This is a genomic window from Phreatobacter stygius (assembly GCF_005144885.1).
GTDB lineage: Bacteria > Pseudomonadota > Alphaproteobacteria > Rhizobiales > Phreatobacteraceae > Phreatobacter > Phreatobacter stygius.
Genome location: NZ_CP039690.1, coordinates 1,240,153 through 1,297,438, shown reverse-complemented (window position 1 = coordinate 1,297,438; position 57,286 = coordinate 1,240,153). Strand labels below are relative to the sequence as shown.

The window sequence follows — 57,286 nt, the reverse complement described above, 5'->3', positions numbered from 1 at the left end:
AGCTGTGGCGAGTTGATCGCCCCGGCGGCGAGGACGACGCCGCGCCGCGCGACGGCCTCGATCGATCGGCCGTCGCGGCGGAATGCAAGGCCGCTCGCACGCCGTCCATCGAAAATGATGCGCTCGACCTGCGCGCCGTCGAGGACCTTCAGGCCGGATTGCTTGAGGCGGGGCGCGACATAGGCGTCCCAGGCGGAATGGCGCGCGCCGTTGCGGGTCGAGCCCTGGTTCCAGGCGATGCCCTCGTGGGACTGCCCGTTGAGATCGTCGTTGGCCGGGATTCCCGCGGCAACTCCGCTGTCGATGAAGTCTTGGGAGACCGGGTGGCGCCATTGAAGCGCCGAAACCCGCTGCGGGCCCATGCCGCCGCGCACTGCATTGTCCGGATGATCGGCGGTTTCGAGCCGGCGGAAATAGGGCAGCACGTCCTGCCAGCCCCAGCCGGCATTGCCGAGCGCCGCCCAGCGGTCGAAGTCATGCGGTGCGCCGCGGATGAAGATCATGCCGTTGATGGCCGAGGACCCGCCCGGCAGCCGGCCCCGCGGCCACAGTTCCGACAGGCCGCCTCGGGTCGGGTCCGGCTCCGACATATAGGCCCAGTCATAGCGGGGGTTGCCGATCGTGTGCATCAGGGCTGCCGGGATACTGGTGATCCCTAGACGATCCCGTTTGCCTGCTTCGACCAACAGGACCGATGTGTTCGGCTTTTCGCTCAGGCGTGCGGCGACCGCGCACCCGGCGCTGCCGGCCCCTACGACGATATAGTCGGCTTCCAATTTACTGGTTCTCCAAGGCGAGATGTGCGGATCGTGCGGCCTGGGCATCGGCAAAGGGGGACGCGCTGGAAAAGCCGGAACTCCCGACGCGATGACCGCGGAGCGCCCTCCCGGGCGCAGCCGCCGCCGCCAGCTCGCGGCTCCCTTCACGTGCCTTTACGGCCAGCATCGCCTTCATTCGGGTCTCGCGGCGGTTCATCGATCCAGCAAGTGAACCACGCAGGAGGATTTTCTGCCAGACCAAAATGTCCGTTCGGTCATTTTTATGACCTAGTCGTCATTACTGCGTGGTTCCCTGGGCTCCAGAAGCGCCACGGCGCCTATTTTTGCGCGGATATGCCAAGCTTTTTGCCGTTATGGCTCATACGGTCAAAAAAATGACTGTTTTAACAGTGACCGGACAATGGGGCCTGGGTGCGCTGCCGCGTGATGCGTTCGCACCGGAGGCCGTGCCGGGGAAAGTCGTCGATTGCGGCGGCTGTCGTCGCCGGAATCAGTCATTCTCGACTATTCATGCCGGTATCCCGCGTTCCGATTCGAAAGATGACGATGAAGCCGAGAATTCGACAAGAGCTGATCGTTGATTACGTCCGGCAGCATGAGAAGGTCACGGTCGACGCTCTGGCGGCCGCGTTCGAGGCCTCGAGGGAAACCATCCGGCGCGATCTGACCGATCTCGCCCATCGCGGCCTGATCAAGAAATTCCATGGTGGCGCGGCACTGCCCGAGATCATGGTTTTCGATGGCCGGGGCGAGAATCCGTTCCTGGTGCGGATGCAGGAGAACCTGCGCGAGAAGCGGGCCATCGCGCGCCGTGCCGCCGCACTGTTCCAGCCCGGTGACACAATCCTGATCGATACCGGCACGACGACCGTCGTCTTCGCCGACGAGCTGTGCCGGCTCTCCGGCCTGACCGTCATCACCAATTCGGTGCATGTGGCGCAGGCCATGACACGCGCTTCCGACCAGAACACTGCATTTCTGATAGGCGGCAAATACCGCGACGAGAGTGGCGAGAACCTCGGCGCGATGACTGTCGAGGAGATCGGCCGATTTCACGCCAAATATGCGGTGCTGACGGTTGGCGCGATCGAGGAAGCCGGCTTCATGGATTATGACATGGAGGAGGCCGAGATCGCCCGCACCATGATTGCGCAGTCGCGGCACATCACGGTGCTGGCCGATTCATCCAAGCTGACCCGAACGGGGCTGTTCCAGGTCTGTCCGCTCGGCAAGGTCGATCGCCTCGTCACCGATCGAATGCCGACCGGCAACGTGGCCGATGCACTGGCCCGCGCGGGCGTGGAAATCATCATCGCACCGCCGACCAGCGGATAGGTTCCTCGCGGAGCTACTTACGTGGCGGCTCCGGGCGGCCTTTCCAGGTCAGCTGCGGGTGATCATCAAATCGTCCTGGATCCCAGCACGATCGGCTGACCGTGAGGCGTGGCTTCGGCGGCCCGATGCCAGGCTTCGGTGGCTTCGTCGATCCGGCCTTCGGTGGTCACGCCCCTGGCAATGACCAAGGTCTCGAGCGCCTTCAGCCAATGGACGTAATAGGTCTCGCCGGTGTCGGGGTCGCCGGCGGCCTGGGCCCGCCGGATTTCTGCGGAGAGCGTCTCGGCCCATTGAGCCCAGGTGAACAGGCCTTTGCCGTGCAGGCTGACGGCCAGCGCGAAGGCATGCGCCTCCCAGGGCTCGCGGAACACCGGGCCCTCCGCATCGCAAGGGATGTGCGGTAGCGCGGATATGTCCTGGGGCGAAAGGCCTGGGGTCGAGCTGATGGTCATCACGCGGGGCTCAGATAGCTGTCCCAGGCGTCGACCGAGACCGAGGTGGTCGGGTCGGCGTCGGGACCGAACAGGTCGGTGCCGGCAAAACGCACCGTGTAGAGCCATTCGGGCGCCTCGCCCTGGCCGGTGGCATTGGCGTCCGGGAAGGCGTGGCCGCCATGCAGGTGGGTGACGGTGCCGGTCTTGCCCTGGACGTAGCGCGGCAGCCGCGTGTGACCTGGAGGCACCGGCACGTCGCGTGTCCGGACCCGGTCGCCGACCGCGAAACGCGCGGGCGTGGCGACATCCCGGCCGGTCGGCCCGCCGCGCGCCAGAACCGCCGCGACATTCTCCGCCAGCAGTTTGCGTTGCGGCGGCTTCGGCGGATCGATGGCATGGCCGACCGCGATCTCGGCGGCTGAAACCAGGCCCCGTTCGATCATCAGGCGCTCGATGCCGGCGGTCCAGATCTCGAAATAGCTCATGTCGAGATAGTTCGGCTCCTGTTCGCGCGCCGATCGCGATTGATCGATGTTCCAGGAACCGGTCGCGCCCATGGCCAGCGTCAGGGCGAAGGCGCGTTTCTCCCAGGGCGCGTGAAACCAGGGTTCGTCGGTTTCCGGGACGACCGGCCCAAGCCCGGTCCGGCCGCCGAGGTCGGCATGGGTGACATAGGCCTGCTGGGCGCTTGCCGCGGTCATGCTGCCTCCGGTGCGCTGGCCAGACCCGTGCCGATCATCGAGTCGCGGGTTACCAGGGCGGCGAGGTCGACCTCGCTCCACCCCTCGGTGCCGTCAGGACGCTCGGGCAGCACGAGGTAGCGCACCTCCGCCGTCGAATCCCACACCTTGATCTGTTTGTCGGCTGGCAGCGTCACGCCGAAATCGGCCAGCACGCCGCGTGGATCGCGCACCGCCTTGGAGCGGTAGGGCGCCGACTTGTACCAGACCGGCGGCAGGCCGAGCACCGGCCAGGGATAACAGGAGCACAGCGTGCAGACGACCATGTTGTGGGTGTCGGGCGTATTCTCGATCGCCACCATGTGCTCGCCCTGGCGGCCGACATAGCCGAGTTCGGCGATCGCCGCGGTCGCATCGTCGAGCAGGCGCCGGCGAAAGGCGGGGTCGGCCCAGGCCTTGGCGACGACACGTGCGCCGTTGTGCGGGCCGACCTTGGTTTCGTAGGTCTCGATCAGCGCATCGAGGGCTGCGGGATCGACATAACCCTTTTCGGTCAGGATCGTCTCGATGGCGCGCACGCGCGCGTCCATCGGCGACAGTTCGCTGTGATCGTGATCATGGTGATGATCATGATGGTGGTCATGATCATCATGGCTGTCGTGGTCGTCATGCATGGTCGCCTCCGGCGGATAGCGGAAGGCTAGCGCGACGCGGCGCGGGCGAAAAGCACAGCTTGCCGCCCGCTCATCTCAAGTTTTCATGTCAGCCATTCAGTTTCTTGGCCAGCTCCTCGGCGCGCAGGTCCTTGCGCAGAATCTTGCCGACATTGGATTTCGGCAATTCGTCGCGGAATTCGACAAATTTCGGCACCTTGTAGGCGGTCAGGTGCAGCCTGCAATAGGCGCGGACTTCTTCGCTGGTGATCTCGGTGCCGGGCCGCTTGACGATATAGGCCTTCACCGCCTCGCCGGCGGCGCCATCGGGCACGCCGACCACCGCCACCTCCAGCACTGCCGGGTTCTTGGCCAGCGTATCCTCGACCTCATTGGGGAAGACGTTGAAGCCGGAGACCAGCACCATGTCCTTCTTGCGGTCGACGATCTTGAAGAAGCCGTCCTCGTCCTGGATCGCGATGTCGCCGGTATAGAGCCAGCCGTCGCGGATGGTCTTGGCGGTATCCTCGGGCTTCTTCCAGTAGCCCGCCATGATCTGCGGACCCTTGGCGACCAGTTCGCCCGGCTGGCCGAGCGGCACTTCGCGGCCCTCGTCGTCGACACATTTGATGTCGGTGGACGGCACGGGAATGCCGATCGTGCCGAGCCGCACATTGCCCATCGGGTTGAACGACAGAACCGGCGAGGATTCGGTCAGCCCATAACCTTCGATGACCGGCGTTCCCGTCACTTCGTGCCAGCGCTTGGCGACCGCCTCCTGCAGCGCCATGCCGCCGGCCGAGGCGGTTTTCAGGTATTTCGGCGGGTTGTCCTTGAACCAGGCTTCGTTGTTGAGCCCGTTGAACAGGGTGTTGACGCCGGTGATGGCGGTGATCGGATATTTCTCGAAGGCCTTTTGCAGGTTGGTCAGCGGGCGCGGATTGGGGATCAGGATATTGTGGGCGCCGAGATACCAGAAGCCCAGCATGTTCACCGTGAAGGCGAAGATGTGATAGAGCGGCAGCGCCGTCAGGATGGTTCCCTTGCCCTTCTCGATGTCGCCGGCGACCATTTCGAGCGACTGGGCCATGTTCATGATCAGGTTGCCATGGGTCAGCATGGCGCCCTTGGAAACCCCGGTCGTGCCGCCGGTATATTGCAGGCAGGCGAGCGTCTCGAGACCGATATCGCTGGAATAGGCGGTCACGTCGACCGAGCCGCGCCTGGCTTCGCCGGTGGTCAGGGCCGTCTGGAACGTGGTGTGGGCCACCGGTGACGGCTTCACCGACTTGTCCTTGTACTTCTGGACGAAGCCGACGATCGTGCCCTGCAGCCAGGGCATGAATTCGGTGATCCGGCAGATCACCACATGGCGCACCTTGTGGATGGCGAAGGCGGTCGGCAGCTTGTCGGCGAACATGTCGATGATGACGAGGCAGTCCGGCTCGGCGTCAGCGAATACCTTGCCCATCTCGTCGGCGGTATAGAGCGGGTTGATGTTGACCAGCACGCAGCCGGCCTTGAACACGCCGAAGGCGACGATCGGGAAGGCCAGGGCGTTCGGCGTCTGCAGCGCCACGCGGGCGCCGGGCTTGAGCTGCAGCTGTTCGCGCAGATAGAGCGCGAAGGCATCCGACAGGCGGTCGATGTCGGCGAAGGTCAGGCTGCCGCCCATGCCGTTCGACAGGCAGAGCGAGAAGGCCGGCTGGCTTGCATAGGTGCGGGCGATCGACCGCACCATGGCGGCGAGCGAGGGGTAGGGCGCCTCGTCAATGGTGGCGCGGATGCCGACAGGATAGAATTTCGTCCAGGGCCGGTTCGGCGTGGCGGCAATCGTTGTCATGAAATCCTCCCTCCAGTTTTTTTCACCTTGGCGCATTAGCGCGCATCAGGCGAGCGGCAACAACCGTCAAATTGTCACAAGCCTCAATATTGTCGACTTCCGGCGTCGTATCAGCGCGGTCATCGCAGGCGTCCGGCGGCGCGCAGCACGAAACCGATCACTTCAGCAACCGCGCGATAGAGGTCTTCGGGGATCTCCTGGTCGAGCTCGACGCCGGACAGGGCTTCGGCGAGTAGCGCATTGCCTTCCACCGCGACGCCATGCTCGCGAGCCGTCGCGATGATCTTCTCGGCGACGGCGCCGCGGCCGGTGGCGGTGACGCGTGGTGCGTGGTCCCGGCCCTGTTCATAGTGCAGGGCGACGGCAATGGGCGGGCGCGGCTGTTCGGCGTCGTCGGTCATGTCAGCCGGTCCAGGCGTGGCGGCCTTGCCGGCGGCGGCGCGGCGCGCGGATCGGCGGGCCTGCCGGCGACAATCGTCAACTGGTCGATGGTGAAGGCCGAAGCCTCCAGGGCGTCGCTGAGCCTGCTCCGGGCCTGGTCGAGGCGGGCAGCGATGCCGTCGCGTTCGGCCCACAGCTGAACCCTGACATGGCCGTCGCGCCAGCGCACCGCGGCATGGATCGGGCCGAGCGGCTCGGCCTCCATGGAAAAGCGCATCGTCCAGTCGGTCGGTCTCGGCGTCGCCGGGGTGGCCGCGTCGTCCTCCGGATCACGCTCGCGGACGATCTGCAACTGCATCATGGCGGTCTCGTTGCCGATGCGGATCGGCACTTCGACCGAGGTCAGGACCGGCGCATCCGGGCGGCCGATCTCGCGGGCATCCGGCACCGAGGCGGCCTGCAGCAAGGTGATGCGGGCCAGTGCCGCCTCGGTGCGTTCGATCAGCAGGCTTGCCGTCTCGGCCGGTGTGGCACCGGCCGCGAGGCTGGCCGCGGCCGGCGGTTGGCCGTGGGGCAGCGCGCCGCGCAACGGCGGGCGTTCATGGTCCGGATTGCGCGGCGCGGCCTGGGGTTGGCCGGTCAGGCCGAGGTCATGCATCCAGGCGCCGAGCGCGCCGCGCAAGACGGTCAGGGCGACCTTCAGATCGGCAGCGGGAGCGGCGCCGGTGGCGAGTGTGGCTTCAAGGAAAGTCCCGGAGGCCGCGACGGCACGCGCCAGCCCGGCCGGCGTGGCCGCGGCCTCGGCCGCCAGCCGGAAGCCAAGCACCTGCGCCAGGGCGCGCGCGACAGGCTCCGGCAAGGTCGTCGCCCCGGCGGATGCCCGGCCCTCGGCGACCGCCGCAATGTCGGCGAACAGCGGGCTCAGGCTGTCCTGGCGGGCCGCCGCAGCGCGTACCGCTTCGACCAGGGCCTCGCGCGGCGTTGCCGGTTGGGCGTGTCCGGCGGAGGCCGCCTCCAATGCGCGAGACATGTCGGAAGACCCGCGTGCGGCGACGGTCGCGCGGGCGCCGTCGACCAGCCCGGCGAACCGTGCGCCACCGGATTCGCGTGCGACCAGGTCGATCAGCGCGCCGACGACATTGGCGGCGGCCTGGCCGGGCAGGGCGGCGGGGATGCCGGCCGGCAGGCCGGCCAAGGCGGCGGCGGCGGGCGCAGCGGGCAAGCCGGAGGCCGGTGGTGCCGTTCCGCCCGGCACGGCTGCCAGCAACAGGCGGAGCGCCTGGCCCTGACGCTCGACGGTCATGGTCAAGGTCGCGCCAACAGGCAAAGCCTGTGGCGTGCGGACATCGAGCGTGCCGTCACCGATCACCAGCCGGGCGATGCCGTCGCTGATCATGGCGGCGACGCGTGCCTCGACCGACTGGCCGGGCTTCAGGCCCAGCGCATCGATCAGCGCGCGGATCTGCGCGCTATCGATCGCCGGCGTCGCGGCGACCGGTGTGATGCCCTCGACACTCATGCGGCCTCCGCAGGTCGACCTCGGATCCAGGCTATGGCGAGCCGCGCCAAGTCGCAACTGCCGCGTGCCAGCAGTGCTACACCCTGTCCTATTCACCTTCGCCGCGGACGTGGTCATGCCCCGAATGGCCGAACATGCCGAAATCATGGGCGAATCTGCGACAGCCGGCTTGACTCTCCATCCCCCGGGTCACGAAGCTGTATCAGGATAGATCGATGCAGCCGATGCCGGGGGGCGCTGATGGCCGGTCGAGGCCTTCGCGTTCGTCGTCCGGGTTGGAAAGCGAGGACGATATCATGCCGTTGCAGCCCCGTGCCTGGCTTTCCGGTCTGTTGCCCCTGGCCTTGCTGGCCGGCGGATCCTTGTGGTGGAAGCAGGCCGATATCGAGCGCGACCTCGGCAACCGTGCCGCCGGCGCGATCGCCGCCGCCGGTCCGACGGTCGACGGCAAGCCCTGGGCGGCCGTCTCGATGGCGGGCCGCGACGCCACGATCACCGGCGAAGCGCCGGCGACCGATGCCCAGGCCAGCGCCGCGCGCGTGGCCGATGCCATATTCGGTGTGCGCCGCGCCGCAATGCCGACAGGCCTGCTGCCGGCGGCCAATCCGTTCGGGTGGTCGGCTCGCCGCGACGGCCAGACCATGACATTGTCGGGCCAGGTCGCGCCCGACGGTTCGCGCGACCGGATCGTCGCCGCGGCGCGGGCGGCCCTGCCCGGCGGCGAGGTGGTCGACCAGATGACCACGGCACGCGACGTGCCGGCACACGCGACCGCCGCCGCTCTGATCGGCCTGCAGCAACTCGGCCGGGTGGCGAACGGGTCGACCGCGCTGATCGGCTCGACCTTTTCGTTCGCCGGCAATGCCAGCGATCAGGCAAGCCAGGCACTGATCACGGCAGCCCTGGCGGCGCTGCCGCAGGGCGTGTCGCGCGGCGCCGTCAGGGTCAGCGCGCCGCCGCCGCCGACACTATCGGCCGTCGCGCCGGCACCGCCCGTCGCGACCGCGCCCGCGCCCGAACCGCCCCCCGCCGCGGTTCCGCCGCCGGTGGCCGCCTGGAACGCCAGCAAGACCGCCGAGGGCATTACGCTCACCGGAACCGTCGCTTCGGAAGCGGCGCGTACGCGCATTCTGGCTGCCGCCCGCGCCGCGACGTCGGGCCAGGTGATCGACCGGATGACCGTTGCCGCCGGCCTGCCGGAGGTGGTCGAAGCCAAGGCCATCGCGGCGCTTGGCCAGATCAGCCAGCTGGCGAATGGCACGGCGGCCATTGCCGATCGGGTCTATTCGTTGACCGGCGTCGCCTCGACCCCCGTCGCCTTCGATACCATTGCCAGGGCGCAAGATCCGGCGGATGGCTTCAGCATCGGCAGTCTGGCCATAGCGCCACCGGCGGTCAGCCCGTTTACCTGGAGCGCGGCCAAGCGGGAGGGCGTGCTGACATTGTCCGGTTTCGCGCCCTCGGCGGCGGCCAAGGCGACTGTCCTGGCGCAGGCCACGGCGGTTGCGGGCCGGGCGCGGATCGTCGACGAGATGCGCATCGCCTCGGGGCTCGCCGCGGGGGTCGATTATGGCGGCGTGACCGGATCGGCGCTCGGCCAGCTGGCGAAGCTGACCGAAGGCACCGCGCGGCTTTCCGACAGCGCCTTTGCCTTGGCCGGCCAGGCACCGAGTTTCGAGATCGCCAGTGGGGTGCGGCAGGCCGTCGCCAGCCTCGCGGCGCCGCTGACTGCGAGTTCCGATATCACGCTGCCGCCGGCTGAGATTCCAGCGCCCGCGGAGGAGCCGCCGCTGGCCGCGGACCTCTCACCCCCTCCACCCCCTCCACCCGCTCCGCCGTCTCCGGTGGTGGCGCCAAGCCCTGCGGGCGTTGGTACCGCTGCCCCCGCGCCTGGGTCGGCGATGTCGGGCGCGCCGGTATCGACCGCCGGACCGATGGCCGCGACCACGCCGCCGCCGGCGCCACGGCCCTGGCCGGATTGCATGTCGCTGATTTCGACGGCGCTCGAGGGCGACCGCATCCTGTTCGACTATTGGAAGGCCGAACAACGCGCCGAGCACGCTCCGGTGCTCGACCGGTTGGTGGCGGCGCTCGGGCGCTGCGATCCGGCGGTACGCGTCGAGGTCGCCGGCCACACCGATATTCGCAACCTGACCAATTCGAACCAGCAACTGTCGGAAGACCGTGCCGTCGTTATCCGTGGCGAGCTGATGCGGCGCGGCATCGCCGCCGATCGGCTGGTCGTGGTGGGTCATGCCGCGTCGCGGCCGGTGGTTCCAAACGACAACGAAGCGAATATGGCGCTCAACCGGCGGGTCGAGTTCGCCGTGCTGCCGCGGTCCTGAGGAGAACGGTCATGTTGTACCTGGTTCAGACCTTCTGGTTGCCGCTCGCCTTCGCCCTGGCGGGCGGCCTCATCTGGGGCTGGGTGACCGCCGGCCGCCCCGATCATCGCGGCCGCAGCGGCTGGGTGTCGTTTGCCGCTTTCCTGCTGGTGACAGCGGTGGTGGCGGCGGTGCTGAAATGGCTGCCGGGCCGGCCAGGCCTCTGGCTCGATACCGTGCTCCTGTTCACCATGGCCTTCCTCGGCGGCTGCGTCATCGGCAGCCTGGCCCGTCAGACCCGGCGCGGCGAGCAGGTCGAAGAGGCGATCGAACGGCTGGAGGCGGCGGCCGAGACCTCGCTCGACCCGCCGGCGGGACTGGTCGATACCCATCCGCATGCGGCGCCGGCGCAGACGCTCGCGGGGGCGGCCGCGGCCGCCGATGCCATGGCGCGCGGCAGCAAGCCGGAGGGGATTGCGGCGCCACGTGGCGGAGGTGGCGACGATCTCAAGCTGATCCGTGGCGTCGGCCAGCAGAACGAGGCGCGGCTGCACGCGCTGGGTATCTGGCATTTCGATCAGATGGCGTCATGGACCGCCGCTGAAAGCCAGTGGGTCGGCGGCTATCTGGCATTTCCGGGCCGTATCGAACGGGAAGACTGGGTTGGCCAGGCCAAAGTCCTGGCGGCCGGGGGCGCGACGGAGTTCGCCGAACGTGCCGCACGCGGCGAGGTGGCGAGCTCGCGCGACGACGGTACGCTGGGCAAGGCCAACATTGCCGATCTCGACCATCGTTACGGCAGCAACGCGCCATCGGGGCTGGTTGGTCCGCGTCGCGGGCAGGCCGACGACCTGACATTGGTCAGCGGCATCGGCCCGGCGATCCAGGCCAAGCTTTATGAACTCGGCATCTGGCATTTCGACCAGATCGCAGCGATGAGCGAGGCGGAGCTGAGATATGTCTCTGATTTTGCCGGTTTTCCCGACCGGGCGATCCGTGAGAACTGGTCGGGTGAAAGCCGCATCCTGGCGGCCGGTGGCGAAACCGAACATGCGCGTGCCGTGCGCGCCGGGCGCGAGGCCTGAGCCTGGTTCGGCCCAGACGAGCAAAAGCCCCGTCGGTGAAAACCGCCGGGGCCGTGTTCGTTCGACCCTGATCAGGTCAGGTAGTGCATCCCGGCAGCGATGATCAGCCCCCAGACAATAAAATTGCCCGTGAGTGTCAGCGCCACGGCCTTGGTCGGTGACATCGGAAACCTCTTGGCCGCGCTCCATTCCCATCGCGGAACGGTCGCTGGCGATCATCCTGGCCGATGCGGGCCTCGCCGTCGACGACAGGATGAAGAAAGGGTTAACCCGCGGTCCCGCTTCGGCGCGCCCGTTCTAAGGCCTGTTGGGATTCATGGAGATGCGATGACGGCGGCGAGACGGATTTCCGACGGATCGGACCAGATAAACCATCTGACTGCGAAACTCCGCCGGATATGGCGATCGACGCCTCGGTATGGGAACAACTCCTGCTCAACGGAAAAGGTGTCCACGAAACCGGGTCAACTCCACGCTGGCCCGCGCGCCTCCACACGCACGCTTTTGTCCAGCCTGCGACGTGCCGATCGTCTATGCGCCCTCCAGGTAGTGTGCCTTCTGCGATGGGTAGTAGTCTTCGAACGACGGCAGCGCCTTGCCTTCGCGCGCGGCGACCAGCATATCGAGGTAGTACTCCCAGCCCGGCCCTATGTCGCCCGCGAGTTTCCGGTCGCTCAGGTGCTGCACAAAGCGTAGCTCGGTCGTGTCGTCCGTCTGCGTCAACGTCACCTCGATGCGCCACTCGCCGTAGTCATCCTTCATCGTGACGACTAGGCGGCGCGGCGCCTCGCACGCTTCGATCGTCACGTTCGTCCACGGCCGGCCCTTCTCATGGACCAGTTGCAGCCGCCCGATCTTGCCCGGGCCGGCGTCGCCTTCCCAACTGCCGAACCAGAGCGCGGTGTTCTCGGACTTCGTCACGCTCGTCCAGACGTCATCGATGGGTGCGCGGAACGTGCGCGTGAGGATCAGGTCGTTGCCACGAAGGTGGCCGGTGGGCTTGGGGCTCATGCCGTCTCCTTCTTCTTGTCGTTCGCGAGTTCGCGAGTTCGCGAGTTTACAGTGCGCGCCGCCGCGCACCTATACGGGGTAGCTACTCTCTTTGGGAGAGCGACCGGCACCCCTATGGGCGGAAGCCGCATGCGGATTCCGGTCGCCTCGCGACTAAGGCCTGTGGGGTTCATCGTGATACGATGACGGCTGCTGCGAGGTGGATGATCGCTGCGAAGCTCTGGTCCGTTTTGTCGGCCCGCATGGCGATGCGTTTGAACTCCTTGAGCTTGCAGAAAAAGTTCTCGATGCGGTGACGCCATTTGTACATCTCGGCGTCGATGGCGAGGGGCTTCGCGCGGCGCGGATGCTGCGAGATGACGATCTTGGCGCCGCGTTGATCGAGGTCCACCACGATGGCGTTCGAGTCGAAGGCCTTGTCGGCGATCAGGGCTTCGAACGTCACGCCCTCGATCAGCGGTGGGACTCCGACCGTATCGAAGCGCTGCCCCGGCAGAAGCACGAAACGGACGAGGTTGCCGAGCGCATCGGTCAGCGCCAGAATCTTGGTCGTCATGCCGCCTTTGGAGCGGCCGATGGCCTGGCCCGAAGTCCCCCTTTTGCGCCTTGGCCGTGCCGATGGACCTTGACGATGGTGGCATCGACCATGGCGTATTCCATGTCCGGTTCGTCCGACATGGCCTCGAACAGACGATCGAAGACGTCGGCCGCGACCCAGTCGCGAAAGCGGGTGTAGACTGTGCTCCAATTACCGAACGAGACTGGTAGGTCACGCCAGGGACTTCCCGTCCGGACGATCCAAGAACCGCCTCGACGAACAGCCGGCTGTTCTTGCCGCTGCGGCCCGGATCGCTCGGCTTGCCAAGGCAATGCGGCGCCATCTTCGCCCATTGGGCGTCGGTTAAAACGAATCGATCCATCCCAAGCTTGAATCACGATCTCACGCGCTTGAGAATGCTGAATCTCAACAGGCCCTAGGCCACCTGCGCCAGGCGCCCGGCAACATAACGATGCTCCTGGGTCAGCCCGCCGAAGCCATAGGCCTCGGCCCGGACATCGTGGACATAGACATAGCTTTCCGGGTGCAGCTCGCCGAGCAGAGCCGCCATGGCTTCGAAAATGGCCGCCACATAGGCCGCCTTCTCGTCCTTGGTATTGGTGCCGTCGACCACCTTGATGTCGAGATAGAATGAAGCCTTGTGCTGCGCGGCGAGCGAGGGACCGCCGACGAACCAGCTGGTGGCTTCAACCTCCTCGACAACTACGGCGGTGAGCTTGGGGTTCTTGTGCAGGATGTCGGTGGTGATGCGAACCGCTGCGGCTGCGACGCGGTCGGGCAGGTTTGGCTGCGAGATGGGAGTGGCGAACTTGATCTGGATGATCGGCATGGGGTGGATCCTCTGAGGCCGCCGCGGACTGTGCGGTCGGTCAACATCTGATCACTGTCTCCGTTGGAAACAATTGACTGATACTCTCGCTCAGTTTTTCCTTTTTTGCATAAATAACAGAGACACGTGACGCCCCGGTGGACGGTGCGATTGACGCGCCTTCCCGCGTGCCGGGATAGTGCGTCGGTCAATGCGAGCCGGCCGGTCACCGGCCGCCGGACAATCGCCACGCTGGAGAAAACGCCCATGTCCCGTCTGCCGTCGGTTCGCTCCCTGGTGGCCGCGCTGGCCTTCGGCGGGCTCGGGTTCGCCATCCCCGCGGTCGCCGAGGAGCCGGCGCTGGAGATCGTCGGCATGGGCTCGTTCCATGTCGGCGGCAGGCTTGCCGAGGTCTCCGGGCAGCCGCCCCGCGACATCGTGTTCACTCCCGGAGCGCCGCCGGCCAGGATCGATCCGAACGGGCTCTATGCGGTCGAGCAGATGTATGCCCAGTGGTTCAAGCCGCGGACCGAGCGTGGCCGTGTGCCGATCCTGCTGTGGCACGGCGGCGGGCTGTCCGGCGTCACCTATGAAACGACGCCGGATGGCCGCGAGGGCTGGGTCAACTGGTTCCTGCGCCGCGGCTGGACCGTGTATAATTCCGATGCGGTCGAGCGTGGCCGCTCCGGCTGGGCTTCGCCCGACGTGTGGCCGGCGCCGGCACTGCACCTGCCCGTCGGCAATCCCTTCGAACGGTTCCGCATCGGCCAGGGCGAGGGCTCCTACAGCCATGACCCGGCCAAGCGCCGGGTCTTGCCTGGCAATCAGTTTCCGACCGAGGCCTATGACCAGTTTCCGCGCCAGCTCTCGCCGCGCTGGACCACCACCGACCAGCCGACAATCGCGGCCTATATCGCGCTGGTCGACAAGGTCTGCCCTTGCGTGATCGTGTTCCACAGCCAGGCCGGCCAGTTCGGCTTCCGGGTTGCCCAGGCGCGCCCCGACAAGGTCATGGCGCTGGTCGCGGTGGAACCGTCGAGCGTTGGCGATCCGGCTAGGGTCGATGTCCTCAAGGCGGTGCCGACCTTGATGCTCTATGGCGACTTCATCGAGCAGGACCCGCGCTGGCCGACCATCCGGCGCACCGGCATCGGCTTTGCCGAACGGATCCGCGCGGCCGGCGGCCATGCCGATGTCGTCGACCTGCCGGCTGCCGGCATCCGCGGCAACAGCCACATGATCATGATGGACCGCAATTCCAGCGAGGTCGCCCAGGTGATCCAGACCTGGCTGCAGCAGAAGGGCTTGTGGCGCTAGCGCGCCGGCGTCCGGATCAGTTCTGCGCCGGCTGCAGCCCCTCGTCGAGGAAGGTCTGGACTTCGCGGAACAACTGCATCCGATTGCGCTCCATGATCATCGTATGGGTGGCCTCGCCGACCAGAACCAGCCGCTTCTGGGCCGCCTGGGTCAGCAGGGGGAACAGGGCCTGGGCCATATAGGGCGGAGTATCCTGATCCCATTCGCCGACGATCAGCAGCGTCGGCGCGGTGATGCGCGCCGGATCGTAGCCGGGCCTGCCGGCTGACCAGAAGGCGAGGCCGTCTTTCACGACGCCGTTGGGCGCACGCAGCGTCGGCGGGTTTGCCGTGGCGCCGGCCGGGTCGGTCGCAAAGGTCGCATCGGCCCAGGCGTCGAACCAGCCGGCCGGAATCAGCGCGGCCTTCTTGGCCTCCGGCACACCGGTCAGCCAACGGGCAAGCGCCTGGTCGCGCCGGACCGTGCGATAGGCGCCGAGCTGGCCCTGGACCTGAACCGGCGACGGGGTGTTGCGCAGCCAGACCGGCGCATAGAGCACCAGGCGACTGACCTTGGCCGGATTCTCGGCGGCATAGCTCGCCATGATGGCGGTGCCCCAAGACCAGCCGATGAGATTGACCTGGGCGATGCCACGGCGCTGGCGGACGAAGTCGACGACCGTGTCGACGTCGCGGCGGGCGATCTCGGTGTCGACGATCGGCGGGCTCGCCTCCGCCGGCCGGCTCATTTCCGGCGGCCGGGTCGAGCGGCCGTAACCGCGCAGATCCAGGAGATAGACGTCGTAGCCGCGTGCCGCGACGTAATCCATCCAGGACTGGCCATCGAGGCGAAGGTCGAAGGCGGTATGGGCCGGATAGGTCGCGCCGTGCACGAAGACCACGGTGCGGTCCGGGCTGAAATTGGTCATGGCTTCCGGGCGCTTGTTGCGCACGAAGATCTCGATGCCGGCATCGCGCGCCGGCACCATGAACTCTTCGGATCGGATCGGCGGCGTCTGCGCCGCGGCGGCGATCGTCGATGCCGCAAGCGCGATCCCGGCCATGGCGGCCATGGCAATCAGGGATTTCGTCGTCATGATCGGCCTCCCGTCGGTGCGGCCGGATTGTCGTGGCCCGGACGCTTATTGAAGAGCCTAGGTCCGACCCGCCGTCTTGTCGACGCGGGGGCGTTACGGACGGGTGGCGCCGGTCCGGCGGCTCGTGCCGGAGCCCGCCGGTGCCTGCCGGCCGCGCCGCTCGTCGTCGCGGCAGAGCGGCGGCAATTCCTGCGGCGAATGGCGGCACCAGGTTGCCAGGAGCTTGCAGTCCGAGGATGTCATCCTTTGGCCGTCGCGCGAAAACGTGATGGCACAGCCATCGGTTCGCGACGGGTCGCTGTCGGCGGCGAGCCAGTTGGGCGGCAGGCTGGGCGCCTGGATCTGCAGGCGGTCCTGGACGACCTGGAAGCGAGCCTGCACGGGCCAGCCCTCGTTGACGCCGGGCCCCAGCGCATCGCGCCTGATGACCACGCCTTCCACGACGTTCTCGGCGGTGATGCAGAGGCGGAATTCGGTCTTCGTCCGTTGCAGGTCGGCGTACCAGCAATCGCCGGCGCGCAATCCGCTGGCCTGCGACCAGCCTGGTTCGGCGCAGGCCAATGCGGCGACAAGCCAGGCGCCGCCGAGCATGGCCTTGGCCGCCGCGGGCGGCCATTCCGAGATGCCGGTCTTGTGGTGACCCCTCGATCGCATGGCGATTGTCTAGCGCGCCGCCGGCCGGGGCGCCATGGCGGGCGCCGTGCTCAGACGCTGCCGACGGTCTTCAACCGCACTCGCGGATGGATCTCGGCCTGGCTCATGACCGGGGTCTGGGAGCGGAAGCGCTCGACGATCGAGCGCACGAAGGTCCGGATGCCCGGGCTGGTCAGCAAGACCGGCGCCTCGCCCATGCGGGCGGCGTCTTCGAAGGCGTCGCGCACGAGAGTGATGAATTCGGAGAGCTTGGAGGGTTGCATGGCGAGCTGGCGGTCGTCGCCCTGGCCAATGATCGAATCGGCGAAGGCCTGCTCCCAGCGCGGCGACAGCGCGATCAGCGCGAGCCCGCCGTCGGGCCCGGCATATTGGGCGCAGAGCTGGCGCGACAGCCGGGCGCGGACATGTTCGGCGATCTGCGGCGGCGAGCGGGTGAACGAGACGGCTTCGGCAATGCCTTCCAGAATGGCCGGCAGGTCGCGGATCGAGACGCGCTCGGCGAGCATGACCTGGAGCACGCGCTGGATGCCGGAAATGGTGATCTGGCTCGGCACCAGGTCCTTGACCAGATCGGCCTGGTCCTTGGCCATTTCCTTCAACAGCTTCTGCACCTCGGCATAGCTCAGGAGGTCCGAGGTATTGGCCTTGAGGATCTCGGTGAGGTGGGTCGAGAGCACCGTCGCGGCATCGACCACGGTGTAGCCGCGCACGCTCGCCTCTTCCTTCAGGTTGGCGTCGACCCAGGTGGCCGGCAGGCCGAAGGTCGGCTCGGTGGTGTGGACGCCGGGCAGGTCGACCTGACCGCCCATCGGGTCCATCACCATATACTGGGCCGGCCAGACATAGCCCTGGCCAGCCTCCACTTCCTTGACCCGGATGATGTACTGGTTCGGCTGCAGCTGGACATTGTCGAGGATGCGCACCGAGGGCATGACGAAGCCCATGTCGGTGGCCAATTGCCGGCGCAACGCCTTGATCTGGTCGGTCAGCCGGTCCGAGCCACCCTCGGACTGGACCAGCGGCAACAGGCCGTAACCGAGTTCGATCTTGAGATCGTCGATCTTCAGGATATTGGCCATCGGCTCTTCGGCCGGCGGGGCATTGGCGGCGGCGTGATCGGTGGCGGCTTGCTGCACCTCCTCGGCGGCGGTGCGGTTGGCCGCGCGCGACACCGCGAAGGCGGTGTAGCCGGCGAGCGCCGCCAAGCCGAAGAAGGGGATGAAGGGAATGCCGGGCAGGAAGGCCATCAGGCCCATGACGCCGGCCGACAGGCCAAGTGCCTTGGGATAGCCGGTCAACTGCCGGATCATCGCCTGGTCGGCCGAGCCGGTGACGCCGGCCTTCGACACCAGGAGGCCGGCGGCGGTCGAAATGATCAGCGCCGGGATCTGCGAGACCAGGCCGTCACCGACGGTCAGGATGGTATAGGTGCGCGCCGCCTCGCCGAACGGCATGCCCTGCTGGGCGACGCCGATGATCAGGCCGGCGATGATGTTGATGAAGGTGATCAACAGGCCGGCAATGGCGTCGCCTTTGACGAATTTCGATGCGCCGTCCATGGCGCCGTAGAACGAGCTCTCGTCTTCGAGTTCCTTGCGTCGCGCCTTGGCGACCTTCTCGTCGATCAGGCCGGCCGAGAGATCGGCGTCGATCGCCATCTGCTTGCCGGGCATGGCGTCGAGCGAGAAGCGCGCAGCGACTTCGGCGATACGTCCAGAGCCCTTGGTGATGACGATGAAGTTCACGATCACCAGGATGGCGAAGACGATGATGCCGATGACGAAGTTGCCGGCCATGACGAAATTGCCGAAGGCCTCGATGACATGGCCGGCGGCGGCCGTGCCCTCGTGGCCATGCGACAGGATCAGGCGGGTCGAGGCGAGATTCAACGCCAGCCGGAGCATGGTGGCGATCAACAGGATGGTCGGGAAGGACGAGAATTCCAGCGGCTTATGAATGAACAGGCCGGTCATCAGGATCATCACCGAGGTGATGATCGACACCGCCAGCATGACGTCGAGCAGCAGCGCAGGCAGCGGGAAGATCAGGATCACCAGGATCCCGAGCACGCCGACCGCCATCCAGAGGTCGGGCCTGGTCAGCCAGCCCGCCATCGCGCCGAGCGACATGCCTCCCGCGCCGGCAGCCCCTGCCGCCCTACCTGCCGTCACGTCGGTCATGCTTCGCCCCCGGACCGACGAAGACATGAACGGCCCTGGGCAAGATTTGCCGGGTCGATGGTTAATGGAGAGTTACGATCTGATCGACCCGGGACGTTCGGGCATCCGGTGCGGCACGCGCGCATCACCACGCGTCCGCCGGCTTGCCGCGCGGGCGCCCGAATGTCAGTTCTTGGTCGCCGGCTCGGGTGCCGGAAAAGACCGCATGAGGAGATGATCGATGCCCGACTTTCGTTTGACCGGCGCCGGCGGCACGCCCGGCGGGCTCGTCGCCTTCTTCGTCGGCCTCGGCATGACGGTTGCCGGCGCCTATCTCCTGACCACCCAGGTGACGGTCTACGGTGGGTCCTGGACGCTCGGCGGCTATTCGGCTTTCGGCCTGTCGCTGGTGCCGCTGTTGTTCGGCATCGGCATGTTGTTTTTCGACGGCTCGTCGCGCCTCGGTTTCCTGCTCATGGTCGCCGGCCTGGTGATCATTTTCGCCGGTATTCTGACCAATCTGACGATCTATTTCGTGCCGACCAGCCTGTTCAACACGATCATGATGCTCGGGCTGCTCGCCGGCGGCATCGGCGTGGTGCTGAAATCGCTGCGCTGACGGCGATCGTTACGCCTTGTTAACTCCCTGGTAACCACCCACCCGGCAATTCTTGCCCACCGCACCGGCCGACACCGGTTCGGGGTGCAAGAGGCCTGACGCATTTGAACGGCATCCTTGAGTTTGTGAGGAACATCGGCGCGACGCGGATCGCAGCCATGGGCGCGGTGGCGCTCGGGCTGGTCGGCTTTTTCGTCTACATCATCCTCAGGATGAGCCAGCCGAACATGGCGCTTTTGTTCTCCGACCTGACGCTGGAAGATTCCGCCCAGGTGGTGAAGGAGCTCGAGCGCCGGCAGGTGCGCTTCCAGATCCGCAATGACGGCGGCCAGATCTTCGTCACCCAGGACCAGGTGGCGCGCGTGCGCATGCAGCTCGCCGAAGGTGGCCTGCCGCGCGGCGGCGGCGTCGGTTACGAGCTGTTCGACAAGGGCGATGCGCTGTCGTCGACCTCGTTCGTGCAGAACATCAATCACCTGAGGGCGCTGGAGGGCGAACTCGCCCGCACCATCCGCGGCATCGAGCGGGTCCAGTCGGCGCGGGTCCATCTGGTCATGCCGGAACGGCCGCTGTTCTCCCGTGAACGCGTTGAGCCTTCCGCGTCGATCGTGCTGCGCATGCGCGGCGGTCTGGAGCCGCCGCAGATCCGTGCCATCAGGCACATGGTTGCCTCCGCCGTGCGCGGCCTGTCGCCGCAGCGTGTGTCGATCGTCGACGAAGGCGGCCGGCTGCTCGCCGACGGCGCCGGCGATCCCTCCGGCATGTCCGGCACCACCGTCGACGAGCGTCGGGTCGGCCACGAACAACGCCTGCGCCAACAGGTCGAAAGCATCATCGCTTCCGTCGTCGGTCCGGGCCGCGCCCGCGTCCAGGTCACCGCCGACATGGATTTCAACCGGGTCACCCAGACCTCGGATGATTTCGACCCGGAACGGCGGGTGGTGCGCTCGACCCAGACCCGCGAGGAACAGTCGACCTCGGCCGAAGGCAATCGCGACGGCCAGGTGACGGTCGGCAATGAATTGCCCGGCGCCAACACGACGGCCGCCGCCAACAACAGCCGCGAGGCGAGCAAGAAATCCGAAGAGATCATCAATTACGAGATCGCCCGCACGCAGCGCACCGAAGTGGTCGAGGGTGGCCGGGTCAAGCGCATTTCGGTCGCCGTGCTGGTCGACGGCATCTATGCCCGCGACGGCCAGGGCAATATCAACTACCAGCCGCGCGGAACGGAAGAGCTGGAGCGCATCGGCGCGCTGGTGCGCTCGTCGATCGGCTTCGACCAGCGCCGCGGCGACCAGGTCGAGATCGTCAACCTGCGCTTCGCCGAGGGACCGCAACTCGCCTCCCTCGAGCCGCCCCGGCCGTGGTGGCAGGTCTATGAGCCGAGCAAGGACGACGTCCGCTCGGGCGTCGAGCTGCTGGTCCTGCTGATCGTTTCCGGTCTGGTCATCCTGTTCGTCGTCCGGCCGCTGTTGAAGCGCATCGTCACGCCCGATCCACCAGCCAAGCTGCCGGCCGTGGTCCCGCAATCCGGCCCGACGGCGGCCGAGATCGCGGCGGCCAGCTTGCCGGTTCCGGCGCCGCCGCTGGTGCCCACCGACAACGCCACCATGCGGATGATCGAGATGGCCCAGATCCAGGGCGAGGTCCATGCCGCCTCGCTCGCCAAGGTCGGCGAGCTCGTCGAGAAAAATCCCCATGAGACGGTGTCGATCATCCGTCAGTGGCTGAGCGACGCGGAGGCCAAATGAGCAGCGCAAGCGCCGCCCGCGAAACCGAATTCGCCTCCGCGATGGCCGCGCTCTCGGGCGGCGGCCGGGTGTCGATCGACGCCGCCAAGGGGCTGACCGGCGCGCAGCGCGCCGGCGTGCTGATGCTGTCGCTCGGCGACAAGGTGTCGGCGCGGATCTGGAAGATGCTCGACGACGACGAGATCCGCCAGTTGTCGATCGCCATGTCGCAGCTCGGCACGATTGGCGCGGAGGTGGTCGAGGGCCTGTTGATGGAATTCATCGGCCGGCTGTCGTCGGCCGGCGGTCTGATGGGTAATTTCGACGCGACCGAGCGGCTGCTGTCGCAGTTCATGCCGACCGAACGCGTGGCGCTCTTGATGGAGGAGATCCGCGGACCTGCCGGCCGCAACATGTGGGAGAAGCTCTCCAACGTGCAGGAGCAGGTGCTCGCCAACTATCTGAAGAACGAATATCCGCAGACCGTCGCCGTGGTGCTGTCGAAGATCAAGCCGGAACATGCCGGCCGGGTGCTGGCGATCCTGCCGGAAGAATTCGCGCTCGACGTGGTCGGCCGCATGCTGAAGATGGAGGCGATCCAGAAGGACGTGCTGGAGCGCATCGAGCAGACGCTGCGCACCGAGTTCATGTCCAACCTGTCGCAGACCAGCCGCCGCGACAGCCACGAGGCGATGGCCGAGATCTTCAACTCGTTCGACCGGCAGACCGAGACACGTTTCTTGACCGCGCTCGAGGAGCAGAGCCGCGACTCGGCCGAGCGGATCAAGAACCTGATGTTCACCTTCGACGATCTCGCCAAGCTCGATTCCGGCTCGGCGCAGACCCTGGTCCGCCAGATCGAGAAGGACAAGCTGGCCGTGGCGCTGAAGGGCGCGACCCAGACCATGCGCGACTTCTTCCTGAAGCAGATGTCGACCCGCGCCTCGAAGATGCTGCAGGACGACATGCAGGCGCTTGGACCGATGCGGCTCAAGGATGTCGACGAGGCGCAGGCGATCCTGGTCAATCTCGCCAAGGATCTCGCCGCCAAGGGCGAGATCATGATCTCCAAGAACCGTGCCGACGACGAACTGGTCTTCTAGGGAACGAATGATGGCAAGACCGGTCAAATTCCTGTTCGACACTGAATTCGCCGCCGAGGCGAAGCAGCAGGCCGAACCCAAGGTGACGCTCGTCGAGCACCAGGCGCTGGTGGCGCTGGCCCGTCAGGAGAGCCATTCGGCCGGTTTCGCCCAGGGCGAAAGCCAGGCCATGGCATCGATCGAACGGCAGCGGGCGCAGGCGCTTTCGGCCATCGGCGACCGGATGATCGAGGCCGCCGGCGCGCTGCTGGCGCTGGAGGGCCGGCTGGAGCAGGAGGCGATCGACATCGCGGTGGCGGTCGCGTCCAAGCTCGCCGCCTCGCTGATCCAGCGCGAGCCGCTCGCCGAGATACGCACCCTGGTCGGCGACTGCTTCACCAATCTGCGCAGCGTGCCACATCTGGTCGTGCGCGTGCATGACGACCTGCTCGAGGACGCCCGCACCGAATTGACCCGTCTTGCCTCCGAGCGCGGCTTCGACGGCCGCCTGGTCATCCTGGCCGAACCGATCATCGCCCCCGGCGATTGCCGGATCGAATGGTCGACCGGCGGCATCGTGCTGGATCGCGACGAGACCACCCAGCAGATCGCCGAGGCCGTGCAGCGCTATGTCGGCTCCGATACGCCCGCCACCCTGGAGAGCACGCCATGACCGATACCCCGGAAAACGGCATGCCGCTGCCCGATCTCGAGCAGGATGCCGATATCGACCTGGTGCCGGGCGACGCCGGTTTTCCGGCTTTCGGCGCGCATGACAGCGACGGCAGCGCCAAGAGCGCCGCTGACCTGGAGGCGGTGTTCGACGTGCCGGTGCATGTCTCCGCCGTGCTCGGCCGCTCCAGGATGGATGTCGGCGAACTGCTGAAGCTCGGCCCCGGTGCCGTGCTCGAGCTCGACCGCAAGGTCGGCGAAGCCATCGACATCTACGTCAATGACCGCCTCGTCGCCCGCGGCGAAGTGGTGCTCGTCGAGGACAAGCTCGGCGTGACCATGACCGAAATCATCAAGGCCGACCGCTGAAGGAACCCGAACCATGCGCCTCCTGATCGTCGGAACACTTAAAGGCCAGCTCTCGATCGCCACCAAGATGGCGGTCGACAAGGGCGCCGCGGTGACCAATGCCGAGGACATCGATACTGCACTGAGGGTGATGCGCGCCAAGGGCGCCGACCTGATCATGGTCGATGTCGCCATCGATGTCAGGGCACTGGTGAAGGCGCTGGCCGATGAAATGATCGCCGTGCCGGTGGTCGCCTGCGGCACCTCCAACGACGCCCGTGCGGCGGTCGCGGCGATCCATGCCGGTGCCAAGGAATATATCCCGCTGCCGCCCGATCCGGAGCTGATCGCAGCCGTGCTCGCGGCGGTCGCCAACGATGCCAAGCAGCTGATCTATCGCGACGACGCCATGGCCCGCGTGGTGCAGCTCGCCAACCAGGTGGCCGGCTCCGATGCCTCGATCCTGATCACCGGCGAAAGCGGCACCGGCAAGGAAGTGCTGGCCCGTTATGTCCACACCAAGTCGAACCGGGCGAGTGCGCCGTTCGTGGCGGTGAATTGCGCGGCGATCCCGGACAATCTCCTGGAGAGCGAACTGTTCGGCCACGAGAAGGGGGCTTTCACCGGCGCCTTGGCCCGCCGCGTCGGCAAGTTCGAAGAGGCCAATGGCGGCACGCTGCTGCTCGACGAAATCTCGGAGATGGACGTCCGGCTGCAGTCGAAGCTGTTGCGCGCCATCCAGGAGCGGGTGATCGACCGGGTCGGCGGCACCCGGCCGGTGCCGGTCGACATCCGCATTCTCGCCACCTCCAACCGGACGCTCGCCGACGAGGTGCGCAAGGGCACGTTCCGTGAGGACCTGCTGTACCGGCTCAACGTGGTGAACCTGAAACTGCCGCCGTTGCGCGACCGGCCGGCCGACGTGCTGGAACTCGCCACCCATTTCGCCAAAAAATATGCCGAAGCCAATGGCATGGCGGTCCGGGTGCTGTCGGCGGACGCCCGCCGCCAGCTGACCGTCGCCCGCTGGCCGGGCAATGTCCGCGAGCTGGAAAACACCATCCACCGGGCGGTGCTCTTGTCGTCCGGCGCCGAGATCGGCGCCGACGCGATCCGCACGCCCGACGGCACCAGGCTCGACGAGCGGCGCGGCCCGGATGCGGTTGCGGCGCAGGCGGCCGAGGTCGCCGAGGCGATCACCCGCGGGCTGGTCGGCCGCACCGTCGCCGACGTCGAGCGTGACCTGATCCTCGACACGCTCGGCCATACGCTCGGCAACCGGACCCATGCCGCGAACATCCTGGGCATCTCGATCCGCACGCTGCGCAACAAGCTCAACCAATATGCCGATGAAGGCCATCCGATCACGCCGCCGCCTCAAGGCGAGGCGCGCTACGAAATGCGTTACGGCTGAGACAGCCGGCACGGCCGAGACCATCCGCCCTCCGACGGGGCTTCCGCGAGGGCGCGTCATCGGCTTTGATGGCGGGACGTGCCGATACACGTCCCGTCCCTCAGCCTCGGATCGCTTAAGCCCATGACGCTCCCCGCATCGCTCGCCGGCCGCCTGCAGCTTCCCGTGATCGGTTCGCCGCTGTTCATCGTGTCCAATCCGGATCTGGTGATCGCCCAGTGCAAGGCCGGTGTCGTCGGTTCGTTCCCGGCGCTCAATGCCCGGCCCGGGCCGGTGCTGGAGGAGTGGCTGAAGCGGGTGATCGATGAACTCGGCGCCTATGACGAAGCCAATCCGCAGGCGCCGTCGGCCCCCTTTGCGGTCAATCAGATCGTCCACAAGTCGAACGACCGGCTGCAGCACGACATCGATCTGTGCGTGAAATACAAGGTGCCGATCGTCATCACCTCGCTCGGCGCCAGGCCCGAGCTGAACGAGGCGATCCATTCCTATGGCGGCGTCACGCTGCATGACGTGATCAACATCACCCATGCCCGGAAGGCGCTGGAAAAAGGCGCCGACGGGCTGATCGCGGTCGCGGCCGGCGCCGGCGGCCATGCCGGCATGATTTCGCCGATCGCGCTGATCCAGGAGATCCGGCAGTTCTTCGACGGCCCGCTGGCGCTGTCGGGCGCCATTGCCACCGGCCGCGCCGTGCTGGCGGCCCAGGCCATGGGCGCCGATCTGGCTTATATCGGTTCGGCCTTCATCGCCACCCGCGAGGCCAATGCGACGGCGGAGTACAAACAGGCGATCGTCGAGGGCAAGGCCGGCGACATCGTCTATTCGAGCCTGTTCACCGGCGTGCACGGCAATTACCTCAAGGCGTCGATCGTCAATGCCGGCCTCGATCCCGACAACCTGCCGGACGGCGATCCGACCAAGATGAGCTTCGGCTCGGGCGGGTCGTCGAAGAGCAAGGCCTGGCGTGACATCTGGGGCTCGGGCCAGGGCATCGGCGCGGTCAACGGCGTCGAGAGCACCGGCGAATTCGTCACCCGGCTGAAGCGTGAATATGCCGAGGCTCAGGCCACCCTTGCCGGCCAGATCCACTGGCCGAAACGTGCTGCCGGCTGAACCAGGCCAGCCTGAAACAGGCAGATCTGAAACAAGCTTGGGTCCGCGGCGACGGGTGGTTGAAACCGGCGCGGGCGAAGACGGGATTGCTCTTCGTTTCCGTTGCCGCCGGACCGCCATGACCCGGGTTGCCCTCGCTCTCGTCCTCGCCGCCGGCCTTGGCCTGGCTGCATGTCTCGCCCCGGGTCTTGGTCTTGCCAGTCCGATCGGGGCCGATGGCAGCCATCATTCGGCGGCACAGGGCCTCGGCTGTTCCGTCGTGCTCGATCGCTGCGTGGCGCGCGCGGGCCAGATCGAAATCGGCCGCAGTTACGCGCCCGATGCAACCTGGCAGATCGCCGTCCTCAACGAGGCGGTTGCCGGCGCCACGCTGATCTTCGAGCCCGAGACGCCGAGTGCCGCCGCGCCACTGGCCTTTCCGCCTGACGCGTGGAGCCGGCAGGGCGGCGGTCGCGCGGTGCTCACCAACCCGGCGAAAGCCACCGCATTGCTGGCGCGCCTTGCGGCCCAGGGCGACCGGCGTTCGGGCCTGACCGTCATTCTGCCTGGCCGCTCGCGCGGCACGATCGTCGACATGCCGACACTGCGGGCCGACCTCGCCTGGATCGATCGCCAGCAAGGCCGCTCCGACACCAACCGCACCGTCGGGCCGCCGCCGGCGCCAGGGTCTTCGACCGAGGCTCTCGACGCCATCGCTCAACGGCTCGCCGAACCGAACGCCGGCCTCGCCGCCATGCCGCCGCAGGTGCTGGCGGCTCATCGACGGCTCGCGCCGGACTGCTGGCGCGCCATTCCGGCGATCGGCCGCCGGGACGCGCCGCCGGCCGATGTCACGGTCAATCACGGCCTCTGGCTCGGCAATGGCGATGCGCTCTTCGTCGTGTTCTGCCGCCGCAGCGACGGTGTCTCGGCGAGCCGGCTCTATCTTGCCAAGGGCGAGGCGCTCGACCGGATCACGCCGCTGCGCGTGCCGGTGTGGAATCCGCAAGCGCGACGGTTCGCACCGACACTCGATCTGCCCGGCGATGTCGATGCCTGGTCGAGCCTGCAGCAGATCAGCCACCGCTGGAATGTCGGGCGCTGCAGCCTCGTCCAGACGACGCGGATCCTGCGCGGCGAAGCCGTGGTCGTCGCGGTTGCGGGCAGCGATTGCCTGACGCTCGACGGCAGCCGCCGGATCGACCGGATGACCGAGGAGGAGATTTTTCGCGCGCCGCCCGAGCACCGCTAGGGCGGGCCGCTGATGGCGCGGCGAGCCGGCACGGACGTCTTGCGTGAGCTTTGGCAAAGTTCTTGCGAAGCCCGGCTCCGGCATGGCCGGCCACGCAGCGCGTGAGCCTCAGCACGGAGCAAGATCATGATCACACGCCGGACAGCAGCCGCGGCTCTCGGCTTGACGCTTTTTGCGCCACATGTGCGCGCGCAGGCCCTGACATCGGTCAAATTCACCCTGGGCTGGAAAACTCAGGGGTCGGACGCGCCCTATTTCGTGGCGCGCGACAAGGGCTATTTCCGCGAGGCCGGCCTGGACGTGGTCATCGACCAGGGCGAGGGCTCGGGCGCGACCGTCACGCGCATCATGGGCGGTGCCTATGATGCAGGCTTCGGCGACATCAATGCGATCATTCAGAATGCAGCGACGCGGCCGGCCGACACGCCGGTCATGGTCTATCAGATGTGGAACCAGCCGCCTTTCGCCTTCGTCGCCAAGACATCGAGCGGCATCAAGACCATCAGGGACCTGGAAGGCCGCACGCTCGGCGGCGCGCCGGGAACGCCGACGACGCGGCTGCTGCCGGTCTTCGCGAAAGCCAACAATCTCGACCTTGCCAAGATGAAGCTGACCAGCATGGCGCCCAACCTGCAGGAGCCCATGCTGATCCAGGGCCAGATCGACGCGGCGCTGGTATTCAACATCACCAGCTATTTCAACCTGGTGCTGAACCGCCAGGATCCCGACAAGGATTTCACCTGGTTCGCCTTCGGCGATTATGGCCTCGACCTCTATTCCAACGGCATGATGGTGTCGCAGAAGCTGATCCGCGACAATCCGCGCGCGGTCGCTGGCCTGGTCAAGGCGGTGAACAAGGCGAGCATCGACGTCGCGGCCGACCAGACCATGGCCATGGCTTCGGTCCAGAGCTATGACGGCCTGGTCAATATCCCGGTCGAAAAGCGCCGGCTGCAATATGCCTTCGACAAGCTCATCATGTCGCCGGAGCTGAAGGAGATCGGCTCGGGCGACGTCAAGGACGACCGGCTGACGCGCGCCATCGACATGGTGGTGACCGGCTACGAATTGCCGCGGACGCCGGCGGCCGGCGAAATCTTCAACCGGACATTCCTGCCGCCGCGTGCCGAGCGCGAGCTTGCCTACAAGATGAGCTGAGGCGGAGGAGAGCTGGCCAGCCGGGGGCGTCGTTTCACGACCCCGGCACGATCCCCTGCGGCAGACGCTCGACATGAGCGGCGATGGCGCCGGCCGTGGTGATCCAGACCGCGTCGCGCCTGGTGGCGATATGCGTGAGCGCCCGGCGCAAGTGGCGCAGGCGATAGGGCTGGCCGACGATATAGGGATGCAGCGCTATGCCCATGACCAGCGGGCCCGAGGCCGACTGTTCCAGCATCTCGTCGAACTGGTCGATGATCATCGCGGCGAATTGCTCGGCCGAATCCTTGCGCGCCACGATCGCCGGGATGTCGTTCAATTCCTGCGGATAGGGCAGGCTGAGGATGCGCCCCTTGTCGCGGGTGGAAAACCAGATCGGCTGGTCGTCCTGGCACCAGTCGAGCAGATAGCCGTAGCCGGCCTCGGCGAGCAGGTCGGGCGTCGCGTGGCTCTGCGAAATCCACGGACCGAGCCAGCCCCTGGGGGCGGCCCCTTCGGCCGCGGCAATGGTTGCGGTGGTCTCCTCGATCAGCTGGCGCTCGGAGACCTCGTCGAGCACGCCCTGGCGCTCGGAGTTGCTGCGGCCATGGCCGAGCACCTCGTCGCCGCGCGCCCGGAACGCGTCCATCACCTCCGGGCAATAGCCATAGATCGCGCTGTTGACCAGCACCGAGGCCGGCAGCCGCAACTGGTCGAACATGTCGATCATCCGCCAGATGCCGACACGGTTGCCGTAGTCGCGCCAGGCATAGTTCAGCACGTCAGGCTGCGGCCCGGCCGGGGCGAGCTCGGCGCCGAGTCCGGTGCCGAAGGCGAAATGTTCGAGGTTGACGCCGAGATAGACCGCCAGGCGCTTGCCGCCGGGCCAGTCATAGACCGGTCGCCCCCTGATCGGATGATAGTCGTAGCGGCCATGGGTCGGCAGAGGCGGGACCGGCGGGGAGGCGGACATGGGGACCTATGCGAAAGCGGCGGCGGCGATGTGCGCCTTGACGGTTTGACGGATCGCGGCAGTTCAAGGCAAGTGCCATGCCGACCGCCTCCAAGCATGGTCGTGCGCGGCTTGCCTTCATTGGGCGCCTCGTCATGATCGAACCGAAGCTCCCAGTCCGGATCCATGATGACCACGCCGTTTCCCGCTTCCGCCGATCTCACCATTTGCTTCGCCCACGCCGCCTATCGCATGGGCGAGGAGTTCGCCCGACGCGACACCGGGCTGAACTATTTCGAGGTGCGCAACGCCGAGGATTTCGCTGCCCGCATCGGCGAGGCCGACGTCGTGGTTGTCTCGGGCATGTGGCGCAACGTCCCGGTCGAACGCGCGACCAGGCTGCGCTTCATCCAATCGATCAGCGCCGGCCTCGACCAGTATGATCTCGACGTGCTCAGGGCGCACAATATCCGGCTCGCCAGCGCCCAGGGCGTCAATGCGAATGCGGTGGCCGAGCATGCCATGGGGCTGATGCTGGCGCTGACCCGGAAGATCCACACCAGCCGCGACAATCAGACCAGGCGGTTCTGGCGGCCGATGATCGGCAACCCGGCGGAGCGCGAGGACGAGCTCGCCGGCAAGTCGCTGCTGATCGTCGGGCTCGGCGGCATCGGGCTGAGGCTCGCCCGCTTCGCGAGGGCTTTCGACATGACGGTGACCGGGGTCAAGCGCGACATTTCGGTGAAGCTCGAAGGGGTCGACCGATTGGTGTCCCCGGACAAGCTGGCGCAAGCCATCGGCGAGGCCGATATCGTCGCGCTGACCTGTCCGCTGACACCGGAAACGACCGATCTGATCGACGCGCGCATGCTGGGTCTGATGAAGCCCTCGGCACTGCTGGTCAATTGCGCGCGCGGCAAGGTGGTCGACGAGGACGCGCTGGTCGCCGTGCTGGAGGCCGGCGGCATTGCCGGCGCCGGCCTCGACGTGCTGCGCGAAGAGCCGCTGCCGGCGACTTCACCGCTCTGGGGTTTCGAGAACGTGCTGATCACCCCGCATGTCGGCGGGGAGACCGCGGCTTATGAAGCGCGGGTGGTCGATCTCCTGATCGAGAACCTGGCGCGGCTCGGCCGTGGCGAGGCAAGCCTGGCCAATCAGGTGATCTAGCAACGGGCGCGCGGCGCCAGCACAGGAGGCGAGCATGAGCGGACTTGATCATCTCGGCGTCTCGGCCAGCGACTACCCGCGCTCCCGGGCCTTCTACGCAGCGGCGCTGGCGCCGCTCGGCATCAAGATCCTGATGGAATTCTCCGATCCCGGCCGGGAGGTCTCAGGCTTCGGCGGTGACCGGCCATTCTTCTGGGTCAGCGGCGGCGGCGCGCATCAGGGCCGCATCCATATTGCCTGCAGCGCGGCGTCGCGGGCCGAGGTCGACGCCTTCCACCGCGCGGCGCTGGCGGCGGGCGGCACCGACAATGGCGCGCCGGGGCTGCGCGCCCATTACCACCCGAGCTATTATGGCGCTTTCGTCCATGATCTCGACGGCTACAATATCGAGGCGGTCTGCCACGCGCCGGAATGAACCCGGCCGTCGCCGTCAGTTCGGCAAGGTCACCACCACGGCGCCGCGGCGGGTCGCGACGACCGTATGTTCGTATTGGACGGTCGGCGCCATCGGCGCGCTGTAGAGCGTCCAGTCGTCGTCGCCGTCCTCGGCCCATTCGGCGCCGAGCGACAGGAACGGCTCGATGGTGAAAACCAGCCCGTCGGTCATCCGCCGGCGCTCGGAACGGTCCGGCCACGTGGCGATTTCGGTCGGCTCCTCGTGCAGCGAATGGCCGACGCCGTGGCTCGCGAGATTGCGCACCAGGGTATAGCCGTGCTTGCGGGCGAAGGCGCCGACGGCATCGCCGATGCCGGCGAGCGGCCGGTCGGCGCCGACCTCGCGAATGCCGCTCCACATCGCCCGGCGGCCGTCGCGGCAGAGCTTGGCGACCTTGGCCGAGACCGGCGGCACCGGGAAGGAGGCGCCGGTATCGGCGAACAGTCCGTCCTTCTCGGCGGAGACGTCGATATTGACGAGATCGCCCGCCCTGATGATGCGCGGGCCGGGAATGCCGTGGGCGATTTCCTCGTTGACGCTGATGCAGGTGGCGCCGGGAAAGCCATAGGCCATTTCGGGGCGGGCAGGGCGCCGGCCTCGTCCATCAGCTTGCGGCCGATGCCATCGAGCTCGGCCGTGGTCATGCCCGGCTCGATCGCCGCGCCCATCGCCTCGAGGACACGGGCGACGATCCGGCCGATGGCCTGCAGCCGGATCAGCTCGTCATCACTGGAAATGGTCATCGCGCTTCATGCCTTCCTGGTTGCCGGGACGGTCCTATACTAGACCGGCGGCCACGTCAGGTCGGCGGCAATGGGAGAGCGCCCGCCGTTCAGGGCACCAGGGTGGCGAGCAGAGCTGGCCACTGGCCGTCGGCCCTGGCGATCGCCGCGTCCGGATCGGCGGCGAAGCGCGCGCGGTTGCGTTCCGAATGGAACACGTAGAGCCGCTCCTCGTGGATGCTCCAGACCGAGGGGTGGCCGGTCGCCGGATTGCCTTCGCCCACCGCGATCGGATCATAGCCGCCGAAGCGGGGCTCATAGACGGCCGGATCGCGCATGAAGGCGGCGCGGTTGCCCTCGTTCAGGAAGCGCCAGGTGGCGCCGGCCCAGGGCAATTCGTAGTCGCGCAGGCCCTCGCGGGGCGCGCGTTCGGTGAAATAGGCAACAGGGTCGATGCCATAGAGGGCAAGGCCGGTGAGGCGGTCAGTGACGACACGCTCGGTGGTCGCGGCGCGGCTCGACGACTGGCCATCGGCCATGGCGATGATCAAGGCAAAGCCCGCATAAAGCCCGGTGATCGCCATGGTCCAAGCCAGAGGACGCAAAAACTGCCTCATCACCGACATCTTCTTCCCCAAATCTGCAAGTCGCGAATCGCTATCCAACCTTGGCGATTCACGGTGTGCATTTGGTTACTGAGAACAGCGAAATCATGGCCTGGTGACCAAATCGTTACCTTCATCCACTAGCTTTTTTGACCAAGGGCGCGCCGATGCCGGCCGCGCCGAACCTGCCGCGAGGTGACCCATGCGCAGTCTTCCCAAGTTCGATCGCCGGGCTGTTCTGACCGGTCTCGCCGCCGCGACGCTTGTCGGGTTCGACCGGCAGGCGCTCGCGCAGCGATCCTATCAGTCGGAAAGGCCGCAGACCTTCTCGGGCAGCGAGGTGGTCACCGCCGGCCACCGCTTCTTTGGCGGCACCAGCCGCGGATTGGCCAATCTGGTGGAGCGGGCAACCCAGCAATGGGGCCACCCGAGCGCCTATATCCTGGGCCAGGAAGGCTCCGGCGCCTTCGTCGCCGGGCTGCGCTACGGCGAGGGCGTGCTCTATACCAAGTCCGGCAATGGCGACACCAAGGTGTTCTGGCAGGGGCCGTCGCTCGGCTTCGATTTCGGCGGTGACGGCGCGCGCACCATGATGCTCGGCTATCGCGTCCGTGGTCCGGACGACCTCTATCGGCGTTTCCTCGGCATTGACGGCTCGGCCTATCTGGTCGGCGGGCTCGGCATGACCGCGCTTGCCGCCGACAATATGATGGTGGTGCCGATCCGGACCGGCGTCGGTGCGCGGCTCGGGGTCAATGGCGGCTATCTGAAGTTCACGCCGAGCGCGACCTGGAACCCCTTCTGATCGGCAATCGGCGCCGCGCGCGGCGCAGTCCTTTCATGGTAATGATTGAACGGTCGCGGACCTTTTCGCGGCCGTTTTGGCGTGGCAGAAGGTTGGTTGCCGACCCTGACACGCGAGTGGGAGTAGCCCGGCCGTGACGATCGAGACCGCCATGGTCTTCGCCCTGGGTTTCCTGTTGGCCGCCCTCCTGGCGCTCGGCCTGCTCGGCGCCGTATGGCGGCGCGCCGTCCGGCTGACCACCCGGCGGGTGGAGAACGCCATCCCGCTCTCGATGGCCGAAATCAAGGCCGACAAGGATCAGTTGCGGGCCGAATTCGCGGTTGCCTCGCGCCGGCTGGAAATGAATGCCGAGGCGCTGCGCGGCAAGGTCAACGACCAGATCGTCGAGCTGGCGCGCAAGACCGAAGCGATCCGCGATCTGAATGCCGAACTCGCGGCCAAAGCGGCGGCGATCTCGGGGCTCGAGGCCGGCAAGGCGGCGCTCGAGGCGGCCCTTGCCGCGGCCGAGGCGGCCGACGCCGAAAAGGCCAGGGAGCTGACGATATCGGCCAAGATCCTTGAGCAGAAGGAGGCTGAATTCGCCGCGCTCGACAAGGAACTGGCCGACAAGCTGGTGGAAAACGACGGCCAGCGCGTCGAGATCGTGGCCTTGCGCACGCAAACGGAAAACCTGCGTAGCCAGGTGACCCAATTGTCCAAGGATCTCGCCGAGGCCGAGACCGACCTCACCGGCCACCGGCAATCCTTCGTCGAGACCTCGACGCTGCTGACCGGCGAGCGCCAGCGGGCGGCCGGGCTCGGTGACGACATCCTGGCGCTGCGCGGCAAGCTCAAGGCAGAGACCGACCTGACCGCCGGGCTGAAGGCGGAGATCGACACCTTGAAAGCCGAAATCGCCACGCAGCAGGAACGGGCGACCCGCGAGCAGGTCGCCCGCGACACCGCCGAACAGGCGCTCGGCGTGCTCGAGACCGAGCGCGACAAACTCAAGACCAGGCTTGCGGCCCAGACCATGCGCAATACCGAGACCGTCAAGGGGCTGCGTGAGACGGCCGAAACGCTGAAGGCCGAGAAAGGCCTGCTCGACGGCTCGCTCGCCCAGGCCCGCGACGACCGCGAACGGATCCAGCGTGAGCTCGCCGCGCTGAAGCGCGATATCGAGGCGGCCAAGGCCCGCGACGGCCGGGACAGCACCTTGCTGCGCGAGCGGGTCAGCGAGGTGGCCGTCGAGGTCGCTCGCGTGGCGGCGCTGCTCGAAGGGCCGAATTCGAAGATCGAGGCGATGCTGGCCGACTATGCCGCAGGCAAGGCGAGCGGCACGGCCAAGGCCGGTAGGCCACGTGGCGAACTCAGCCTGGCCGACCGTATCCTGGCGGTCCAGGCTCATGCCAAGGCGCCGGCCAACGGCACCCAACAGCCGGCCGAATGAATCGGTGCCTCGCCGTGCTCCGGCGCGGCCAGCCCGGCCGATTTGGCTTGCAATTGAGACCGTCGACAGGTCATCGCTTTTTCAGGCCTCGGGCGGTTCGCGATTGCCGCTCGATCTCAGGCTTCGAAACGGTCGCCGCGCGATGCCGCGGGCCGTGCCCGGCGATGGATGGAACAGGACGCATGATCACCAGCATTGCTGCGCAGTTCAACCTGCTGGCGCTTCAGGCGACCATGGAGCTGGCGGAGGCCGGCGAGAACGGCAAGGGCTTCGGGATGGTGGCGCTCGCGGCGGTTGGCCTCGCCTATCACGCCAGGGCGGCAACCGATCGCATCTGCGCCGAGATCGTGGCCTTGCGCGACCTGCCGGAGGACGTCACGGCCACGCTCGCCTCGATTGCGACCGCTATCGAGGCGGCCCAGGGCTTCGTCCAGGTCGTCGCGGCGGTGGGCAAAGAGTTGAACCCGGCCGAGACCTGATATCGCGCCTTCCGGCGCCGAGAGCTCACGGCTCGTCGAGAAACGCTTCGACCATTTTCGCCGAGCGCTGCGGGTCGGTCACGACGAACAGATGGCCGTCGTCGATCAGCTCCAGCCGAGCCTTTGGGATCAGGGTCGCGAGCAGTTGCGCATTGATCACCGGGATCAGCGGGTCGTCGGTGCCGGACAGGATGAGAGTCGGCTGCTGCAGCATCCAGAGCCAGGGCACGCTGGTCCAGCCGAGCATGCCGATCAGCTGCAGCGCATAGCCATATTGGGTCGAACCGCGCATGGCCGCGGCATGCCGATCGATCAGGTGCGGATCCCGGCGGAAGGCGCCGCCATAGATCTCGGCGGCGATCGACTTCATATAACCGCGGTCGGTATAGCGCTTCGGGCTTGCCATCTTCAGCAGGACGTTGGGCGCGCCCGGCAACATGACCATGCCGGCCGAGGTCGAGACCAGGACGAGCTTGCGGCAGGTCTCGGGAAACTGGAAGGCGAATTGCTGCGCCAGCCCGCCACCCCACGACACACCTGACACGTCGACCTGGTCATAACCGAGCTGGACGATCAGGTCGTGGGCGAGCTTGGCCAGCGTCGAGGGCCGGTAGGGCAGCAGGGGCGCCGGCGAGCCGCCGATGCCGGGTATGTCGAAGATCACCGCCTCGGTGTCGGTCAGCGCCTGGAAGAACGGCTCGGCGAGCTCCAGATTGGCGCCGATGCCGTTGAACATCAGCAGCGCCGGCTTGTCCTTGCGGCCGGCCTTGATGCCGACGCGCAGGATCTGTCCGCCGACGTCGATCATCCGGATGTCAAAGGCGGGGGCGCTCGCTGCGGCCTTCCGGGCTTGGGTCAAGGCATGCTCCTCAAAGGCGCGCGCCGGCGCAGCGAATCACCGATCGAGCTCGGCTCGGCCAAGGTTAGCAGATCGCCGCCGGCGTCCGCATCGGCCGGCCGGGGCATGGGGATAACGGCCGCCGCGGGGGCCGGCCTCAGGGTTCGAACACATAGGTGCCGGGGGCGGGGCCGATCGGCTTGTGCTTCTGGCTGCCGGCCTGTTTCGGCGCGGCAATCTCGCCATTGCCACGCTGCTTCAGCCAGTCCGCCCAGTGGGTCCACCAGGAGCCTTCCTGTTTGGTCGCGGCACCGGCCCAGGCATCGGCATCGGCCTGTTTCGCCTTGCCGGTGACGAACCAGGATTTCGGATTGCCCGGCGGGTTCAGCAGGCTTTGCAGATGGCCTGAATTGGACAACACATAGGTGGTCTCCTCGCCATAGATGCGGGCGGTCTGATAGACCGCCTTCCAGGGCGTGATGTGATCGGTCGTGCCACCGATGACATAGGTGTCGGCCTTGACCTTGCCCATGTCGATCGGCGTGCCGTGGATGGCCATCTTGTTGGCGTTGACGAAGGGATTGGTGAAGATCAGGTCGAGGAAATCGCCATGCAGGCGCGCCGGCAGCCGGGTCGTGTCGGCGTTCCAGAACAGGATATCGAAAGCCGGCGGCTGGTTGCCCATCAGGTAGTTGTTGACCCAGTAGTTCCAGATCAGATCGTTCGGCCGCATCCAGGCGAACATCTTGGCCAGCTCATGGCCGTCGAGAATGCCGCGGGTGGCCGACATCTGCTTGGCGGCGAGCACCGATTCCGGCGTCACCAGGGCGGCGAAGTCGGTGTCGGTGCCAGCCTCGGTATCGATGACGCAGACCGCCAGGACGATGCCGTTGAGCTTGTCCAGCTTCTGGCCGGCGAGCCAGCCGGCATAGGTCGAGGTCGTGATGCCGCCCGAGCACGAGCCCATGACATTGATCGTGCCCTGGCCGGTGATCTCGCGGGCCGCGTCGACCGCCTCGTCGAGCGCCCGGATATAGGTGTCGAGGCCCCAGTCGCGCTCGCGTACCGTCGGGTTGCGCCAGGAGATGCAGAACGGCTGAATGCCGTTGGCGAGCAGGAAGCGGATCATGCTCTTGTTCGGCGACATGTCGACCGCATAATATTTGTTGATCTGCGGCGGCACGATCAGCAGCGGCCGGGCGAACACCTTGTCGGTGGTCGGCGTATAGAGGATCAGCTCCAGCACCTCGTTCTTGAACACCACCGTGCCGGGCGTGTTGGCGAGGTTCTCGCCGACCTTGAACTTGGACATGTCGACCTGGCTCGGCAATCCGCCATTCTGGGCGAGGTCGGCGAGGTAGTTCTTCATGCCGTCGAGCAGGCTCTGGCCCTTGCTGTCGAGCGCCTGCTTCAAGGCCAGCGGATTGCCGATCAGCGTGTTCGACGGCGACATGGCATCGACGAAGATCGAGGTGACGAGGCGGGCGCGCGCCGCGTCCTTGTCGGGCAGGCTGGTCTTGGCGACCGCCTCGGTGACGGTATTGGCCCAGGCGACGTAAGACTGCATCAGGCCGCGGTGAAGCGCGTTCTCGCTCCAGGAGGGATGGGCGAAACGTTTGTCCTTCGGGTCGGGCGCAACCTCGGAGCGGCCGGTGACGATCTTGCCGAGCTCGCCAAGGAAGCCCATCCACTGCTGCGCGACGATCTGCGGCTGGGCGGCGAGTGCGCCGATGACGGTCTTGGCCGCATTCATCAGGTCCTCGCCGCGGACACCGACCAGCGGATTGAGCGCAAGGGTGTTCTGCGAGGCTTCTTCGGCGATCTGGTCGGTGAGCGACTTGGTCGAGGCAGTGGCCTCGGCCGAGGCCGCGGCGGTCGCCGCCGCGGGTTTCCCGTGGGCTTCGGGTCTGGTGCTTGATGGCGGTTTCGCAACGGCACCGGACGGTGCGACAGCAGCCTTGGCCTTCGCGGTGCCGAGCGGCGGCGCCGCCAGTTTCGTGGCGGCCTGCCGGGCCGCCGCGGCGGACTTGGCAACGGACTTGGCGACGGACTTGGCAGCTTTGGCCTTCACCTCGGCCGCGCGCGTCTCCGGCGTGCTGATGCGTGGCTCCTTGCTTGTCGATGCCGCGGCCTTGGATGGCGCAGTCTTGGGTGCCGGCGTGCGGGCCATGGTGATGCTCCTGGTCATGTCGTCATGCGCAGCGACAAGGTGGCGGTCAGGCAGCCTTGGTCATGTCCTTGATCGCCTGGTCGCGCAGTTCGCGGCGCAGGATCTTGCCGACATTGGTGCGCGGCAGATCGGTGCGGAATTCGATATATTTCGGCTTCTTGTAGCCGGTGAGGTTGTCCATGCAGAACTTCATCAGTTCGTCCTTGGTGAGGTTCGGGTCCTTGCGGACCACGAACATCATCACCGCCTCGCCGGAATTGCGATCGGGCACGCCGACCACGGCGCATTCGTCGACGCCGGGATGACCGGCCGCCACGCCCTCGATCTCGTTCGGATAGACGTTGAAGCCCGAGACCAGGATCATGTCCTTCTTGCGGTCGACGATCCGGGTGTAGCCGCGCTCGTCCATGATGCCGACATCGCCGGTCTTGAGAAAACCGTCCGGCGTCATGACGCTGGCGGTCTCGTCGGGACGCTGCCAATAACCGGCCATCACCTGGGGGCCACGAATGGCGATCTCGCCCGGCGCGCCGAGCGCCACGTCGCGGCCGTCATCGTCGATGAGCCGGATATCGACGCCAGGCAAGGGCAGTCCGATCGTGCCGGTATAGGCCGATGAATCCGTCGGATTGCAGGTGACCCCGGAGGAGGTCTCGGACAGCCCGTAACCCTCGACGATCGGGCAGCCGGTAATGGCAAGCCACTTCTTCGCCACGGCCTCCTGCACCGCGGTGCCGCCGCCGTTGGCGATCAGCAGATGCGAGAAGTCGAGCTTGGCGAATTCCGGGTGATTGGCGAGCCCGTTGAACAAGGTGTTGACGCCCGGCATGATGTTGAACTTGTACTTCGCCATCTCCTTGATCAGCCCGGCGAGATCGCGCGGATTGGGGATCAGCACATTGACGCCGCCCATGCGCATGGCCAGCAGCGCGCAGGAGACGAAGGCGAAGACGTGGTAGAGCGGCAGCGCGCAGATGAACACCGGCTGGCCGTCGATCACCTTGCGCTTCAGCCCCGGCTGGGTCCAGGCCTCGGAGGCGAGAAGGTTGCCGATCAAGGTGCGGTGAAGCAGCGTGGCGCCCTTGGCGACGCCGGTGGTGCCGCCGGTATATTGCAGCACCGCGACATCGTCCTGGCCGATCGCCGGCCTGGCGAATGTCAGGCTGCGACCTGCCGCGAGCGCCGCGTTGAAACGGACGGCGCCGGGCAGCGAGAAGGCAGGGATCACCTTCTTCACATGGCGCAGCATGGCGTTGACGATCGCGCCCTTGGGAAAGCCCAGGAGGTCGCCGACAGCCGCCAGGATCACGTGCTTGATCTGCGTTTCGGCGATCACCTCGGCGAGCGTCGCGGCGAAGTTCTCCAGGATGATGATGGCCTGGGCGCCGGAGTCCTTCAGCTGATGCGCCAGCTCGCGCGGCGTGTAGAGCGGGTTGACGTTGACGACGATGAATCCGGCACGCAGCACGGCGGCCACCGCCACCGGATATTGCAGCAGGTTGGGCATCATGATCGCGACGCGATCGCCCTTCTTCAAACCCTTGGATTGGAGATAGGCGCCGAGTGCCGCGGACAGCTGATCGACCTCACCAAAGGTGAGTGCTTTGTCCATGCAGATATAGGCTTTGTCGCCGCGGTATTTGGCGAAGCTCTCCTCGAGCAGGGCCACGACGGAGGAATACTGATTGATGTCGACGTTCTCGGGAACGCCGGCTGGATAAGACTTCAGCCAGAACCGATCCAAGTCCTCAACCTCCCCCGTATTTTATCGTTGCGATCAGCTTAGAGCGGCTTTGCCATCGCGTTCAAGAGGCGCCAACTTGGAGGCCCACGCATAAGGCTTGCGAGAATCACGGGAAATCAGCAGTTTGACTGGTGAGAGGACAGACTTGCCTTCGGTCACCGTCTCGGCGTTCAATGGCACATCGAGCCCCGCGCCGGGCTCTCCGCCACGGCGCAGGAGAAAAACGGCCCAAGGGGAAACGAAGATGAAACAGCTCAGCGGCATCGACGCTACCTTCCTCTACATGGAGACGCCGGAAACGCCCATGCATGTGGCGGGGCTGACGCTGTACGAAAAACCGCCGGGTTTGACGGGCTCGTTCTACGATCATTTCAGGACCTTCTTCGCGACCCGCCTGCACCTGATCCCGATCTTTTCGAAGAAGCTCGCGCGCACCGTTTTCGATCTCGATCATCCCGGCTGGGTCGATGCCTCGAATGTCGATCTCGACTATCACATCAAGCACACCAACCTGCCGAAGCCCGGCAGCTTCGCGCAGCTCGAAGCAATGGTCGGCGACCTGCATTCGGTGACGCTCGATCGCTCGCGGCCGCTGTGGCAGTTCACCGTCATCGAAGGTTTCGAAGACGGCCGCGTCGCGCTCTATTCGAAGGTCCATCACGCCGCCGTCGACGGCGGTGCCGGCATGGTGATCACCAAGGCGCTCTACGACGTGTCCGCAACGCCGCGCGAGGTCGAGCCGCCGCCGGAGCCCGGTCCGAAAAAACCGAAGCCGGACACCGCCGAGCGCGCGCTCGCAAATCTCGGCGCCTTGATGACCAATGCGGTGCGCCAGCACTTCACCGTGCTCGCGGCCGGCGCGCAGATGATGACGACGGTCGCGGGCCTGCTGGTTCCGACCGCTGCCGACAAGGAGAAACCGGAGGCTGGCGGCGCGCCGGTTCTGCCGAACCTGCTGCCGCCGAAGACGCCGTTCAACGTGACGATATCGGGCCAGCGATCCTATGCCGCGCGGTCGCTGTCGCTCACCGACGCCAAGCTCATCGGCAAGGCGACCGGCACCAAGATCAATGATGTGGTGATGGCGATCTGCGCCGGCGCGCTCAGGCAATATCTGATCGACAAGAAGGCGCTGCCGGCAACGCCGCTGCTTGCCTTCGTGCCGATCTCGCTGCGCGAGGCCGGCAATACCGACATCAACAATCAGGTCTCGGGCATGAGTTGCTCGCTGGCGACCGACATTGCCGATCCGCTGGAGCGGCTGATGTCGATCCAGAAGACCGCGACCACGTCGAAGTCGATCGCCGGCGTCACCAAGGACGCGACGCCCAAGGACTTCACCATGCTGGGCGCGCCGTTCTTGCTGCCGGGAATGATGCAGCTGTTCGGCAAGTCCGGGCTCGCCGACATCATCCCGATGGGCGCGAATGTGGTCATCTCGAATACGCCCGGACCGCCGTTCCCGCTCTACTGCGCCGGCGCCAAGGTCTTGGCCCTCTATCCCGTGTCGATTCCAACTCACGGCATTGCATTGAATCTGACAGTGCAGAGCTATCTGGACAAGCTCGACTTCGGCCTGACCGCCGATCGGCGCGCAGTTCCGGATATCGTCAGGCTCGCCGAGCATCTCGGCGACGCCCTGGACGAACTGAAGGCGGCCGTGGCGAAAAGGTTCGGCGTGTTTGCCGCTCCTGCCGCCTCGGCCGAGGTCGCTACAGAGCCCAAGGAGATGGCAATGGCGAAGACGACGGCGAAGACAAAGAAGGCGGGCAATGCCAAGGATGCGGCGAAGCCCAAGGCTGCGGCGAAGCCGGCTGCTGCGAAGCCGGCCGCCGCAATGAAGTCGAAGGCGGCAGCACCTGCCAAGGCCCCGGCTCCGGCGAAGGCCAAGGCTCCGGCCGCGGCGAAGGCCAAGGCTCCGGCCGCGGCGAAAGCCAAGGCTCCGGCCGCGGCGAAAGCCAAGGCTCCGGCAGCGGCGAAGTCGAAGGCTCCTGCCGCGGCGAAAGCCAAGGCTCCGGCAGCGGCGAAGTCGAAGGCTCCTGCCAAGGCTCCGGCCGCGGCGAAGGCCAAGGCTCCGGCGGCGGCAAAGTCGAAGGCTCCTGCCGCTAAGGCTCCTGCCGCCAAGGCTCCGGCCAAGGCCAAGGCTCCGGCGGCAGCAAAGTCGAAGGCTCCTGCCGCCAAGGCCAAGGCCCCTGCCAAGGCCAAAGCTGCGGTCGCAATGAAAGCTGCAGCACCTGCCAAGGCCAAGGCGGCCGCCCCACCGAAGTAGCCGTAGCCAGGCGCGCCGAGGACGACATTGTCCACGGCGTCCTGACCTTAGGCGGAAAGGTGAAGGCCATCGGTTGAGTAGATCCCGATCGGGTCGCAAGACCCGACGGGGGGCTCAGCGCGTAAGATGAGGATTTGAGCTTTCGCCCGGGCGATCGGCTTCCTATCTGTCCTGGGACGACTGTTGCCTATCCACAGGGGAAGACTGTCCGCTTGTGATGACGGCGACGGAATGATCTACCTTTGGTGTCCGGCGCAAATCAGCCTGGACCAAAGAGCGGGTTTTCGGACGCCGAATTCCCGTATGAGAGAGGAAGCGGCATGGCATCAGCATCCCAGACCCTCGCGCCGCCATCGACGGCGCTGCTGCTCATGGAAGGCCGGGCGATCCCCGAACTGGCGGCCTTCGTGGCGGCCTATCCCCTGATCGCTTCCGCCCCACGCGGCGACGGTCACCCGGTCCTGGTCCTGCCGGGGCTGATCACCTCCGATCGGTCGACCGGACCGCTCAGGACCTTTCTTGCCGGCCAAGGTTATGCCGCGCACGGTTGGGATCTCGGCCGCAATTATGGCCTGCTGCCGGGTTTCGAGCGGCGCATGCTCGACCGGGTCAAGCAGCTCAACGACGAACATGGCCGCAAGGTCAGCCTGGTCGGCTGGAGCCTTGGCGGCATCTATGCCCGCCAGCTGGCCAAGACCGTGCCGGACATGGTGCGCTCGGTGATCACGCTCGGCAGTCCTTTCGCCGGCCCGCCCACGGCGACCAATGCCTGGCGGCTTTATGAATTCACCTCCGGCCACAAGGTCGACAACCGCGACAACCATATGGGCGGGGTCGTCGCCACGCCGCCGCCGGTGCCGACGACCGCCGTCTATAGCCGCACCGACGGCATTTGTGCCTGGCAATGCTGCGTCGAGGTCGAAGGGCCGATCACCGAGAACATCGAGGTGATGGGCAGCCATTGCGGGCTCGGGCACAATCCGGCCGCGGTCTATGCGGTGGCCGATCGCCTGGCGCAGCCGGAGGGCAGCTTCAAGCCGTTCGATCGCAACGGCTGGCGCAAGGTGTTCTATCCCGATCCGGCCCGGCCGCACTGAGGCCGTCACGCATAAAAAAGGCGGAGCCGCGCGCGGCTCCGCCTTCGTTTTGAGGGGCGCGGCCTATTTCTTGGTATAGCTCGCCCTGATCTCCTCGAAGCTCTCCTTCATGCGGTCCTGGATGATCCGCATGGCATCCTGATTGGACTTCTGGATCAGCTCGGCGACATCCTTGGTGTTCCTGATCGCGGCATCGATCGCCTTCTTGGCAAATTCCGACTGGGCGGCCATTGCCTCCTGCGGACTGCCGGGCATCTTGAAGCCCTGGGCCGCCGCCTGAATGTCCTTGATCGCCGCCTCGATGATCTCGCGCTGCTTGGCCGCGAAAGCCGTGGCGCCCTCGGCGGCCGCCTTGCCGCTGGCGCTCAACGCCTCCAGATTCTTGCGATGATGGGCGATGATCTTGTCCATATCGACGCTCGGAATCTTCATGTCCTGCCCGAGCTTGGTGAACATCTCCAGGATCGACTGAGGCGTTTGAGTCATGGTCGCTTCTCCCGCTTGGCAATGCACCAAGGGCACCATCGCGCCCTGTCGATGCTCCACCCTTGAAAAACTAGGCGGGTGCGGCCAAGGTTTCAAGCGATCTTGAAGATGACCTCGATGGTATGGAGCAAAAGACCGGCAAGGCCGCCGATCAGCGTGCCATTCAGCCGGATATATTGCAGATCACGGCCGATATTGATTTCGATGAGCCGGATCAATTGTTGCATGTCCCACGACTTCACCTGCTCGGCGATGAACTGCGAGACGCCGCTCTTCTGGGCTTCGACAAAGGTTCCGAGCGCCACGACGAAACCCTGGTTGATTTCGGCGGCCATGCGCGGGTCGGTCGACAATTGCCGGCCAAGATCGGTGAGCAGGTTGCCGAGCTGTTTCTCGATCACCGATTGCGGCGACTGCAGATCGTTCTCGAGGAAGGTCGTGACGCTTTTCCACATGTCCTGAGCCAGGCCGCGCAGCTCCTTGCGGGTCAACAGGTCTTGTTTCAGCTTCTCCGCCTTCTCGGCATATTCCGGGCTGTCGCGCAGGTTCTCGATGAAGCTCAGGACGAAGCGGTCGAACTCGCCGCGCAGGGCATGGTCGGGATTGGCGCGGATGTCGTCGAGGAAAGACAAGGTCGATTTGATGATCTTGCGCAGGAGATAGGCGTCGGCCTTGAACAGGTTGAACAGCGACGGCAGCTCCTCGCGAATCTTGTCGCGGATGCCATCGAGCGCGGCCTGGTCGGCGAGCAGGTTCTTCAGCGCGCCGAGCAGTTCGTCGAGCAGCCGCTGATGGCGGCCGTCATCGGTGATCGAGGTCAGGATCTGGGCTGCCAGGGGGGCGACCTTGAGCCCACCGATCTGCTCCATCATGCGCGCCGACATGAACTCCTTGATGCCCGACTGATCCATGCCGGCGATGGCACGCGGCAGCAGCTTCAATGCGAAGCGCGCGAGGTTGCCGCTCTTCTCCGGGTCCGACAGCCAGTCGGCGATCAATCCGGCGAAATTGACCTCGCGCAGCTTGGCCTCGACCGGGCCGGGGGCCAGGAAATTCGCCTCGACGAATTCACCGAGGCTGTCGGCGATGCGGCCCTGGTTGTTCTGGATGATCGCGGTGTGCGGGATCGGCACGCCGACCGGATGTTTGAACAGAGCGACGATGGCGTACCAGTCGGCCAGCCCGCCGATCGTTGCAGCCTCGGCGAAGGCCGCGACGAAGCCCCAGGCCGGGTGGCGATGTTCCAGGAGCTTGGCGATCACCATCAGCGACACGCTGGCGCCGAGCAAGCTGGTCGCCACGACCTTGATGCGCCTGAGCGCGCCGAGCTTCTCGCGGTCGCGGGCGGTCATCTCGCCGCCGGCCGCCAGGCGTCGGGAAGTGGCGGCGCGGGGCGCCGCGTCCGGGAGAGCCATGACTACCTCCGGCTGAACCTGGGTTCCGACATAAGGCCGCGTCGGACGGTCGAAAAGGCCGCAATCGTCGCATCGCTGCTGCCGCAAGGTGCCAGATGTCGGCGGGCAGAGCCAGAAGATAGTCGATAAGATTTTGTATTATAACGGCTATTTTAAATTGTTGCAGAGCAGCAATTTTCTATGTTGCAATGCACAATAAGTTGTGCGATAAGGTCACCGTTCCCCGGGCCAATGATGGACGGGGCGAACCATAGCTCATGTGAGGATGGAGACGACGATGACCGACAAGACCTCGAAGGCCAAAGCCCAGACCGCCGAAACCACTGCTTTCGCTCCGGTTGCCCAGATCATGGAGACGCTCAAGAGCGCCCAGGAAAAGATCCAGGTTCCCGCTGCTGCCCGCGACTTCGTCAAGCGCAATGCCGAGACCGCCAAGGCGCGTGCGGCTGATGCCGAGAAGGGCGCGCTGAATGCCACCGCGACCGTCGAGAAGGCCTTGGTTGCCGTTGTCGGCGCCGGCGCTTCGGTGTCCCGCGGCGTGATCGACGCCACCATCGCCAATGTCAATCTGACGCTCGGCGGCATCCAGTCGCTGGCCGACGCTTCCTGCCCGACCGATGCCGCGCAGCGTTATGTCGCTTTCGTCCGCGAGTTCGGCCAGGCCAATATCGTTCGTGCCCAGGACGCCTTCAACACCGTTCGCCAGGCGGCGACCGATGGTGCCAAGGCGCTGCAGGCCGAGGCCGGCAAGCTGACGTCGTTCGGCAAGACGGCCTGACGTTCAGGCCGACCAGCTCTTCGCCTTAAGCGAAAGGCCCGCCATCCGGCGGGCCTTTTTTTGCGTTTCGGTTCGGCGCGCCGGCCGCGGTTGCGGCCGGAGCCTGCCGGCGGTCTCAGCAGCCGGCAAAGGCGGGCATGCGGGCTCGCGGGAAAGCCTGGTCCTGGCTCTTCTCCACCGCGAGCGGCGGCGAGGATCGAGCCTCGACCAGCAAGGTGCCGATGGCTTCGCCATGGCTGAAGGCGAAGGATGCGCCGAACTTGCGGGCCAGCGCCCGCATCGCCTGATTGTCGCTCGACGAGGTAATCCGGAGCCGGGTGAAACCTTCGCGGCGTGCGGCGCTGATCACCGCCTCGAACAACCGCGAAGCGATGCCCTGGCGGCGCAGCTGCGGCTCGACCGAAAAGGCGATGTCGGCCGGCTCGTCGCCTTGCGGCGGGTGCAGTTCGGCGGTGCCGCGGACATGCCCATCCTGATCGATGAGCGCGAAGACGCGGGTGACGCCGGCAAAGCAGCGTGCGGAATAACGTGCGATGAACGTATCGTCGGCGATCCCGTTGAAACGGTCTCTGCGCCCGTCCGGATCGAGCCGGACAAGGTGGTCGCGATGAAGCTGTTGCTCCAAGCCGGACAGTTCACGGATGGTGCCGAGCGCTGATGATGCTCGTGCCATTGCGGCGGTCTCCTCGTGGATCCTTGGAATCCCCGAGGGCGCTCACTTCCCTAGATGGCGTATATTGTGCGCTGCAACATACAAGTCAATGCGACCAGATGACCGCACCGGCATCGCTGCCATGCCAGTGCGGTCCTGCGGGCTCAACTTCCGGCCCAAACGTCCAGAACATAACGGTTTTCGCGGCCCATCCGGTCGATCCAGGCCTCGCCCTCCTCCAGCGATACGTCCTTTTCGTCGCAATAGATGCCGACCAACGTCCGCTTGACGTCGGGTTCCATGCGGCTGCCGTCGCCGCAGATGAAAATGACTGCGCCCGCCTCGATCATCGCCTTCAGCTTGTCGCGCTCGGCCTTGACCAGGTCCTGCACATAGGTGCGGCTGCCGTCATGGCGCGAGAAGGCGACATGCAGGTCGGCAATGCCGTCGCGCGCGAAGGCCTCCAGCTCGTCGCGATAGATGAAGTCCTGGTCGGGATGCCGGCAGCCGAAGAACAGCACTGCAGGCCCGATCGGCTGGCCCTGGGCCTTCAGCCGGGCGCGCTGCTGCAGAAAGCCGCGGAAGGGGGCAAGCCCGGTACCCGGACCGATCATGATGATCGGCTTCAATGGGTCGTCGGGCAGCCGGAAGCCTGCCTTGGTCTCCCTGATCATGGCATGGATCACCGCACCTTCGCCCAGGCGATCGAGGTGGTTCGAACAGATCCCCTCATAGGTGCCGCGGCCGGACCGTGCCGGCCCGGTGACCACGCCCACCGTGATGCTGCAACTGTCGGGCGCCACCAGCGGCGAGGACGAGATCGAATAATAGCGTGGCGCCATCAACGGCAGCATTTCGAGATAATCGCCGAAGCCGAGTTCGCAGGCCGGGAACTCCTCGAGCAGGTCGAGGATCGATTTGCGCTTGGCCCAGACCTCGCTCCGGTAGCCGCCCGGCTCGGTATCGCTTGCCAGCGCGGCGAGCTTCGGCTTGGTCATCGGACAGCGGGTGTGGTCGGCCATGGCCTGGACCTGCTTGCGGGTCGCGACCGCCTGCAGCTCGACCAGTTCGGTCAGGAGCTGGCGCACCGCCAGCGGCTCGTCGACCGGCAGTGCGCTGCGCCGGCCGGCATGGGTCCTGAGCCGGACGTAGGCGTTCGGCTCGAAGCCGAAATGCCGCTCGGCGCGCGCGACCAGCCCCTGGCCATTGACCGGAACGACGCTCAGGTGATCGCCCGGCCGATAGGTCGACCCCGTCGGCAAACCCACCTCGATATGCCGGGTGGAGCGATCCGATGGCGTGTTGCCGGTCCTGGTCTGCAGCTCGCGGCTGGCGGCGATGGTCATCGCCTGGGCGCCGGCTGCGGTCACGATCGGATTGGCGCCCGGGCGCGCCAGCGTCTCGACCAGGTAAAGCGGCTCGGCCGCCGGGCTGTCGGTGAAATCGACGCCGATATCGAGGGCTTCGCCAATGGCCGGGAACAGGCTCGAAAACCACGTCTGGAACTGGCCGTCGAGATCCTCGCGCGCGTCACCTTCGCCGCGATCGCGGATGCGGCGGGCGCCGAGCGCCGCCAGCCGTTCGTCGATCTGGCGTGGCACCGATTGATAGGTCGAGGCCCAGTCGCGGTTGCCGCAACCGAACACCGCATAGGTCACGCCGGCGAGCAGGGCAGGGTCGCTCGCCTCCGCCAGCCAGGCAGCGAAACGGGCGGCGTTGTCGGGCGGCCCGCCATTATAGGACGCACAGGCGATCACCACCGCGCCTTCGGTCGGCAGACGCCCGGCATAGGTGTCCATTTCGGCGAGATTGACGTCGAAACCGTTGATCTCGGCGGATTCGGCAATGGCCCGGGCGATCTCTTCGGTCGCGCCGAGATTGGAACCGTAGAGCACGGTGAGCGCGGTGCCGTGTTTCGGCCGGGCGGCGGTGGCCGCTGCCGGCGCCGTGGTGGCCGGCGCGCCGGCCGCCGGGATCGTCGTGCCCCGGGTCCGGCCCGGCCGTGGCTTCACCTTGATCTTGAAGCCATCGGGCTTGATCGACAGCGTCTCCTTGATCTTCAGCTGGTATTTGGTGTGATCGAACAGCTGGAAGCGCTGCAGCAGCATGCCGATCACCAGGACGGCTTCCTGCATGGCGAACTGGCGGCCGATGCAGGCGCGCTGGCCGTTGCCGAAGGGCTTGTAGGCATTGACCGGCCGCTCGGCTTCGGCCTCGCGCGAAAACTGGTCGGGATTGAAGGCTTCGGGATCGTCGCCCCAGACCGCGGGGTCGCGATGCAGCATCAGGGTGAGCGCGGTGACGAAGGTCCTGGACTTCAGCTTGTACTGACCGCCGACGACCTCGTCCTTGTAAGGGTAGAGGCCGAAGGCCGGCGCCGTCGGCCACAGGCGCAGCGCCTCCTTCAGGATCTGCGCGACATAGGTGAGCTGGTTCACCTGGGCGATCGTCGGCAGCACGCCGATATCGCTGCCGAGCACCCGGTCGACCTCGTCATAAGCCTTGGCCAGCACGTCGGGATGGTTCAGCAGGAAATAGAGGGTGAATGACAGGAGGCCCGACGTGGTCTCGTGGCCGGCGATCAGGAAGGTATTGATCTGGTAGCGGATATTCTCGTCCGACAGGCTCTCGCCGGTCTGCTTGTCGACGCCTGCCAGCATGTAGTTCAACAGGTCGTTCTGGTCGCCGCCCTGGCCGCCGCGCCGGCGCTCGCGGATGATGTCGTCGACCAGCTTGTTCATGAAGTCGACATCGGTCTTGAGCTGGCTGAGCCGTTTCCTCAGCAGCACGTTCTCGAACGGCAGGCCGCGCTGCATCATGCAGGTTTCGAGCGTGCGGGTCAGCGCGTCGATGAAGGGGTGGTAGTCGCGCCGGTAGAACGAGTTGAAGCGATAGTCGAAACCGCAGACGCCGATGGTGTCGAGTGCGAGAGCGGTCATGTCGTGGACGACGTCGACCTCGTCATCGGCGTTGAGGCGCTCCCATTTCAGCATCAGCTGGGAGGCGATATCGAGCATCATGGGCAGGTAATTGACCATGGCGCGCTGCGAGAAGGTCGGCAGCAGGATATTGTGCGCCTTGGCCCAGTTGGCCTCCTGGGTGTCGCCGGTGAACAGGCCGTCGCCGGCGATCGCGCGAATGCGCCTGAGCGATCCGCGCACCGCCTTGTCGAAACGCTTCTCGTCGCACAGCTCGTCGATCAGCGAAGCGCTGGAGGCGACCACCAGCGGCGTGCCCATCATGTCGAGCCAGAAGATCGGCCCGTTCTCGCGGGTCAATTGCATCAGGCTCTGCAGCGGCGTCTCGCTGGAGACGGTCAGCATGTTGCCGACGATCGGCTTCTTCGGCGGATGCGGGATCGGAGCCAGCGGATTCGCTGCGGCCATGGATGTTTCCCCTCATGTTTTCAAGCATTGAGGGGGCCGGCCGGCACTCTGTCAACCAGGATGACCAGGCTTGCAGCCAGGATGAGAAGGCTTGCAACCAAGATGAGGTGGCTTGATGTCGCCGGCTCGCAGATCGGCGCCGGCCGGCGGTTCAGCGAGACGAGACCGGCTGCGCCGGGCGACGCGGCGGCGGCGGCACGGTGGCCGCTGCGCGTGGCTCGTCACCCCAGCCGCCCGCCGGGGCTGCGACCCGGACGGCGCTCTCAGGCTCGGTCTTGGCGGCAAAGGTCTGCACCGCCAGGCGCGCCGCCACCATGGTCTGCGGGTCGAGGCGGTCAACCACCTCGTCGCGCTTCTTGGCGGCATCCTGATCGCCGCCAAGGGCCGCCAGCGCGAACCACTTGTAGCTTTCGGCAAGGCTCTGATCGACGCCGAGGCCGCGCGCATAGAGGATGCCGAGATTGAACTGGCTGTCGGCGACGCCATACTCGGCGGCGCGACGGAACCATTGAGCCGCCATCCGGTAATCCGGACGCTCGCTCAAGGCGCCTTGGGCGAACATGACAGCGAGGTTGTGCATGGCCTTGCCGTTGCCGGCTTCGGCGGCTTTCTCGTAGAGGCCGCGGGCACGGGGCAGGTCGCGGGTCACGCCCGTACCCTTTTCATAGAGGCTGCCGAGCCGGTACTGCGCCGGCGCCAGGCCGGCATCGGCCGCCCGCTGATACCAGCTCGCTGCTTCGGTGGCGCTGACCGGCGCGCCGCGGCCTTCGAGGTAACGCGTGCCGAGCTCGAAAGCCGCAGCCGGATTGCCGCCCTCGGCTGCTGCCCGCAGCGCCTGGGGAATCGTGACCTGGCGCTCGCCGGCGCGGCCGACGCTTTGCCAGCCGGCTGGTGAAACCGTCATGCCCGGCGGCACAATGCGTGGCGAGACGGCGACCGAGCCGGTCGTCGCCGGAGCGCCGTCGTCCTGGGGCGGCGTCGCGGCGGGCGTTGCCGGCTGAGCGCCGGCGGGTGACGCATCGCTGCCGGCGGGCGACAGCAGGGTCGGCGACAGGTCGCCCGGCGCGATCTGGCGCGGCTCGGGGCTTGCGACCGGTGCCTGTTCGCTGTCCGTCTTGCCCTGCGGCGCGACCGAGCTCGGGGCGGGTGTGCCGCCGCCGGTTTCGGGCGCCTTCGGGCGCAGGTTCGACAGCGTCGAGATCCCGGCGGCGACGACCAGGAGGGCCGCGGCGATGCCGATGATGATGGTGCGCCGATTGGCTGCAAGACGGGAGCCGGGGCCGGCCTGGTCGGTGTCGGCCGCCGTCTGGTCGATGACCGGATCGAAGGGCGTGGCGGCGGGGGCCGGCGGCGCGACGTTCGGTGCCACGTGGGCCGGCCGGATCCGGCTGCGGGCCGGTGCGGCAATCTCGGCCGGTTCGGCCTTGGGCCGGGTCACCGCGCCGCGCAGCTTGGCGAACAGCGACCGGGGCTTGTCGTCGGCCGGCAGCGGGCCGGACACGGTGGAGTCGGCGGCGGCCTGCGCAGCGCGGCGGGCGGCGGCGATGAAATCGGCCTTCGAGCCCCCCATCGGCGCAGCGCCGGGCGCGGGTGGCCGCAGACGCGGCGCGCCGGATCCGGGCTCGAGCGGCAGGTCGACGCCGGCCGCCGGGGCTTCGCTGCGCGGGGCTACCGGCAGGCGCGGCGCCTGGACGGCGGCAGCCGCCGCCGCCGGACGTGCGCCGGCGGCCGGGGGGGCAACCGCCGGACCGGGTTCGGGGGAGCGTTGCGCGGCGGCCGGCCTGGCGGCCGATGGTTCGGGCTCCGGCCTGGCGACCACAGGCGGAGCAGCGGCCGGCATGGCCGGCGCGCGGGCCGCCGGGTCGAGTTCGGAAATCCGTCGCACCACCCGTTCCAGGGTTTGATGGACGGCTTCGAGACTGCCGTGAGTGCGTTCCTCGCTGGCGGTCTGGGCGGTGCGCAGGTTTTCGATGTCGCTCTTCAGCGCATTGACCGCGGCGTCCGGCGTCCGCGCCGCCTTGCCCAGATCGGCGACCGCGCCACGGGCCGCGCGCTCGGCCGCGTCGATCGTCGAGGCGCGCATTTCCTCCATCTGAACGAACAGATCGGACAGGCCGCGCTCGATCGTGCCGAGCTGGGTGAAGCGGGCGTCGGACGCGTCGATCTTGGCCGCCAGCGCGAGAATGTGCTTCTCGAGCTCGCCCAGGACCTTCGGATCGCTGGTCCGGCTGTGGCTCTCCTCCAGCTTGTCGGCAAGGCGCCGGAGTGCCTCTTCGAGCTGCGGATTGGTCGCCGCGGCGACAGCCGGTCCAGGACGGCGCGAGGCCTTCTCGAGCCGGTTGGCGATCTCTTCGATACGGGCCTCGATGGCCGCGGTGACGGCTTCGGCATGGTTCTCGGTCGGTGCCGGTACGGCCTTTTCCAGCCGTTCGGTGAGCGTCGCGACCTGATCGGCGAGCGCCTCGACGGCTTCGCGCGTGGCGGCGCCCGCCACCAGCTCGCGAATCGACAGGATTTCATCGGTCAGGCGATCGAGATTGGCATCGCGGCCGCCACCACGCGCCTTGACCTGATCGAGCTTGAGCGAAATCGCCTTCAGTTCCTCGGCGATGCCCTCGGCCGGCGTCAGGCTGGTGACGGTCCGTTCGAATTCCGCGACGAGATGTTCGAGCGCCTCGGCAGGGATACCCTGGGCCCTGACGGTTGCGACCCGGTCCCCGAGGGCGTGGATCTCGGCTTCCAGCGTTTCGACCGCCCGGCGCGGTGCGAGATCATCGAGCCGCGCCGCAATCTGGGCGATATCGGCGCGCAGATCGGCCACGGCGAGATCGGTCTGCGCCGTTTCGCGGGCCGCCATTTCCTTGCGCATCGCTTCGATGCGGCCGGACAGCGCCTTCAGCTCGCGCTCCAGATTGTCGCCCTGCGGCTTGTTCACCGTGTCGATGCGCTGCGAGAGCTTCTGGATTTCCGCCGATATCGCGGCCCGATCGGGCCCGGCTTCGCGCAGCGGCGGATCCTTGAGGATCTGGTCCATGCGGCGGCCGAGCGAATCCAGCCGCTCGGCGAGCGGGCCGAGCCCCGGTTGAAGCGGCGCCTGGACATAGGCTTCGTCGTGGTCGCCGATTTCGGCAGGCGCAGGCGCAGGCGCCGCTTCGGGAGCATCGAGATCCAGCGCGCGCTGACGCGCGGCAATCTCGGCCACCGTTGCATCGAGATCCTGATCGAACAGTTTCGGCGGGGTCTGGACGGCGCGCTCGGCAGCGTGGCCGGCGGCGATGCCGGCATTCATGGCGCGGATCGAGCGGGCGATTTCGTCGAGCTGGGCCTGGGCCGACGGATCCGCGGCACGGGCGGCGAGGGGGGCTGCCGGTTCGGCCGGCGGTGGCGCCTCGCCGCGCGGCACGGACAGGTTGCGGGCAATCGCGAGCTGCTCGACCGCCTCGATGGCGGCGGCCGACCGGCGCTCGGAAATTTCGGCAAGCCGCGCCACGGCGTCGAGCGCGCGGACAATATCGGTGCTGTCGTCCCTGGCGAGCCGGGCGCGCGGGATGGCGGTGTCCGATTCGCGGCGATTGGCCGCATCGAGGCGTTCGGTGATGGTTTCGAGGCGCCGGGTGACGGCGGACATGCCCGGGACGGCGTCATCGGCATCGGCGGCCTGATCGACGATGACCGTGTTCAGCCACTCGCCAAGCGACATCCCCGAGCGCCGGGCAGCCTCCTTGGCCGCTTCCCGCGCATCGTGATCGACACCTTTGACACTCCATGGAACGGTGTGCCGCATAACGTTCCCACCCGCCTGGCGGTTGATCGGGCGTAATGTCCGGTCAAGCGGACCGCGTTACACCCAGGGTGGCCGTAGCAGGCGAATCTGCTTCGCCGGCACGGGACACTCCCAGCTGGCAATCTTGGCAATCATGGTAAAGGCCGGGTTAACATCGACAAATTTTTGTTAACTTTGGTTCCTGCTCGTTAACTGATAGAATCAGACACTGTGCGAACCGACCTTGCGATGGAGCTTGGATTCGGCCCTATCCTAACGGTAACTAACCTATCGGAAAGCGGTGCATTGCCCTTTGAGACGTCCATATCGGTTATGAGTGAGCCATCCCACCCGATCGTATCCCCTCGAGCCAGAGGACGGAGCAAAAAATGGAACGGAAGGCTTTGATGACACGCAACAACGACGACGACGTCTTCTGGATCGAAGACGACGCCGAAGCCGCCAAGAGCGGGCCGGCCGTCTACACGATCGGCGATCTCGCGCGTGAGTTCGACGTGACGTTGCGGGCCTTGCGCTTCTATGAAGACAAGGGCCTGCTGTCGCCTCGGCGCGAGGGTTTGACCCGGCTCTACAGCGCCACCGATCGTGTCCGCCTGCAGCTGATCTTGAAAGGCAAGCGGCTCGGCTTCACGCTGGCCGAGATCTCGGAGATGGTCGAGGCGCATGAGCGCCATGACGCCGGTGCAGATCAGCAGCTCAAGCTGTCGCGCGAGAAATGCCTCGAGCAGATCAGTCACCTGGAGCAGCAGAAGCGCGATATCGAGGATGCGATCGCTGAGTTGAAGCGCACCCACGAGACGCTGAACGCCATGATCGACCGCTCGAAGTGAGCGATTGTCCGTGGCGGCCGGTTTCGGCCCAGCCGCGGCCGAATTGACGACAAGCTCGATTACGAAAACCGTCGCGAGGAATGACCTCACGGCGGTTTTCGTGCATCTGGAGCCCGGCTTGCCGGCAGGCCGATGCGCCATTGCCGACTTGCAGCCATGCGCGCTTCCTGCGATGGCGTGCCGCCACCATCACGCCCAAGCATGAGGACCACGCCATGACGGTCGCATTGTCGCTGCCGAAGGACCGAATCAAGATCCTTCTGCTGGAGGGCATTTCCGATACCGCGGTCGGTCTCCTGGAGAATGCCGGCTACAGCAACATCCAGCGCCTGCCGAAGGCGCTCGACGGCGCGGCCCTGGCGAAAGCCGTCCGCGGCGTGCATCTGCTCGGCATACGCTCGCGTTCGCAGATCACCCCGGAGATCCTCGCCGCCGCCGACCGGCTGATCGCGATCGGCTGTTTTTCGGTCGGCACCAATCAGGTCGACCTGGTCGCGGCGAATCGCGCCGGCGTGCCGGTGTTCAACGCGCCGTTCTCCAACACCCGCAGCGTCGCCGAACTGACGATCGCCGAAATCGTCATGCTGTTCCGCCGCATCTTTCCAAAATCGGTCAAGGCCCATGCGGGCGGCTGGGACAAGTCGGCGGTGGCGAGCTATGAAATCCGCGGCAAGACGCTGGGCATTGTCGGCTACGGCAATATCGGCTCGCAGCTCGCCATGCTGGCCGAGGCCATGGGCATGCGGGTGATCTATTTCGACCAGACCGACAAGCTGCGCCACGGCAATGTCGAGCCGGCGGCCGACCTGAAGGATCTGATGGCGCGCGCCGACGTGGTGTCGCTGCACCTGCCGGAGACACCCGGCACGCAAGGGCTGATCGGCAAGGCCGAGATCGCCGCCATGAAGAAGGGCGCCTATCTGATCAACAATGCCCGTGGCACGATTCTCGACCTGCAAGCGCTCGCCAAGGCATTGAAGAGCGGTCATCTCGGCGGTGCCGCGGTCGATGTCTTCCCGGTCGAACCGTCATCCAATGCCGACCAGTTCGCGTCGCCCCTGCAGGGCCTCGACAATGTCATCCTGACCCCGCATGTCGGCGGCTCGACGGAAGAGGCGCAGGAGCGCATCGGCGCGGAAGTGGCACGCAAATTCGTCGACTATTCGGACGTCGGCTCAACCTGGGGGGCGGTCAATTTCCCCCAGGTGCAATTGCCGGTGGGGCCGGCCGGCACACGCTTCATCCAGGTGCAGCGCAACCTGCCGGGCGAGCTGCGTCGCCTGAACGACGTGTTCGCGGCGCGCGAGATCAATATCGCCGCCCAGTATTATCAGACCGACGGTGATGTCGGTTACGTCGTGCTCGATGCCGACGGCAGTGTCGACGACGCCGACGGCGTGCTCGACGAGATCCGCCAACTGTCCGGCACGATCCGCTGCCGGCTGCTCTACAGCCGGTCGTGACCGGCGCTTGACGGCACCATCTCTGCCGCACGGCGTCATCAGCGCTCGGCGGCACCATCTCTACCGCATGCCGTCATCGGTGCTTGACGGTACCATCTCTGCTGCGCGATGCCATCGGCGCTTGACGGCACCGGCGAAAAACCGCGATCAAACCCTGAAGGTTTGAATTCGCAGGGGTTTCGTGATGACGGTGAAGATCGACGGCGTGAAGCTGAAGGGCGATCAGGTGGTGCGCGTGGCGCGCGCCGCTGCGTCGGGCCGGTTCGAGAAGGCGGCGCTGCATCCAGCCGCCCGCGACAAGATCGCCGCAACACGTGCCTATATCGACAAGCATTGGATGGCCGACGACGTGCCGCTGATGTACGGCTTCAATACCGGCGTCGGCCTGTTCAAGGATCAGCGCGTGCTGATCGCCGAGATGATCCCCTACCAGACCAAGACGGTCTATGCCCATGCGACAGGCATCGGCCAGCCCTTCGCCGAGGATGTGACGCGCGCCACCATGCTGCTGCGCGCCAATGCCTTCGCCTCGAATTTTTCCGGTCCGCAGGTCGAGCTGGTCGAGCGTCTGATCGGCTTCCTCAATGCCGGGCTGCACCCGGTGATCCCGGAAAAGGGCTCGGTCGGCGCCTCCGGCGACCTTGCGCCGCTCGCCCATATGGCCGGTGCGGTCTGCGGCTTTCCCGAGGCCGAGATCGTCTACAAAGGCAAACGCATGGCGGCGCGCGCGGCGATCGCCAAGGCCGGGCTCTCGCCGGACTTTCCGATGGGCGCCAAGGATGCATCCGCGCTGATCAACGGCTCGACCGTGTCGCTGGCGCTCGGCGTGTTGGCGAGCCATGACGCCCGACGCCTCCTGAAAGCCGTCGACGTGGCCCTGGCGCTGTCGCTCGAAGCCATGCGCGGCGAGCTCGCGGCGTTCGATCCGAGGGTCCACGCCGCCCGTCCGCATGAAGGCCAGGCGCGTGTCGCGCGCAACGTGCTGCGCCTGACCGAGGGCACCAAGCGCTGCTCGCAGGCGGCGCGCGATGTGGTGTTTCCCGACGAGGCGCGGACGCCCGGCGCGCCGGCTTCGCCGCGGGTCCAGGACGTCTATTCGCTGCGCTGCGCGCCGCAGGTCCACGGCCCGGCGCGTCAGGCCATTGCCTATGTCGATGGCATTCTGGGCACCGAGATCAATTCGGCGACCGACAATCCGCTGATCTTCGATGACGCCAAGGGCGGTTACGTCTCGATTTCCGGCGGTCATTTCCACGGCCAGTATGTTGCCCAGGCGATGGATGTCCTGGCCATCGCGGTGGCCGACCTCTCCTCGATCTCCGAGCGCCGGCTCGCCCGGCTGGTCGACCCGACGATGAGTTATGGCCTGCCGCGCAACCTGCTCGCCGGCAAGCGCGGCCTCAATACCGGCTTTGCCACAGTCCAGTGCTCGATGTCGGCCTTGGTCATGGAAAACCGCCATCTCGCGGCGCCCGGCTCGGTCGACAGCATTCCGGGTAAGTCGAATGCCGAGGACCACGTGTCGAATTCCACCTGGTGCGGGCGCAAGGCGCGGACCGTGGTGGAGAATGCCGAGCAGATCATCGCCGGCGAGATCCTGATGGCCTGCCAGGCCCTGTCGCTGGTCGAACCGGTGGCCAAGGGCTATCCGCTCGGCAAGGGCACGTCGGCTGCGCTCGCCGCGGTACGCGCGGTGATCCAGCCGGCGCTCGACGGTGACCGCTGGTATGCGACCGAGATCGGCCAGGCGCTCGACCTGGTGCGCTCCGGTGCGGTGGTCGATGCGGTCGAACAGGCGATCGGCATCCTGG

General features: G+C 66.6%; 48 protein-coding genes and 1 pseudogene (2 of these 49 running past the window's edge). 24 read left to right on the top strand and 25 right to left on the bottom strand.

The annotated features are described in order from the left end of the window. Positions 1-824, bottom strand: the 5' portion of a protein-coding gene (locus E8M01_RS05985; protein WP_136959290.1) for a GMC family oxidoreductase. It extends 820 nt beyond the left edge of the window; 824 of the gene's 1,644 nt are visible here — the first part of the coding sequence; it begins with the start codon at positions 822-824; its stop codon lies beyond the left edge, outside the window. A 495-nt stretch (positions 825-1,319) separates the two neighbouring features. On the opposite strand from E8M01_RS05985, the gene E8M01_RS05980 reads away from it, so the two are divergent. Further along, entirely contained in the window at positions 1,320-2,114 is a 795-nt protein-coding gene (locus E8M01_RS05980; protein WP_246088613.1) for a DeoR/GlpR family DNA-binding transcription regulator, read from the top strand. Positions 2,115-2,179: 65 nt separating this feature from the next. Here E8M01_RS05980 and E8M01_RS05975 read toward each other — a convergent pair whose 3' ends face one another. The 6 genes from E8M01_RS05975 to fliK form a co-directional block, all read right to left on the bottom strand. Continuing rightward, positions 2,180-2,566, bottom strand: coding sequence for a nitrile hydratase accessory protein (locus tag E8M01_RS05975; RefSeq protein WP_136959289.1), 387 nt, complete (start codon positions 2,564-2,566; stop codon positions 2,180-2,182). Beyond that, positions 2,566-3,249: a nitrile hydratase subunit beta gene (gene nthB / locus E8M01_RS05970; RefSeq protein WP_136959288.1), complete on the bottom strand. Its 684-nt coding sequence runs from the start codon at positions 3,247-3,249 to the stop codon at positions 2,566-2,568. The genes E8M01_RS05975 and nthB overlap by 1 nt, the downstream gene beginning before the upstream one ends. Continuing rightward, positions 3,246-3,902 (bottom strand): nitrile hydratase subunit alpha, encoded by a 657-nt coding sequence (gene nthA, locus E8M01_RS05965; protein ID WP_136959287.1) that lies wholly within the window; start codon positions 3,900-3,902, stop codon positions 3,246-3,248. The genes nthB and nthA overlap by 4 nt, the downstream gene beginning before the upstream one ends. Positions 3,903-3,990: 88 nt before the next feature. Beyond that, entirely contained in the window at positions 3,991-5,724 is a 1,734-nt protein-coding gene (locus tag E8M01_RS05960) for an AMP-binding protein (protein WP_136959286.1), read from the bottom strand. 119 nt (positions 5,725-5,843) lie between these two features. Then, positions 5,844-6,125: an EscU/YscU/HrcU family type III secretion system export apparatus switch protein gene (locus tag E8M01_RS05955; protein WP_136959285.1), complete on the bottom strand. Its 282-nt coding sequence runs from the start codon at positions 6,123-6,125 to the stop codon at positions 5,844-5,846. Continuing rightward, positions 6,122-7,624, bottom strand: a complete 1,503-nt coding sequence (fliK, locus tag E8M01_RS05950; RefSeq protein ID WP_136959284.1) for a flagellar hook-length control protein FliK — start codon at positions 7,622-7,624, stop codon at positions 6,122-6,124. Before fliK ends, E8M01_RS05955 begins: the two co-directional genes overlap by 4 nt. A 296-nt stretch (positions 7,625-7,920) precedes the next feature. Between fliK and E8M01_RS05945 the strand changes: the two genes are divergently transcribed. Next, positions 7,921-9,969, top strand: coding sequence for an OmpA family protein (locus E8M01_RS05945; RefSeq protein ID WP_136959283.1), 2,049 nt, complete (start codon positions 7,921-7,923; stop codon positions 9,967-9,969). An 11-nt stretch (positions 9,970-9,980) separates the two neighbouring features. Continuing rightward, positions 9,981-11,033, top strand: a complete 1,053-nt coding sequence (locus E8M01_RS05940; protein WP_136959282.1) for a hypothetical protein — start codon at positions 9,981-9,983, stop codon at positions 11,031-11,033. A 531-nt stretch (positions 11,034-11,564) separates the two neighbouring features. Here the strand turns inward: E8M01_RS05940 and E8M01_RS05935 are convergent. The 4 genes from E8M01_RS05935 to E8M01_RS05925 form a co-directional block, all read right to left on the bottom strand. After that, a complete protein-coding gene (locus E8M01_RS05935; RefSeq protein WP_136959281.1) occupies positions 11,565-12,044 on the bottom strand; it encodes an SRPBCC family protein in 480 nt (159 codons plus the stop codon). A gap of 169 nt (positions 12,045-12,213) precedes the next feature. Continuing rightward, the gene (locus tag E8M01_RS35970) at positions 12,214-12,600 is read right to left on the bottom strand and encodes a transposase (RefSeq protein WP_425467708.1); all 387 of its coding nucleotides are present in this window, start codon (positions 12,598-12,600) and stop codon (positions 12,214-12,216) included. Then, a complete protein-coding gene (locus tag E8M01_RS35965; protein ID WP_425467707.1) occupies positions 12,597-12,935 on the bottom strand; it encodes a transposase in 339 nt (112 codons plus the stop codon). Before E8M01_RS35965 ends, E8M01_RS35970 begins: the two co-directional genes overlap by 4 nt. A gap of 83 nt (positions 12,936-13,018) precedes the next feature. After that, on the bottom strand, positions 13,019-13,432 hold the full coding sequence (locus tag E8M01_RS05925; protein WP_136959280.1) for a tautomerase family protein: 414 nt from the start codon (positions 13,430-13,432) through the stop codon (positions 13,019-13,021). A 246-nt stretch (positions 13,433-13,678) separates the two neighbouring features. Between E8M01_RS05925 and E8M01_RS05920 the strand changes: the two genes are divergently transcribed. Continuing rightward, positions 13,679-14,728 carry an alpha/beta hydrolase gene (locus E8M01_RS05920; protein WP_136959279.1) on the top strand — a complete coding sequence of 350 codons (1,050 nt, stop codon included), beginning with the start codon at positions 13,679-13,681 and terminating at the stop codon, positions 14,726-14,728. A 16-nt stretch (positions 14,729-14,744) separates the two neighbouring features. On the opposite strand, the gene E8M01_RS05915 is transcribed toward E8M01_RS05920, so the two are convergent. The 3 genes from E8M01_RS05915 to flhA form a co-directional block, all read right to left on the bottom strand. Then, positions 14,745-15,803: an alpha/beta hydrolase gene (locus tag E8M01_RS05915; RefSeq protein WP_136959278.1), complete on the bottom strand. Its 1,059-nt coding sequence runs from the start codon at positions 15,801-15,803 to the stop codon at positions 14,745-14,747. Between the two features lie 93 nt (positions 15,804-15,896). Further along, the gene (locus tag E8M01_RS05910; protein WP_136959277.1) at positions 15,897-16,457 is read right to left on the bottom strand and encodes a hypothetical protein; all 561 of its coding nucleotides are present in this window, start codon (positions 16,455-16,457) and stop codon (positions 15,897-15,899) included. A 50-nt stretch (positions 16,458-16,507) separates the two neighbouring features. Beyond that, complete coding sequence (gene flhA / locus E8M01_RS05905) at positions 16,508-18,637, bottom strand: flagellar biosynthesis protein FlhA (RefSeq protein ID WP_136959276.1); 2,130 nt, start codon at positions 18,635-18,637, stop codon at positions 16,508-16,510. Between the two features lie 220 nt (positions 18,638-18,857). Between flhA and E8M01_RS05900 the strand changes: the two genes are divergently transcribed. The 9 genes from E8M01_RS05900 (at position 18,858) to E8M01_RS05860 (ending at position 27,989) form a co-directional block, all read left to right on the top strand. Beyond that, a complete protein-coding gene (locus tag E8M01_RS05900; RefSeq protein ID WP_136959275.1) occupies positions 18,858-19,235 on the top strand; it encodes a hypothetical protein in 378 nt (125 codons plus the stop codon). Between the two features lie 104 nt (positions 19,236-19,339). Then, positions 19,340-20,989 (top strand): flagellar basal-body MS-ring/collar protein FliF, encoded by a 1,650-nt coding sequence (fliF, locus tag E8M01_RS05895; protein WP_136959274.1) that lies wholly within the window; start codon positions 19,340-19,342, stop codon positions 20,987-20,989. 41 nt (positions 20,990-21,030) lie between these two features. Continuing rightward, entirely contained in the window at positions 21,031-22,071 is a 1,041-nt protein-coding gene (gene fliG, locus E8M01_RS05890; protein WP_246088777.1) for a flagellar motor switch protein FliG, read from the top strand. 10 nt (positions 22,072-22,081) lie between these two features. After that, positions 22,082-22,723 carry a FliH/SctL family protein gene (locus E8M01_RS05885; RefSeq protein ID WP_170181801.1) on the top strand — a complete coding sequence of 214 codons (642 nt, stop codon included), beginning with the start codon at positions 22,082-22,084 and terminating at the stop codon, positions 22,721-22,723. After that, positions 22,720-23,091 carry a flagellar motor switch protein FliN gene (gene fliN / locus E8M01_RS05880; protein WP_136959271.1) on the top strand — a complete coding sequence of 124 codons (372 nt, stop codon included), beginning with the start codon at positions 22,720-22,722 and terminating at the stop codon, positions 23,089-23,091. The genes E8M01_RS05885 and fliN overlap by 4 nt, the downstream gene beginning before the upstream one ends. 13 nt (positions 23,092-23,104) lie before the next feature. Beyond that, positions 23,105-24,484 (top strand): sigma-54-dependent transcriptional regulator FlbD, encoded by a 1,380-nt coding sequence (gene flbD, locus E8M01_RS05875; protein WP_136959270.1) that lies wholly within the window; start codon positions 23,105-23,107, stop codon positions 24,482-24,484. Positions 24,485-24,607: 123 nt separating this feature from the next. Beyond that, positions 24,608-25,600: an NAD(P)H-dependent flavin oxidoreductase gene (locus E8M01_RS05870; RefSeq protein WP_136959269.1), complete on the top strand. Its 993-nt coding sequence runs from the start codon at positions 24,608-24,610 to the stop codon at positions 25,598-25,600. Positions 25,601-25,718: 118 nt separating this feature from the next. Next, a complete protein-coding gene (locus E8M01_RS05865; protein ID WP_136959268.1) occupies positions 25,719-26,831 on the top strand; it encodes a hypothetical protein in 1,113 nt (370 codons plus the stop codon). Between the two features lie 129 nt (positions 26,832-26,960). Continuing rightward, positions 26,961-27,989 (top strand): ABC transporter substrate-binding protein, encoded by a 1,029-nt coding sequence (locus tag E8M01_RS05860; RefSeq protein WP_425467731.1) that lies wholly within the window; start codon positions 26,961-26,963, stop codon positions 27,987-27,989. 34 nt (positions 27,990-28,023) lie between these two features. Here E8M01_RS05860 and E8M01_RS05855 read toward each other — a convergent pair whose 3' ends face one another. Continuing rightward, on the bottom strand, positions 28,024-28,941 hold the full coding sequence (locus E8M01_RS05855; RefSeq protein WP_136959266.1) for a polysaccharide deacetylase family protein: 918 nt from the start codon (positions 28,939-28,941) through the stop codon (positions 28,024-28,026). A 168-nt stretch (positions 28,942-29,109) separates the two neighbouring features. Between E8M01_RS05855 and E8M01_RS05850 the strand changes: the two genes are divergently transcribed. Further along, positions 29,110-30,087 (top strand): D-2-hydroxyacid dehydrogenase, encoded by a 978-nt coding sequence (locus tag E8M01_RS05850; protein WP_246088612.1) that lies wholly within the window; start codon positions 29,110-29,112, stop codon positions 30,085-30,087. Between the two features lie 34 nt (positions 30,088-30,121). Continuing rightward, positions 30,122-30,502 carry a VOC family protein gene (locus E8M01_RS05845; protein ID WP_136959265.1) on the top strand — a complete coding sequence of 127 codons (381 nt, stop codon included), beginning with the start codon at positions 30,122-30,124 and terminating at the stop codon, positions 30,500-30,502. 15 nt (positions 30,503-30,517) lie between these two features. On the opposite strand, the pseudogene map reads toward E8M01_RS05845, so the two are convergent. Beyond that, positions 30,518-31,266 (bottom strand): annotated as a pseudogene (gene map, locus E8M01_RS05840) (type I methionyl aminopeptidase). A gap of 89 nt (positions 31,267-31,355) precedes the next feature. Continuing rightward, positions 31,356-31,850 carry a YHS domain-containing (seleno)protein gene (locus E8M01_RS05835; protein ID WP_246088611.1) on the bottom strand — a complete coding sequence of 165 codons (495 nt, stop codon included), beginning with the start codon at positions 31,848-31,850 and terminating at the stop codon, positions 31,356-31,358. Positions 31,851-32,052: 202 nt separating this feature from the next. Between E8M01_RS05835 and E8M01_RS05830 the strand changes: the two genes are divergently transcribed. The 3 genes from E8M01_RS05830 to E8M01_RS35250 all read left to right on the top strand — a co-directional run bounded on the left by E8M01_RS05830 (position 32,053) and on the right by E8M01_RS35250 (position 34,563). Continuing rightward, a complete protein-coding gene (locus E8M01_RS05830; RefSeq protein WP_136959264.1) occupies positions 32,053-32,655 on the top strand; it encodes a DUF1134 domain-containing protein in 603 nt (200 codons plus the stop codon). Between the two features lie 133 nt (positions 32,656-32,788). Further along, a complete protein-coding gene (locus E8M01_RS05825; protein WP_136959263.1) occupies positions 32,789-34,084 on the top strand; it encodes a coiled-coil domain-containing protein in 1,296 nt (431 codons plus the stop codon). A gap of 182 nt (positions 34,085-34,266) precedes the next feature. Continuing rightward, positions 34,267-34,563 carry a methyl-accepting chemotaxis protein gene (locus E8M01_RS35250; protein WP_211596702.1) on the top strand — a complete coding sequence of 99 codons (297 nt, stop codon included), beginning with the start codon at positions 34,267-34,269 and terminating at the stop codon, positions 34,561-34,563. A 25-nt stretch (positions 34,564-34,588) separates the two neighbouring features. Here E8M01_RS35250 and phaZ read toward each other — a convergent pair whose 3' ends face one another. The 3 genes from phaZ to E8M01_RS05805 form a co-directional block, all read right to left on the bottom strand. Beyond that, the gene (gene phaZ, locus E8M01_RS05815) at positions 34,589-35,422 is read right to left on the bottom strand and encodes a poly(3-hydroxyalkanoate) depolymerase (RefSeq protein WP_246088610.1); all 834 of its coding nucleotides are present in this window, start codon (positions 35,420-35,422) and stop codon (positions 34,589-34,591) included. A gap of 136 nt (positions 35,423-35,558) precedes the next feature. Further along, the gene (locus E8M01_RS05810; RefSeq protein ID WP_136959261.1) at positions 35,559-37,571 is read right to left on the bottom strand and encodes an alpha/beta fold hydrolase; all 2,013 of its coding nucleotides are present in this window, start codon (positions 37,569-37,571) and stop codon (positions 35,559-35,561) included. A gap of 46 nt (positions 37,572-37,617) precedes the next feature. Further along, positions 37,618-39,315 (bottom strand): long-chain-fatty-acid--CoA ligase, encoded by a 1,698-nt coding sequence (locus E8M01_RS05805; RefSeq protein WP_136959260.1) that lies wholly within the window; start codon positions 39,313-39,315, stop codon positions 37,618-37,620. A gap of 244 nt (positions 39,316-39,559) precedes the next feature. On the opposite strand from E8M01_RS05805, the gene E8M01_RS05800 reads away from it, so the two are divergent. Then, complete coding sequence (locus E8M01_RS05800) at positions 39,560-41,584, top strand: WS/DGAT/MGAT family O-acyltransferase (RefSeq protein ID WP_136959259.1); 2,025 nt, start codon at positions 39,560-39,562, stop codon at positions 41,582-41,584. A 320-nt stretch (positions 41,585-41,904) separates the two neighbouring features. Beyond that, positions 41,905-42,681, top strand: coding sequence for an esterase/lipase family protein (locus E8M01_RS05795; RefSeq protein ID WP_136959258.1), 777 nt, complete (start codon positions 41,905-41,907; stop codon positions 42,679-42,681). Positions 42,682-42,744: 63 nt separating this feature from the next. Here E8M01_RS05795 and E8M01_RS05790 read toward each other — a convergent pair whose 3' ends face one another. Both E8M01_RS05790 and E8M01_RS05785 read right to left on the bottom strand, forming a co-directional pair. Next, positions 42,745-43,167 carry a phasin family protein gene (locus E8M01_RS05790; protein WP_170181800.1) on the bottom strand — a complete coding sequence of 141 codons (423 nt, stop codon included), beginning with the start codon at positions 43,165-43,167 and terminating at the stop codon, positions 42,745-42,747. 92 nt (positions 43,168-43,259) lie between these two features. Continuing rightward, positions 43,260-44,519, bottom strand: a complete 1,260-nt coding sequence (locus tag E8M01_RS05785; RefSeq protein WP_136964463.1) for a DUF445 domain-containing protein — start codon at positions 44,517-44,519, stop codon at positions 43,260-43,262. Between the two features lie 340 nt (positions 44,520-44,859). On the opposite strand from E8M01_RS05785, the gene E8M01_RS05780 reads away from it, so the two are divergent. After that, positions 44,860-45,360, top strand: coding sequence for a hypothetical protein (locus E8M01_RS05780; RefSeq protein ID WP_136959256.1), 501 nt, complete (start codon positions 44,860-44,862; stop codon positions 45,358-45,360). Between the two features lie 115 nt (positions 45,361-45,475). On the opposite strand, the gene E8M01_RS05775 is transcribed toward E8M01_RS05780, so the two are convergent. The 3 genes from E8M01_RS05775 to E8M01_RS05765 all read right to left on the bottom strand — a co-directional run bounded on the left by E8M01_RS05775 (position 45,476) and on the right by E8M01_RS05765 (position 53,098). After that, the gene (locus tag E8M01_RS05775; RefSeq protein WP_136959255.1) at positions 45,476-46,033 is read right to left on the bottom strand and encodes a GNAT family N-acetyltransferase; all 558 of its coding nucleotides are present in this window, start codon (positions 46,031-46,033) and stop codon (positions 45,476-45,478) included. A gap of 143 nt (positions 46,034-46,176) precedes the next feature. Then, a complete protein-coding gene (locus tag E8M01_RS05770; RefSeq protein WP_136959254.1) occupies positions 46,177-49,398 on the bottom strand; it encodes a bifunctional cytochrome P450/NADPH--P450 reductase in 3,222 nt (1,073 codons plus the stop codon). Between the two features lie 151 nt (positions 49,399-49,549). Continuing rightward, complete coding sequence (locus E8M01_RS05765; RefSeq protein WP_170181799.1) at positions 49,550-53,098, bottom strand: SEL1-like repeat protein; 3,549 nt, start codon at positions 53,096-53,098, stop codon at positions 49,550-49,552. A gap of 470 nt (positions 53,099-53,568) precedes the next feature. Between E8M01_RS05765 and E8M01_RS05760 the strand changes: the two genes are divergently transcribed. From E8M01_RS05760 to E8M01_RS05750, 3 genes are all read left to right on the top strand, one after another. Further along, complete coding sequence (locus tag E8M01_RS05760) at positions 53,569-54,012, top strand: MerR family transcriptional regulator (protein WP_136959252.1); 444 nt, start codon at positions 53,569-53,571, stop codon at positions 54,010-54,012. Between the two features lie 215 nt (positions 54,013-54,227). Then, positions 54,228-55,475 carry a phosphoglycerate dehydrogenase gene (serA, locus tag E8M01_RS05755; protein WP_136959251.1) on the top strand — a complete coding sequence of 416 codons (1,248 nt, stop codon included), beginning with the start codon at positions 54,228-54,230 and terminating at the stop codon, positions 55,473-55,475. 184 nt (positions 55,476-55,659) lie between these two features. Continuing rightward, on the top strand, positions 55,660-57,286 hold the 5' portion of the coding sequence (locus tag E8M01_RS05750) for an HAL/PAL/TAL family ammonia-lyase (RefSeq protein WP_136959250.1). The gene runs 5 nt beyond the window's last position; the window shows 1,627 of its 1,632 coding nt (coding positions 1-1,627); the start codon lies at positions 55,660-55,662; the stop codon falls past the right edge of the window.

Bases quoted from the DNA above. Each gene is read 5' to 3' on its own strand.
- E8M01_RS05900 (WP_136959275.1), top strand. From the start codon at position 18,858: ATGCCCGACTTTCGTTTGACCGGCGCCGGCGGCACGCCCGGCGGGCTC.
- nthB (WP_136959288.1), bottom strand. From the start codon at position 3,249: ATGACCGCGGCAAGCGCCCAGCAGGCCTATGTCACCCATGCCGACCTC.
- E8M01_RS05775 (WP_136959255.1), bottom strand. From the start codon at position 46,033: ATGGCACGAGCATCATCAGCGCTCGGCACCATCCGTGAACTGTCCGGC.
- E8M01_RS05790 (WP_170181800.1), bottom strand. From the start codon at position 43,167: ATGACTCAAACGCCTCAGTCGATCCTGGAGATGTTCACCAAGCTCGGG.
- E8M01_RS05910 (WP_136959277.1), bottom strand. From the start codon at position 16,457: ATGCGATCGAGGGGTCACCACAAGACCGGCATCTCGGAATGGCCGCCC.
- fliG (WP_246088777.1), top strand. From the start codon at position 21,031: ATGGCCGCGCTCTCGGGCGGCGGCCGGGTGTCGATCGACGCCGCCAAG.
- fliK (WP_136959284.1), bottom strand. From the start codon at position 7,624: ATGAGTGTCGAGGGCATCACACCGGTCGCCGCGACGCCGGCGATCGAT.
- E8M01_RS05770 (WP_136959254.1), bottom strand. From the start codon at position 49,398: ATGGCCGCAGCGAATCCGCTGGCTCCGATCCCGCATCCGCCGAAGAAG.
- E8M01_RS35965 (WP_425467707.1), bottom strand. From the start codon at position 12,935: ATGGGCGAAGATGGCGCCGCATTGCCTTGGCAAGCCGAGCGATCCGGG.
- E8M01_RS05935 (WP_136959281.1), bottom strand. From the start codon at position 12,044: ATGAGCCCCAAGCCCACCGGCCACCTTCGTGGCAACGACCTGATCCTC.
- E8M01_RS05940 (WP_136959282.1), top strand. From the start codon at position 9,981: ATGTTGTACCTGGTTCAGACCTTCTGGTTGCCGCTCGCCTTCGCCCTG.
- E8M01_RS05795 (WP_136959258.1), top strand. From the start codon at position 41,905: ATGGCATCAGCATCCCAGACCCTCGCGCCGCCATCGACGGCGCTGCTG.
- E8M01_RS05945 (WP_136959283.1), top strand. From the start codon at position 7,921: ATGCCGTTGCAGCCCCGTGCCTGGCTTTCCGGTCTGTTGCCCCTGGCC.
- serA (WP_136959251.1), top strand. From the start codon at position 54,228: ATGACGGTCGCATTGTCGCTGCCGAAGGACCGAATCAAGATCCTTCTG.
- E8M01_RS35970 (WP_425467708.1), bottom strand. From the start codon at position 12,600: ATGACGACCAAGATTCTGGCGCTGACCGATGCGCTCGGCAACCTCGTC.
- E8M01_RS05980 (WP_246088613.1), top strand. From the start codon at position 1,320: ATGACGATGAAGCCGAGAATTCGACAAGAGCTGATCGTTGATTACGTC.
- E8M01_RS05855 (WP_136959266.1), bottom strand. From the start codon at position 28,941: ATGTCCGCCTCCCCGCCGGTCCCGCCTCTGCCGACCCATGGCCGCTAC.
- E8M01_RS05780 (WP_136959256.1), top strand. From the start codon at position 44,860: ATGACCGACAAGACCTCGAAGGCCAAAGCCCAGACCGCCGAAACCACT.
- E8M01_RS05920 (WP_136959279.1), top strand. From the start codon at position 13,679: ATGTCCCGTCTGCCGTCGGTTCGCTCCCTGGTGGCCGCGCTGGCCTTC.
- E8M01_RS05975 (WP_136959289.1), bottom strand. From the start codon at position 2,566: ATGACCATCAGCTCGACCCCAGGCCTTTCGCCCCAGGACATATCCGCG.
- E8M01_RS05925 (WP_136959280.1), bottom strand. From the start codon at position 13,432: ATGCCGATCATCCAGATCAAGTTCGCCACTCCCATCTCGCAGCCAAAC.
- E8M01_RS05830 (WP_136959264.1), top strand. From the start codon at position 32,053: ATGCGCAGTCTTCCCAAGTTCGATCGCCGGGCTGTTCTGACCGGTCTC.
- E8M01_RS05845 (WP_136959265.1), top strand. From the start codon at position 30,122: ATGAGCGGACTTGATCATCTCGGCGTCTCGGCCAGCGACTACCCGCGC.
- E8M01_RS05765 (WP_170181799.1), bottom strand. From the start codon at position 53,098: ATGTCGCTTGGCGAGTGGCTGAACACGGTCATCGTCGATCAGGCCGCC.
- E8M01_RS05800 (WP_136959259.1), top strand. From the start codon at position 39,560: ATGAAACAGCTCAGCGGCATCGACGCTACCTTCCTCTACATGGAGACG.
- flbD (WP_136959270.1), top strand. From the start codon at position 23,105: ATGCGCCTCCTGATCGTCGGAACACTTAAAGGCCAGCTCTCGATCGCC.
- E8M01_RS05885 (WP_170181801.1), top strand. From the start codon at position 22,082: ATGGCAAGACCGGTCAAATTCCTGTTCGACACTGAATTCGCCGCCGAG.
- E8M01_RS05810 (WP_136959261.1), bottom strand. From the start codon at position 37,571: ATGGCCCGCACGCCGGCACCCAAGACTGCGCCATCCAAGGCCGCGGCA.
- flhA (WP_136959276.1), bottom strand. From the start codon at position 18,637: ATGACCGACGTGACGGCAGGTAGGGCGGCAGGGGCTGCCGGCGCGGGA.
- E8M01_RS05870 (WP_136959269.1), top strand. From the start codon at position 24,608: ATGACGCTCCCCGCATCGCTCGCCGGCCGCCTGCAGCTTCCCGTGATC.
- E8M01_RS05785 (WP_136964463.1), bottom strand. From the start codon at position 44,519: ATGACCGCCCGCGACCGCGAGAAGCTCGGCGCGCTCAGGCGCATCAAG.
- E8M01_RS05865 (WP_136959268.1), top strand. From the start codon at position 25,719: ATGACCCGGGTTGCCCTCGCTCTCGTCCTCGCCGCCGGCCTTGGCCTG.
- E8M01_RS05960 (WP_136959286.1), bottom strand. From the start codon at position 5,724: ATGACAACGATTGCCGCCACGCCGAACCGGCCCTGGACGAAATTCTAT.
- E8M01_RS35250 (WP_211596702.1), top strand. From the start codon at position 34,267: ATGATCACCAGCATTGCTGCGCAGTTCAACCTGCTGGCGCTTCAGGCG.
- E8M01_RS05955 (WP_136959285.1), bottom strand. From the start codon at position 6,125: ATGACCGACGACGCCGAACAGCCGCGCCCGCCCATTGCCGTCGCCCTG.
- E8M01_RS05915 (WP_136959278.1), bottom strand. From the start codon at position 15,803: ATGACGACGAAATCCCTGATTGCCATGGCCGCCATGGCCGGGATCGCG.
- E8M01_RS05850 (WP_246088612.1), top strand. From the start codon at position 29,110: ATGACCACGCCGTTTCCCGCTTCCGCCGATCTCACCATTTGCTTCGCC.
- fliN (WP_136959271.1), top strand. From the start codon at position 22,720: ATGACCGATACCCCGGAAAACGGCATGCCGCTGCCCGATCTCGAGCAG.
- nthA (WP_136959287.1), bottom strand. From the start codon at position 3,902: ATGCATGACGACCACGACAGCCATGATGATCATGACCACCATCATGAT.
- E8M01_RS05760 (WP_136959252.1), top strand. From the start codon at position 53,569: ATGACACGCAACAACGACGACGACGTCTTCTGGATCGAAGACGACGCC.